Source organism: Saccharopolyspora sp. NPDC003752 (genome assembly GCF_053605825.1).
Genome location: NZ_JBSGJZ010000046.1, coordinates 1 through 56880 on the forward strand (window position 1 = coordinate 1; position 56880 = coordinate 56880).

54 protein-coding genes and 1 pseudogene (1 of these 55 only partly in view) are annotated in these 56880 nt (G+C 69.1%); 32 read left to right on the forward strand and 23 right to left on the reverse strand.

The features are described 5' to 3' along the window. The first annotated feature begins 126 nt into the window (after nt 1-126). On the forward strand, nt 127-945 hold the full coding sequence (locus tag ACWEV3_RS36930) for a phosphotransferase (protein WP_452618342.1): 819 nt from the start codon (nt 127-129) through the stop codon (nt 943-945). Here ACWEV3_RS36930 and ACWEV3_RS36935 read toward each other — a convergent pair. The 3 genes from ACWEV3_RS36935 to cas1 form a co-directional block, all read right to left on the reverse strand. After that, nucleotides 896-2119 (reverse strand): JmjC domain-containing protein, encoded by a 1224-nt coding sequence (locus ACWEV3_RS36935; protein WP_452618343.1) that lies wholly within the window; start codon nt 2117-2119, stop codon nt 896-898. The two genes, ACWEV3_RS36930 and ACWEV3_RS36935, sit on opposite strands and share 50 nt — an antisense overlap. Before the next feature lie 858 nt (nt 2120-2977). Then, the gene (locus ACWEV3_RS36940) at nt 2978-4114 is read right to left on the reverse strand and encodes a helix-turn-helix domain-containing protein (protein ID WP_452618344.1); all 1137 of its coding nucleotides are present in this window, start codon (nt 4112-4114) and stop codon (nt 2978-2980) included. Between the two features lie 445 nt (nt 4115-4559). After that, nucleotides 4560-6074 (reverse strand): CRISPR-associated endonuclease Cas1, encoded by a 1515-nt coding sequence (gene cas1, locus ACWEV3_RS36945; RefSeq protein ID WP_452618345.1) that lies wholly within the window; start codon nt 6072-6074, stop codon nt 4560-4562. A 522-nt stretch (nt 6075-6596) separates the two neighbouring features. Between cas1 and ACWEV3_RS36950 the strand changes: the two genes are divergently transcribed. From ACWEV3_RS36950 to ACWEV3_RS36970, 5 genes are all read left to right on the forward strand, one after another. Then, nucleotides 6597-6899, forward strand: a complete 303-nt coding sequence (locus ACWEV3_RS36950; protein WP_452618346.1) for a helix-turn-helix domain-containing protein — start codon at nt 6597-6599, stop codon at nt 6897-6899. Beyond that, nucleotides 6899-7702 carry a hypothetical protein gene (locus ACWEV3_RS36955; RefSeq protein ID WP_452618347.1) on the forward strand — a complete coding sequence of 268 codons (804 nt, stop codon included), beginning with the start codon at nt 6899-6901 and terminating at the stop codon, nt 7700-7702. The genes ACWEV3_RS36950 and ACWEV3_RS36955 overlap by 1 nt, the downstream gene beginning before the upstream one ends. A gap of 192 nt (nt 7703-7894) precedes the next feature. Continuing rightward, entirely contained in the window at nt 7895-8356 is a 462-nt protein-coding gene (locus ACWEV3_RS36960) for a hypothetical protein (RefSeq protein WP_452618348.1), read from the forward strand. 2 nt (nt 8357-8358) lie between these two features. Next, entirely contained in the window at nt 8359-9129 is a 771-nt protein-coding gene (locus ACWEV3_RS36965; protein ID WP_452618349.1) for a hypothetical protein, read from the forward strand. Further along, nucleotides 9126-12401 carry a DNA polymerase gene (locus ACWEV3_RS36970; RefSeq protein WP_452618350.1) on the forward strand — a complete coding sequence of 1092 codons (3276 nt, stop codon included), beginning with the start codon at nt 9126-9128 and terminating at the stop codon, nt 12399-12401. Before ACWEV3_RS36965 ends, ACWEV3_RS36970 begins: the two co-directional genes overlap by 4 nt. Before the next feature lie 314 nt (nt 12402-12715). Here the strand turns inward: ACWEV3_RS36970 and ACWEV3_RS36975 are convergent, their stop codons facing one another. Beyond that, a complete protein-coding gene (locus ACWEV3_RS36975; RefSeq protein WP_452618351.1) occupies nt 12716-13297 on the reverse strand; it encodes a quercetin 2,3-dioxygenase in 582 nt (193 codons plus the stop codon). 103 nt (nt 13298-13400) lie between these two features. On the opposite strand from ACWEV3_RS36975, the gene ACWEV3_RS36980 reads away from it, so the two are divergent. Continuing rightward, nucleotides 13401-13844 carry a MarR family winged helix-turn-helix transcriptional regulator gene (locus ACWEV3_RS36980; RefSeq protein WP_452618352.1) on the forward strand — a complete coding sequence of 148 codons (444 nt, stop codon included), beginning with the start codon at nt 13401-13403 and terminating at the stop codon, nt 13842-13844. A gap of 18 nt (nt 13845-13862) precedes the next feature. Here ACWEV3_RS36980 and ACWEV3_RS36985 read toward each other — a convergent pair whose 3' ends face one another. Further along, on the reverse strand, nt 13863-14789 hold the full coding sequence (locus ACWEV3_RS36985; RefSeq protein WP_452618353.1) for a zinc-binding dehydrogenase: 927 nt from the start codon (nt 14787-14789) through the stop codon (nt 13863-13865). 190 nt (nt 14790-14979) lie between these two features. Next, a complete protein-coding gene (locus ACWEV3_RS36990; protein WP_452618354.1) occupies nt 14980-15351 on the reverse strand; it encodes a lipase family protein in 372 nt (123 codons plus the stop codon). Between the two features lie 114 nt (nt 15352-15465). On the opposite strand from ACWEV3_RS36990, the gene ACWEV3_RS36995 reads away from it, so the two are divergent. From ACWEV3_RS36995 to ACWEV3_RS37005, 3 genes and pseudogenes are all read left to right on the forward strand, one after another. Then, a complete protein-coding gene (locus tag ACWEV3_RS36995) occupies nt 15466-15693 on the forward strand; it encodes a hypothetical protein (protein ID WP_452618355.1) in 228 nt (75 codons plus the stop codon). A gap of 353 nt (nt 15694-16046) precedes the next feature. After that, nucleotides 16047-16511 (forward strand): annotated as a pseudogene (locus tag ACWEV3_RS37000) (MFS transporter); the annotation flags it as partial. 151 nt (nt 16512-16662) lie between these two features. Beyond that, entirely contained in the window at nt 16663-17424 is a 762-nt protein-coding gene (locus ACWEV3_RS37005; RefSeq protein ID WP_452618356.1) for an MFS transporter, read from the forward strand. Here the strand turns inward: ACWEV3_RS37005 and ACWEV3_RS37010 are convergent, their stop codons facing one another. Next, nucleotides 17425-17805 carry a MerR family transcriptional regulator gene (locus ACWEV3_RS37010; protein WP_452618357.1) on the reverse strand — a complete coding sequence of 127 codons (381 nt, stop codon included), beginning with the start codon at nt 17803-17805 and terminating at the stop codon, nt 17425-17427. Nucleotides 17806-17902: 97 nt separating this feature from the next. Continuing rightward, the gene (locus ACWEV3_RS37015; protein WP_452618358.1) at nt 17903-18925 is read right to left on the reverse strand and encodes an alpha/beta fold hydrolase; all 1023 of its coding nucleotides are present in this window, start codon (nt 18923-18925) and stop codon (nt 17903-17905) included. A gap of 215 nt (nt 18926-19140) precedes the next feature. Here ACWEV3_RS37015 and ACWEV3_RS37020 point away from each other — a divergent pair, with 215 nt between their 5' ends. Beyond that, nucleotides 19141-19497 carry a hypothetical protein gene (locus tag ACWEV3_RS37020; protein WP_452618359.1) on the forward strand — a complete coding sequence of 119 codons (357 nt, stop codon included), beginning with the start codon at nt 19141-19143 and terminating at the stop codon, nt 19495-19497. A gap of 13 nt (nt 19498-19510) precedes the next feature. Here ACWEV3_RS37020 and ACWEV3_RS37025 read toward each other — a convergent pair whose 3' ends face one another. Then, nucleotides 19511-19819 (reverse strand): hypothetical protein, encoded by a 309-nt coding sequence (locus tag ACWEV3_RS37025; RefSeq protein WP_452618360.1) that lies wholly within the window; start codon nt 19817-19819, stop codon nt 19511-19513. A 569-nt stretch (nt 19820-20388) separates the two neighbouring features. Between ACWEV3_RS37025 and ACWEV3_RS37030 the strand changes: the two genes are divergently transcribed. Further along, nucleotides 20389-21930 carry a substrate-binding domain-containing protein gene (locus ACWEV3_RS37030; protein ID WP_452618361.1) on the forward strand — a complete coding sequence of 514 codons (1542 nt, stop codon included), beginning with the start codon at nt 20389-20391 and terminating at the stop codon, nt 21928-21930. A 9-nt stretch (nt 21931-21939) separates the two neighbouring features. On the opposite strand, the gene ACWEV3_RS37035 is transcribed toward ACWEV3_RS37030, so the two are convergent. The 5 genes from ACWEV3_RS37035 to ACWEV3_RS37055 all read right to left on the reverse strand — a co-directional run bounded on the left by ACWEV3_RS37035 (nt 21940) and on the right by ACWEV3_RS37055 (nt 26324). After that, a complete protein-coding gene (locus ACWEV3_RS37035) occupies nt 21940-22728 on the reverse strand; it encodes a hypothetical protein (protein ID WP_452618362.1) in 789 nt (262 codons plus the stop codon). 6 nt (nt 22729-22734) lie between these two features. Further along, complete coding sequence (locus tag ACWEV3_RS37040; RefSeq protein WP_452618363.1) at nt 22735-23049, reverse strand: hypothetical protein; 315 nt, start codon at nt 23047-23049, stop codon at nt 22735-22737. Nucleotides 23050-23062: 13 nt separating this feature from the next. Then, complete coding sequence (locus ACWEV3_RS37045; RefSeq protein ID WP_452618364.1) at nt 23063-23764, reverse strand: hypothetical protein; 702 nt, start codon at nt 23762-23764, stop codon at nt 23063-23065. Between the two features lie 12 nt (nt 23765-23776). Further along, a complete protein-coding gene (locus ACWEV3_RS37050) occupies nt 23777-24145 on the reverse strand; it encodes a hypothetical protein (RefSeq protein WP_452618365.1) in 369 nt (122 codons plus the stop codon). Between the two features lie 901 nt (nt 24146-25046). Continuing rightward, nucleotides 25047-26324: a COG1470 family protein gene (locus tag ACWEV3_RS37055; protein WP_452618366.1), complete on the reverse strand. Its 1278-nt coding sequence runs from the start codon at nt 26322-26324 to the stop codon at nt 25047-25049. A 222-nt stretch (nt 26325-26546) separates the two neighbouring features. On the opposite strand from ACWEV3_RS37055, the gene ACWEV3_RS37060 reads away from it, so the two are divergent. The 4 genes from ACWEV3_RS37060 to ACWEV3_RS37075 all read left to right on the forward strand — a co-directional run bounded on the left by ACWEV3_RS37060 (nt 26547) and on the right by ACWEV3_RS37075 (nt 33124). Continuing rightward, the gene (locus ACWEV3_RS37060; protein WP_358566234.1) at nt 26547-27170 is read left to right on the forward strand and encodes a helix-turn-helix transcriptional regulator; all 624 of its coding nucleotides are present in this window, start codon (nt 26547-26549) and stop codon (nt 27168-27170) included. Between the two features lie 131 nt (nt 27171-27301). Continuing rightward, nucleotides 27302-30364 (forward strand): hypothetical protein, encoded by a 3063-nt coding sequence (locus ACWEV3_RS37065; RefSeq protein WP_452618367.1) that lies wholly within the window; start codon nt 27302-27304, stop codon nt 30362-30364. Nucleotides 30365-30368: 4 nt separating this feature from the next. After that, a complete protein-coding gene (locus ACWEV3_RS37070; protein WP_452618368.1) occupies nt 30369-31064 on the forward strand; it encodes a DUF4255 domain-containing protein in 696 nt (231 codons plus the stop codon). Beyond that, nucleotides 31061-33124: an ATP-binding protein gene (locus tag ACWEV3_RS37075; protein ID WP_452618369.1), complete on the forward strand. Its 2064-nt coding sequence runs from the start codon at nt 31061-31063 to the stop codon at nt 33122-33124. The genes ACWEV3_RS37070 and ACWEV3_RS37075 overlap by 4 nt, the downstream gene beginning before the upstream one ends. Before the next feature lie 42 nt (nt 33125-33166). Here the strand turns inward: ACWEV3_RS37075 and ACWEV3_RS37080 are convergent, their stop codons facing one another. Next, nucleotides 33167-34183: an eCIS core domain-containing protein gene (locus ACWEV3_RS37080; protein ID WP_452618370.1), complete on the reverse strand. Its 1017-nt coding sequence runs from the start codon at nt 34181-34183 to the stop codon at nt 33167-33169. Between the two features lie 419 nt (nt 34184-34602). Between ACWEV3_RS37080 and ACWEV3_RS37085 the strand changes: the two genes are divergently transcribed. Genes ACWEV3_RS37085 through ACWEV3_RS37145 form a run of 13 tightly spaced genes read left to right on the forward strand, consistent with a single transcriptional unit; the run spans nt 34603 to nt 47157 of the window. Further along, nucleotides 34603-36117, forward strand: coding sequence for a phage tail sheath family protein (locus tag ACWEV3_RS37085; protein WP_452618371.1), 1515 nt, complete (start codon nt 34603-34605; stop codon nt 36115-36117). A gap of 30 nt (nt 36118-36147) precedes the next feature. Beyond that, a complete protein-coding gene (locus ACWEV3_RS37090) occupies nt 36148-36588 on the forward strand; it encodes a phage tail protein (protein WP_358304911.1) in 441 nt (146 codons plus the stop codon). Further along, nucleotides 36585-37049: a hypothetical protein gene (locus ACWEV3_RS37095; RefSeq protein ID WP_452618372.1), complete on the forward strand. Its 465-nt coding sequence runs from the start codon at nt 36585-36587 to the stop codon at nt 37047-37049. The genes ACWEV3_RS37090 and ACWEV3_RS37095 overlap by 4 nt, the downstream gene beginning before the upstream one ends. After that, nucleotides 37046-37204, forward strand: coding sequence for a DUF6760 family protein (locus ACWEV3_RS37100; protein WP_165968071.1), 159 nt, complete (start codon nt 37046-37048; stop codon nt 37202-37204). Before ACWEV3_RS37095 ends, ACWEV3_RS37100 begins: the two co-directional genes overlap by 4 nt. Before the next feature lie 4 nt (nt 37205-37208). Then, nucleotides 37209-39917, forward strand: a complete 2709-nt coding sequence (locus tag ACWEV3_RS37105; RefSeq protein WP_452618373.1) for a hypothetical protein — start codon at nt 37209-37211, stop codon at nt 39915-39917. 23 nt (nt 39918-39940) lie between these two features. Beyond that, nucleotides 39941-40366 carry a phage tail protein gene (locus ACWEV3_RS37110; RefSeq protein WP_452618374.1) on the forward strand — a complete coding sequence of 142 codons (426 nt, stop codon included), beginning with the start codon at nt 39941-39943 and terminating at the stop codon, nt 40364-40366. Nucleotides 40367-40379: 13 nt separating this feature from the next. Continuing rightward, a complete protein-coding gene (locus tag ACWEV3_RS37115; RefSeq protein WP_452618375.1) occupies nt 40380-41096 on the forward strand; it encodes a CIS tube protein in 717 nt (238 codons plus the stop codon). Further along, nucleotides 41096-42895: a VgrG-related protein gene (locus ACWEV3_RS37120; protein ID WP_452618376.1), complete on the forward strand. Its 1800-nt coding sequence runs from the start codon at nt 41096-41098 to the stop codon at nt 42893-42895. The genes ACWEV3_RS37115 and ACWEV3_RS37120 overlap by 1 nt, the downstream gene beginning before the upstream one ends. 37 nt (nt 42896-42932) lie before the next feature. Further along, nucleotides 42933-43247 (forward strand): PAAR domain-containing protein, encoded by a 315-nt coding sequence (locus ACWEV3_RS37125; protein WP_358566273.1) that lies wholly within the window; start codon nt 42933-42935, stop codon nt 43245-43247. Continuing rightward, nucleotides 43244-43663: a GPW/gp25 family protein gene (locus ACWEV3_RS37130; protein ID WP_452618377.1), complete on the forward strand. Its 420-nt coding sequence runs from the start codon at nt 43244-43246 to the stop codon at nt 43661-43663. The genes ACWEV3_RS37125 and ACWEV3_RS37130 overlap by 4 nt, the downstream gene beginning before the upstream one ends. Then, a complete protein-coding gene (locus ACWEV3_RS37135) occupies nt 43663-45636 on the forward strand; it encodes a putative baseplate assembly protein (RefSeq protein ID WP_452618378.1) in 1974 nt (657 codons plus the stop codon). Before ACWEV3_RS37130 ends, ACWEV3_RS37135 begins: the two co-directional genes overlap by 1 nt. Next, a complete protein-coding gene (locus ACWEV3_RS37140; protein ID WP_452618379.1) occupies nt 45633-46193 on the forward strand; it encodes a phage tail protein in 561 nt (186 codons plus the stop codon). The genes ACWEV3_RS37135 and ACWEV3_RS37140 overlap by 4 nt, the downstream gene beginning before the upstream one ends. Nucleotides 46194-46197: 4 nt before the next feature. Continuing rightward, a complete protein-coding gene (locus tag ACWEV3_RS37145) occupies nt 46198-47157 on the forward strand; it encodes an NADase-type glycan-binding domain-containing protein (protein ID WP_452618380.1) in 960 nt (319 codons plus the stop codon). A gap of 7 nt (nt 47158-47164) precedes the next feature. Here the strand turns inward: ACWEV3_RS37145 and ACWEV3_RS37150 are convergent, their stop codons facing one another. The 7 genes from ACWEV3_RS37150 to ACWEV3_RS37180 all read right to left on the reverse strand — a co-directional run bounded on the left by ACWEV3_RS37150 (nt 47165) and on the right by ACWEV3_RS37180 (nt 52741). Then, the gene (locus ACWEV3_RS37150) at nt 47165-47962 is read right to left on the reverse strand and encodes a thioesterase family protein (protein ID WP_452618381.1); all 798 of its coding nucleotides are present in this window, start codon (nt 47960-47962) and stop codon (nt 47165-47167) included. A 99-nt stretch (nt 47963-48061) separates the two neighbouring features. Then, on the reverse strand, nt 48062-48577 hold the full coding sequence (locus ACWEV3_RS37155; protein WP_363898026.1) for a VOC family protein: 516 nt from the start codon (nt 48575-48577) through the stop codon (nt 48062-48064). Between the two features lie 72 nt (nt 48578-48649). Beyond that, nucleotides 48650-49996: an MFS transporter gene (locus ACWEV3_RS37160; protein ID WP_452618382.1), complete on the reverse strand. Its 1347-nt coding sequence runs from the start codon at nt 49994-49996 to the stop codon at nt 48650-48652. Nucleotides 49997-50192: 196 nt separating this feature from the next. Continuing rightward, on the reverse strand, nt 50193-50930 hold the full coding sequence (locus ACWEV3_RS37165; protein ID WP_452618383.1) for an SDR family NAD(P)-dependent oxidoreductase: 738 nt from the start codon (nt 50928-50930) through the stop codon (nt 50193-50195). Continuing rightward, the gene (locus tag ACWEV3_RS37170) at nt 50923-51597 is read right to left on the reverse strand and encodes a GntR family transcriptional regulator (protein ID WP_452618384.1); all 675 of its coding nucleotides are present in this window, start codon (nt 51595-51597) and stop codon (nt 50923-50925) included. The genes ACWEV3_RS37165 and ACWEV3_RS37170 overlap by 8 nt, the downstream gene beginning before the upstream one ends. A 243-nt stretch (nt 51598-51840) precedes the next feature. Beyond that, a complete protein-coding gene (locus ACWEV3_RS37175) occupies nt 51841-52422 on the reverse strand; it encodes a VOC family protein (protein ID WP_452618385.1) in 582 nt (193 codons plus the stop codon). Further along, nucleotides 52406-52741, reverse strand: coding sequence for a hypothetical protein (locus ACWEV3_RS37180; protein ID WP_452618386.1), 336 nt, complete (start codon nt 52739-52741; stop codon nt 52406-52408). Before ACWEV3_RS37180 ends, ACWEV3_RS37175 begins: the two co-directional genes overlap by 17 nt. 100 nt (nt 52742-52841) lie before the next feature. Between ACWEV3_RS37180 and ACWEV3_RS37185 the strand changes: the two genes are divergently transcribed. After that, the gene (locus tag ACWEV3_RS37185; RefSeq protein WP_452618387.1) at nt 52842-55019 is read left to right on the forward strand and encodes an alpha-ketoacid dehydrogenase subunit alpha/beta; all 2178 of its coding nucleotides are present in this window, start codon (nt 52842-52844) and stop codon (nt 55017-55019) included. Nucleotides 55020-55043: 24 nt separating this feature from the next. Then, nucleotides 55044-56294, forward strand: coding sequence for a dihydrolipoamide acetyltransferase family protein (locus ACWEV3_RS37190; protein WP_452618388.1), 1251 nt, complete (start codon nt 55044-55046; stop codon nt 56292-56294). 139 nt (nt 56295-56433) lie between these two features. Here ACWEV3_RS37190 and ACWEV3_RS37195 read toward each other — a convergent pair whose 3' ends face one another. Then, complete coding sequence (locus ACWEV3_RS37195) at nt 56434-56736, reverse strand: hypothetical protein (RefSeq protein ID WP_363898001.1); 303 nt, start codon at nt 56734-56736, stop codon at nt 56434-56436. Between the two features lie 119 nt (nt 56737-56855). Between ACWEV3_RS37195 and ACWEV3_RS37200 the strand changes: the two genes are divergently transcribed. After that, on the forward strand, nt 56856-56880 hold the start of the coding sequence (locus tag ACWEV3_RS37200; protein ID WP_452618389.1) for a helix-turn-helix domain-containing protein. The gene runs 845 nt beyond the window's last position; the window shows 25 of its 870 coding nt (coding positions 1-25); it begins with the start codon at nt 56856-56858; its stop codon lies beyond the right edge, outside the window.

A 56880-nucleotide genomic window follows, 5' to 3' on the forward strand; every position in this document is an offset into this window, starting at 1 on the left:
CCGCTACCCCGCTGGGCCCTCCCCGCCCTGGGCGCGCGGCCCGGAACGCGTTCCGGGCGCGGCGACCGAGAGCATCAAGCGAGGCGGAGTGCGCCGGAGAACTCCGGGGGTCGTAGTCTCACGGTTGTGGCGGTAGTGCTCGATCTTCGCAAGGATTCCTACACACACGCGGTGGAACGGGTGGAACGGGCGTTGTGGGTGACGCTAGACCCGGATTCGTTGGTGGTGAAGCGGCGCACGGTCGGTGCGCGGTCGGACCGTGGGACGTGGGTTCGGATCGAAGTGCAGCCCGCCCACGTCTTCGGATCGCGGGGGTGGGGCGGCATCGCGTCGTCGGAGCAGTTGCGCGGCGTTTCCAAACCGTCGTGGCTGTGCTCGCTCGACTGGTTCGAGAACGGGTTCCGCTGGCGGGCCGACGAGACGGATCTGATCACAGATCCCCCAGTGTCCCAGCGGGCACGAATAGAGGCCCCGCCGACTCTTCCCGAAGCGTGGTGGGAGGCGTTCAACCAGTCCCTGAACTCACTCCGTGCCCACTGCCCGGATCACTCGGCTACCCGCCACACGGCACTATTGACGCAGGAACGCATGACACGGCTGATCACATCCGTGTTCGGAGAGATCGACACGAAGGTAGCCGAGTGGTGCGCGGTCCACGGTGATCTGTCGTGGGCAAATCTCACCGCGCCGGAATGTGTGTTCCTGGATTGGGAGGACTGGGGACGGGGGCCGGTCGGGTTCGACGCGGCTTCGTTGTGGGCGCTGTCGCTGCCGGTGCCGGAGTTGGCCGACCGCATCACCGTTGAACGCGCGTCGGATCTGGCGACGCGGTCGGGCCGTATTTCCTGGCTCTATCAGTGCGCTGGGCTACTCGATTCAGAGACTGACCCGGTGTTCATCGAGCCAGCGCGTGAGCAAGCTGATCGACTTCTTGCGGAGTGGTGATCTCCGGGACAAGGCCCGTGTATCCGGTGCGCAGTTCGGGCGTGACCTCAGCGCAGATTTCCTCGGACAGCAGTACATCGATTAGTTCTATCGTCTCTCCGCCGAACGCGGTGCGCATAGCGTCGACATCAACAGGGTGGCCGGACAACAGGATTTCGAGCGCGGGCCGTGCTGAACCGTCGATGGTGATGCCCTTTCCCGCAGCGCGTACTACAACATCGGGGCCGTCCTGAATGATCCGTGGCTTTCGGCTGGTGATGCAGACGATCAACCCGGGCTGCCCAAACAGGCTGTGTGTACGCACGTGCCTTTCCGGCATCGACTCGGTGCAATGGTCCTGGAGGAATTTAACGGGGGTGTGATCGCTGATGAACCGTGGCACCATGTCGATCAGCGCGGCCATGTTGGTGGCGAGATCTCCGGCGTCAAGGTCTTTTCGGAATGTGGCGGCCTTGCGTGCTTGGTCAGCGGTCCAAGTCAGCCAATCAATGCCGGTGCGCCGAGTAAACCCGAACGTTAGATGCAGGCTGTAGCCGTCTCCGTGGTCGGCGCGGGTGGCCTGGTGCCAGTGCCCGCGCGGAATCAGCATCACGTCCCCTGGGTTGAGGGTGCCAGTCCACAGGATTTCGTTGGGGGCGGTGAGGTTGGCGTCAGCGTCCCGGAACATCGGGTAGGCGCGGGACGTGGGGCGAATTTCCCATGTCTTCGCTCCGCCGATCTGAATCACGACCACATCGTGGTCATCCCAATGCAGGCAGAATCCGCCGGACTCTCCGCTAGTGAGATAGGCGTTCACCTGTACCCGTTCGCCGAGTTCCCATTGCAGGGCTCGACACGCGACTTCCATTGTCGGGTCGTAAGCCCCGAGATCATCGAGTACGAGCGTGCAGCCGTCACGCAGATACCGGCCGATCTGGCCCATATTGGGCATAGGCACCGAATAACCGCGCCGAAGCTGCTGTGGAGTGACGTAGTCCTGCTCCCGCAGATCAGACCCGCCAACAAGGCAGCGCAAGCGCGGATAGGTCAGACTCCGGCGCATCACCAAGTCCAACAGTCGGTGCGGGGTCATCAGTCGAGAACACAGCCCAAGATTGCCGAGGTTCTTGTGAGTGAACGCCGAATCGAAATCACTTGTGATGGCGGCGAGTTCGGAAACGAGCTTGTGTCGCATCAATTCTCCTTCGGAAGAAAGACGCGGGACGCCTCCCTGATAGAGAGGCGTCCCGCTGGTGGTCAGTGCCCTTGGCCGTCCGAACCGTCGCCGACAGCCCCGTCAGAGGCGTGTACCTCAGTGCGGTCCTGAATCGCGTTCTCGGTCTCAATCTTCTTGACCAATGCCATTGTTGATCACCTCCTTTCGCTCATGGTGAATTTTCGAAGTCCGGTGCGGATGCCGGTCGGGGGGCAGAAAGCGACACCCGCACCGATGTCTAGAGCGCGAGCGGGGGCAGTGCAGATGCCTCTGCGGTAATACAGGCCCGGCAGGCTCGGGGGCTGCCGACGCAGTTGCTCAATCCGGCGTTCATGCCGCACCACGTCCGGCCCGGGGCTTCAGGGAGGCGCTTGTGGGCGCTACCAGCGTGGTCGATCCACACTGAGGAGCTAGTGGTGAGCGTGGCGGTCATGCGTCGATCACCCCGCGCACTGTGGGCCGTGGGGTTTCGAGTGGTTCATCCAGCAGTCCGGGGCCGTGGGCGTCGTGTTCGTGCTGGGTGACGATTCTCTGATCGAGGTCGGTGAACAGACAGCGGTGCGCGTCGCAGGTGTAAGTCGTCCCAGCGTTGTAGGAGAACGTTCGGTGCGGCATTGGCGTGGTCCCCCGGGTTGGTCGACGGCGGGCGGTGGTGGAAACCAGCCCGGTGTTCTGCCGGAACCGGTGCCGGGCTGATTCCCGCCTGCCGCTCCTATCCCCTGGGGAAGGAGGAAAAACCGGGGATGGTCGCGGCACACACCTACCGTCGCCACATCACCACGTTCTGTGTAGGGGTTGCAGGGTGCGCATCCGCAACTCGCAACCTCTGCGCAACTCCTATGCGGTAGCGAGGGCTCCGAGTAGTTCGATTACAGACTCTGGTGCGGCGTGGCGTTTCGCGGTGCGTGCGGCGCGGCGAAGGTGGGTCGCCGCGCGTCCCGAGTTGATGTCGTCGGCAAGGCCGAGCAAGTTCCCCGCAACACGTTCCGCTTCGGTCCAGTCTCGGACGTGGACAAGGGCTTCGAGCAGGTTCGCGCCACCGATGTACCGGAACCACCGGTAACTGTTCGGGACGTGGTCGAGAGACCGGGCGTAGGTGTCGACCGCGCTCGCCCAATCTCCTATCGATCGGTAAACCCCCGCTTCGTGCGCGGCAACCTCAGAGCCGTTGATCCACCACGACCACTTGGGGTCGGTAGCCGCGATGCTGTTGTCAGCGTCGACGCGAGCACGGCGTATCAGGTCTACGGCGTTGCCGTGGCCGAGATCGGCGGCAGCGCGAGCGCGGCGCATGGCGACCATGACTTGCAGCCGAGGGGACAACCGGTAGGCGTTCTCCATGCGGGTGCAGATCCGCAGTGCTTCCCCAGGGTGTCCACGGTGCTGCGCCTGCAACGCCAAGTTGCCCAGGATGAACAGCTCCATGTTGCGGTCTCCGGTGAGCTGCGCGAGGTGCAGCGCTTCGAGCCAGTGATGGCGTGCCGCGTCTTGGTTCTCGGCATCGAATGCGAGCCATCCCGCGACTTCACCAAGTTCAGCGGTGACGGCGGTGAAATCGGATTCGAGATCGGCAGGATAATTTCCGGCCGCGAGAGTGCGATTTGCCGAGCGGAATAGGCGAGCGGCGAAGGGTGCGAGTTCGACACCGCCATGAAGCCCGTCCAGGCTTACGAGAGAGTGCATAGCGGTGTGGAGTTCGGCGACATAGTCCGCCGAGACGGGTTGTCCGCAGTCGAGTCTGGGGGCGAGTACTGGTGGTGTGATTTCAGCGGCGTGCGCCCGCTTCAAGTTGCCGTGTGCGTCTAGTTCGGCGTCAAGCTTCGCGACGGTGGCGGCGTCGGGTCTTGTGTCTCCGGACTCCCACCGTGACACGGTCGATTTTGCGATGTAGAGCTGCTGCGCTAGGTCACGTTGGGAAAGGTCGGCGGCTCGCCGGTAGCGACGCAATGCCGCGCCGAACGTCTCATCGCTCATGGAATCGTCCTCTGCCGGGGTGCTTTCGTCTGCCAGTGGTGCCCCGGTAGTTGTCCCGGGTGTGACTTCCTGGGGCAGCGTCGCTGATCAGCGTAACTGTGCGGCCACGCTTGGTGACATGGTTTCAATGCACGTCGCGACGGGGCGCGGGACCAAGGTGGCTCGACGACCCTGCGAACCTGATCACCACACTCTGACCGTCCCAATGACGGACGCCCCGGATCGAGGTCCGGGGCGTCCGTCGTCTTCCCTGCTGGCGGCGCATCGTCAGTGCAGGTACCCGCTGGGGGTAGGTGTCGCCGGCGCGGTCCCCGCGGTGCGTATAACGCCTGATCACAGCGTTGTATGTTGGCGGCAGCACCGGATACCCCCGGATATTCGAGGCGTGGGGGTATCCGGTGCGACCGTTCTCCGGCCTCATGCGGGACGCCCGCGCAGGGCGGTGTCACGTCAGAGTGGCATTTGCTTCGTTGCGAAGTTGGCGGATGTGGTCGCTGTTGTGGAGGGCATGTTCGATGGCGGACCATGCGCCGGTTTGCCGCCAGTTGTCGAGTCGGGTGCGGCAGGTTTTGGCGCTGACTCCGAGGGTGGGCGGGATTTTGGTGTAGGAGCAGCCGAGTTGTTCGGCGCACACGATTCCCGCGAGTACGGCCCGGTTGTCGGCTTGGGGACGTCCGACGCTGCGCCGCTGCGGTGCCGGGGGAAGTAGTGGAGCGATGTCGGTCCAGAGGTGATCGGGGATAATCCGCTCGACCGTGACCGTCCCGGACAGGCGTAGTGGTGTGGTCGGGCTGTACTTCCGGGGGCGCGTGCGCTTGATCGGCGTGGCGGGCCGGATCGCGCCTTTCGCTCCCGTGGCCAGCATTCTGGCGATGTGCACGGCGTGGGGTGCGATGGTGTGTGCCCAGTCGAGGCACTGTTCGGCGATCAGGTGGGTCAGCGGTGGGACGAGTCGGCAATGTCCGTCGGGTTCTTCGACGAACAGTTTCGGTGAGAGGTAGCGCATTGGGCCGTTGGTGCACAGCAGGTCCAGCACGAACCGATCGACCTCCGGGCGCAGGATCTCCAGCAGATCCAAGGCCAGAGAATCGCGGTTCGGCTTGTCGGAGTGGTGAAATCCCATCGCGGGATCGAGACCGACGGCGAGGCAGGCAAGGCGGCATTCGATTTCGGCCAGCCGGTAGGCGTAGTTCAGCAGGGCGTTGATCGGATCGGCGGCGTGGTGGCCGTTGGTCTTGGCGGTGTCGATGGGGGATTTGCGGGCCACGAAGGTGGTCCAGTGCGCGGGCACGCTGAACGCTTCACGCGGCTCGAATGGGACGATGACGTGCCCGGACCAGGCTTGCCAGTAGGTAGCGCCTGCCGCGCCTTCCCGCACGCGAGCGGCGCTGATGGTCTGGCTGGCGGCGACTTCGGCGGCGTGCTGGCGGATCGCCTCAGCGGCGGTGGGATTGTTCAGGTACTCGGTAGCGATGGTGGCCTGTCCGTCGAGCTTGCGGGCAAGGATGTATTTCGTGATGTCCAAGCCGACGGCGGCGTTCGGCCCGTCTTCGCTGGCGAACGCTTGCGCTCGCCGCAGCCTGACATCGTCGGTATCCGGTTCGGGTGCGGCGGCGACTGTGATCTGTCGGCCGGACCGGTCCGCCTGGATGACGGTGATACCGACGTCGGCGCACCAGCGGGCGGCATCCCAGGTCGGATATCCGTTGTCGGCGAGCACGACGATGCGGCGCACGTCGCGTTCGATGCGGGACAGAGTGCGGGTGCGGCGGTGCTGGCCGACGCCGTCCAGAATGGACAGGTGACCGCGTTCAACGCGGAGTTGGACGTTGCGCCCGTCGGCGACGATCACGCGCGGATCTGTGCTGGTGCGGCCGTAGACGATGGCGGCGGTGGAGGTTGCCCCGTCGGGCAGGGTGCTGTGGGCGCGTGCGGGCGCACTAGACTGCTGAGTCAGCATCACGTGAGGTCCGTTCTCTCGTGGTGTCAGACCCCGGTTCGACGTTGGCGCGTCGGCCGGGGTCGCTTCATATCCGGTTGTAGTGCCCGATGATCGTAACACCGCCAGCCCCGCACGAGCGCTGTTTCACGCGACGTGATTGAACGCTTCGATGCGACTGTTCCGCACGATCCGAACAAGCGACTTGACGTGTGTGAAAAACACTCGATGAAAGCAATGGAATTAATTGCCCCGCGGTGCCCAATCCGATTAATGTGAACAATTCGCGCACGGCAGCAATAATGGCTGATCAATCCAGGCCGGCGGCGGTGAACAATCGCGTTGATGAGCATTAGCGGGAAACGGTAAACAAGGCCAACAATAGCCATAGTCGGTGAATCTGTTTGCGCAGGTGGGAGGCCGTTTTTCTGCGAGGCGGCGCGTGAGTGTTGGCATTTCTCCTGTGATGATGTTTCACTGGGCTCCGGGCCGTGAATCGGCGGTCATTCCAGGGAGTGGCTGAATGCGGAAGTGGGGCGAGGTATGTCTTCGATTGGTGAAAAGCTTGGGCTCATTGGTACGACTGAGGCCGCCGCGCTGTTGAAGATCAGCGTGGACACGCTCAAGCGTCTTGCGTACCGGGATGAGGTTCCTTACGTGACGACTCCGTTGGGGCGGTTGTTCGTCAGGTCCGAGATCACCGAGTACGCCAAGACGTTTGTTCCGCCGCGCCGGGGACGGCCGCCGAAGCGCAAGCGCCGCCGTACCCGGTCGGGCGTGCCGACGGGCGAGCAGTCCACCAGGACGGCCGGAGCGTCTGAGCAGTCCGAGGGTGGTGAGGCGTGATGACGCAGACCAGCGACGCCACCACGACGGGCGGCGGTGCGGTGACCACGGTCCCGTTGGATCGGATCGTGGCCGATATGCAGGCGTGGCCGCGTCAGGAGTTAGACCGGCGGCGGGTGGCCGATTTCGCGGAGCTGTATCGCGAGGATGACGGGTCTGGGGTGCTCCCGCCGCTGGACGTCGTGCCCGAACCGGATTCCGGCGGGTTCATCCTCGCCGACGGCTGGCACCGCCTCCATGCGCTGCACCAGGTCGACGCCACTGAGGCACGGGTGCGGATCATCCCGGCTGAGGACGGAGAACATCCCCGCCGGGCGGCGTACCGGCATGGTCTGTCGCTGGCTGCCACGGCCGGACTGCCGCTGACCCGCACGGAACGGGTCGCGGCGGTGCAGCGGCTGCTGACCGAGCGTCCCGAGTGGTCGGATCGCCAGATCGGCCGCACCTGCGGAGTGTCCCCGTCGACCGTCGGGAAGTACCGGCACGGCAAGGTGTCCAATCTGGACACCTCCCCTGAGGCCGACCCGGACACCGAGGCAGACGACGAACCGACGGGGCGGTACGAGCCGGAGGGGACCGCCAGCCAGGCCGCCCGCACTTTGGTGCGGGATCTGGTGCGGCTGGACGAGCGGCGAGGACTCCTTGCCCGGTTCTCGGACAAGCGGGCTGCCCGCGACATGGCTGCCGTGCTGGCCGACGCCTTGGCCGACGAATATGAGGACCTGGACCAGGCCGCCCGCCACGCTCGGACGTGGTCGGAATGGCTGGCAGGCGCGGTTACCGCGCTCGACGAATTCGAATAACCCGAACCACGAAAAGAGAGGGGCACCCGCAGTCCCGTTGCGGGTGCCCCTCGGAAATGGGACACAGTGAATCGAAATGAGCGCCATCAGGATAGCATTTCGACTGTTTCATGCGACACTATTTCGCGCTGCCCTCGTTATCGGTTTCCGGTCGAATAGCGTGCTGTACCGGTTCCATTGCGGCGGTGGGTGATGGCGGCCCGGAAACAATGGGGCGACCTCTCACCCGCATACCGCCGACGACTGGAACGCGGCGGCATCACCCGCAATGACTACGAACGCGGCGCATCCCTGGCAGCGGCACGCGGGCACAAACACACCCCGGAACGACCCGAGCAAGCGAAGCGGAATCCGCAGCGGTACACAAAGTATCTCCAGGCGCGGCAACCGATCCGGGTCATCACGACGCAGGGCATTGTCACGGTGGACGGGTTGCGCCGCAAAGACCGGTCCACGGCGGCGAAGCACTGGAACGCGGTAGGCCGCTACCTGGACAATGGCAAGACCGATTCATTGAGCAAGTACGACGGGGTCACCATCGGCGGGTATGACGGGATACCGATCTACGAACTGGAAACCCGGCTCGATCCGCTCGACGACTACCAGAACTTCGGGCATATCGACGTGGATTCGATTTACGAGAAGGGCGATTAGCGATGATGGTGAGCACGGTGTGTGTCGCGTGTGGACAGTCCGGGCGGGTGGAGGCGCATCACATCGCCGGACGCGCCAACCATCCGACAGCGACGGTGAATGTGTGCCCGGAGTGTCATCGACTGTTTCTGACGGTGTGGCAGTACGCGGCGGGTGTGCCGCTGGACCACCAGACACCGCGAACGCATGCCGATCGGTTCCGGGCGTGGGTGGAGGGACTGTTCGGCCTGCTGGCTCTGCATGCCCAGCGGGGACAGTCACCGCCGGGTGGTGTGGCTGACGCGGTGGTGTTGTCGCAACGGGGATTCTCCCGCCTGCTGGACCTCACCGAACCCAGCGCGGCCGGATTGGTGCCGAACGGGGCGATCGAGCTGCACCAGGCGGACCCGGCTAGCGAGGTTGATCGCCTGGCATCTGTAGCGGGGCTGGCCGACCTGTTCACACCGCTGGTGTCCGAGGTCTACGACGATTCCCACCCGCTGAGCCGCATCGTGTCCCTGGTGCGGGGTGACCCTGCGGCCCTGCTGCACGGCATCCGGCGGCTGCTGGGCGACCCGTACCAGACCACCCGTGCGGTTGGGTTGCTGGACGCGGCAGTGCAACGTGGCACCAGCGCCGCCCGTGAACTGCTCGCAGTGCCCGACCCCACCGCAGCGACCACCGAGGAATTCGGGCCACTGGTGGAGGCAGCACGTGCACTGCTGGCCGCACACGAACAACTCGCCGGACTGCTGGCCGCATGCCTGCCCGACATCGGGGAGCGTGCGGCATGACCGGGGATTACCTGCCCGTGGCGACACGGGCGTGGACCGACCAACCACGCGCCCTCACCAAGCCGGGCCGCAGCGGTGACCGCATCCCCGAAACACGGCATGTGCTGGTGATCGACACCGAGACCACGATTGATACCGCGCAGGCGTTGACGTTCGGGTGTTACCGGTACTGCCGAGTGGACGCCGGACCGGACGAACAGATCACGATGACCACCGTCGCGGAAGGGCTGATCTACGCCGACGACCTACCCGAAACCGACCCCGACGGCTACGCCGCACTCGTGGACTACGCCCGCACGCATGAGGCCGATGTGGACCTGTTCTACCTGCGGGCGTACCCGGATTGGCGACTCAGGCTGTATTCCCACAGTGAATTCGTGGACAAGTGGATCTATTCGGTGGCCTACCGGGATCATTGGGGGAAGCGGGACGGGCGGGAACCGGCCACGCTGGTGATGTTCAATGCCCCGTTCGATCTGTCCCGCCTGGCGGGCTACGCCGCCGAGGCACGCGACGGCAGCCACGCCGCCCGGTTCGCGGGCGGCTTCTCCCTCGCATTGTGGACCGACGAGAACGGGAATCCACGCGAGTGGCGGCCACGGGTACGGGTCAAGTCAATCGACTCGAAACGCTCGCTCAAAGGATTCTCTGCGATCGACCGAACCCAACGATTCCGGGGACATTTCCTGGATCTGCGGACGCTGGTGTTTTCGCTGACCGGTTCGAGTCACAGCCTGGCCAGTGCATGCCAAGCGTTCGGCGTCGAACACGGCAAAACCACGGCAGAGGAACACGGGCACATCACCCCGGAATACATCGACTACTGCCGCCGCGATGTGCAGGCCACGACCGAACTATACGAAAAGACCAGAAACGAATACGCACTCCATCCGATCAACTTGCAGGAAACGAAAGCCTATTCGCCCGCCTCGATCTCGAAATCCTATCTCCGGGCTATGGGCATCACCCCGGTACTCGACCGGATGCCCGACTTTCCCGCCGATGTTCTCGGATCGGCAATGTCGGCATTCTACGGCGGACGGGCCGAAAGCTTTATCCGGCATACGCCGATGCCGGTGATGGTGTGCGATTTCACCAGCATGTACCCCACCGTAGACGCACTCATGAACTTATGGGAATTCCTCACTCACGACACCATCGACACCGTAGACGCCACCCAGGAGATACAAGCGCTGCTGAACACCATCACTCTCGACCGGTGTTTCGACCCGGACACGTGGCGGGAATTCGTCGGCATTGCCCAAGTCATTCCCGACGGCGATATCCTCCCCGTGCGGGCACGCTACAGCCGAGAACCGAACTGGAACATCGGAGTGAACCCCCTGCATTCCACACAACCACTCTGGTACACCATCCCCGACCTTATCGCGTCCGCACTACTGACCGGAAAACCGCCCCGCATTGTGCGGGCGCTGCGGTTCGTGCCAGCCGGAAACCATCTGGCCACCCTGACCCCGGTTCGGCTACGCGGACAGGTAGACGTCGATCCGGCCCGTGATGATTTCTTCCGTACGGTCGTGGAACAGCGCCAGGCGGTCAAGGACAGTGATCCCAGGTTGGCGGCGTTTCTGAAGGTGTTAGCGAACGCGGGCAGCTATGGGATTTTCGCCCAGATGGACGCCCAAGAACTCCCCACAGGGCAGCGGAAAGAGGTCACCGTCTACGGCGCGGCAGAACAGCCCTGGACGGTTCGCGTCACCGCCCCGGAGCAACCCGGCGAATACTGCTTCCCGCCCATCGCCGCATGTATCACGGGTGCGGCGCGGTTGATGCTGGCCATGCTCGAACGCTGCGTCACCGACGCGGGCGGGGTGTGGGTGTTCTGCGACACCGACAGCATGGCCATCGTCGCCGACACCCACGGCAGCCTGATCCCGTGCCCGGGTGGAGGTCATACCCTGCCGGACGGGCGTGCGGCGGTGCGGGCGCTGACCCTCGATCAGGTCGAGGGCATCCGCCAGCGATTCGCCGCACTCAACCCCTACCAGCCGGACGCGGTCACCGACATTCTCAAAGCCGAATTCACAGGATGGTGCTACTCCATCTCCGCGAAACGCTACGCCCTGTATCAACTCGACCCAACCGGAATACCGGACATCGAATCGACCGGAGAAGACACAGGCGACGGAGAAAGCGATATCATCGAGATCGGGAAAACAAGTGAACACGGACTCGGTTACCTACTCAACCCCAGCGACCCCGAATCGAATGACCGGAACTGGATACGCCACCTGTGGCAATTCATCATCCGCAACTCATATGGACTGACCACCACCACGCCGGAATGGCTGCACCGTCCCGCTTTAAGTCGCATCAGCATATCGTCCCCGCTGTCGTGGCGACCGTTCACCGAATGGAACACGGGCAAGCCCTACCGCGAACAGATCAAGCCGTTTAACTTCCTGCTGTCCGCACAGATCGCCTCAGTCGGATACCCGCCCGATGTAGACCCCCGACGGTTCCACCTGATCGCCCCATACGATCCCGACCCCACCACGTGGGCCGATCTCCCGTGGCGCAACCTTCACGCCCCACACGGACCCACCTACCGCGTCAACGCCGGACAATGGGAATTCCACGACGGTGCCTACGTCATCTACCCACCAGAAGACCTGGTGCAACTCAGGACCTACGAAAACATCACCGACCTATACCGCGCTCACCCCGAACCCAAAACCAACGGAGCAGACGGGCAACCCTGCACAATCAACACGGTCGGAATGCTCCACCGCCGCACCGTGCATCTAGCCCGACTGCACCACATCGGCAAAGAAACCAACCGGCTCGACGACACCCGCAAAGGAATCACCAGCCCGGATCAAGCTCTCACCAACTACGACCAACCCATTAGCGGCCTCATCGATCTAGTGATACCCGCGTTGGCCAGTCACACCGCCCAGCAACTGGCCGACCACACCGGACTCAGTGAACGACAGATCGAGAGAATACGATCGGGAAAAACCCTGCCACGGCCCCGAACATGTGACTCTCTTACCCAGCTAGCCGTAGAAACCGCCCTTGCTGATCTCAACGCCCGGCAGATCGATCATCCGTGGAAAAAGAGCACAACGCATCGCACCTACGCACAATGGGAATCCGTACTCGCCTACTGGCGGGACAACACCAACAGCTTTCAGCGTGTGTGCCCGTGCGGCTGTGGAAAAGAACTCAACCGACGCCAGAAGTACGCCAGCAACACATGTCGAATGCGACACCGCCGACGCACCCACAACAGCTGCGGACCAATCTGATGCCGCCGAACCGGACGGCGCCAGTCGCACGCCACGCGGCAGCAGCGAACCGAAACACCAACGAACCGACGACACCGCCAACCCCAGCCACAACCATCCACACTCACCATGACCACCGCCACAAGGCAGCCCGGTCACAGCAAGTCACGAACTCGTGCAGGTGACGGCAATTTTTTGGACGCATGTGCGGGTTCCCGACGTTTGATCACCCTCTACGCCCTAACCCATTTCGCGCGAAATCGCCTCCCCGCCCTCATGCGGACCGCTGATTTCGCGCGAAATCGGCGCCAGCACACATCAGGGCTCGATCATGCTCACCGCTGGTCCTGGGCGCGGAAGCTCGGTGTGCGCCAGCGGTGTTCCGGGAGGAACCGGACGTCGTGCTCGCGCGGGACGGTCGCGAACTTGCCCGGCTCCGGCACCGCGGGCGTGCGCGGGAGACCGAGTTCTTCCGTCGGGACGCCCAGGTTCTCGAAGAACCGCTCGAAGGTGCCGCCGGGCCCGGCCGCGACCCCGACGATCTGACTGTGATGGCGCTCGATCCGGTAGGCGTGCGGGCAGTTCTTCGGCACGAAGCCGAAATCGCCCGCGCCGAGCAGCTTCTCGTACTGCTCGCCGGCGGTGTCCTCGACGAAGAGCCGGACCGCGCCGGCCGTGACGTAGAAGACCTCGTAGGTCTCCGCGTGGGAATGCGCCGGGATCGTGTCGCCCTTCGGGCCCTCGCAGGTGAAGAAGTTGAAGGTGCGCTCGGTCTGCTCGCCGCCGGCGTAGATGGTGATCAGGTCGCCGAACAGGTGCGCGCGGTCGCCCATCCCCTTCTCGACGAAGTACGGCCTTCCCGGCTCGGGCGGGAGGTGCGAGCGAGAGCGGTAGGGCGTGGCGAACTCCATCGTCATGCGGCTCCTCCTGGACGCGACTACTTTGTCAGGCTACCTGACATTTTGTCGCGGGCGAAGGCGGCTGGGTATGCTCGGGGCCCGCTACCGCACCCCAGGGACCATGACGGCACCACCACCGAACCTCCCCCAGCTGCTCACCGACGCCAAGCGCTGGTTCGACGACGCGCTGCTGAGCAGCATGCAGGCGGCGGGCGAACGCCCGGTGACCGTCGCCCAGGCCGCGGTCTTCGCGAACCTGGACGCGGGCGGGACCTCGATCTCCGAGCTCGCCCGCCGGATCGGCACCACCCGCCAGTCCGTCCACCAGGCGGTGCACGGGCTGATCGGCATGGGCCTGCTGAAGCAGGTCCCCGACCCGACGTCGGCGCGCAGCCGCCTGGTCCGCACCACCCCGGCGGGGGCCCGCGCCCACGAGCGCGCCCTGCGAATGATCGCGACCATCGAAGGCGTCCTGGCCGAACGGATAGGCGCCGACGCGGTCAACGCCCTGCGCGACGGCCTCGACTGCGACCGGGGCGCTCCACCACTGGTCCAGGACCGCTGAGCCGGTGGGCGGTTCTCGTCAGGCCCTTCGGGGGTCTACCACCGCTTTGATCTCCGCTTGCCGGGCCATCGCCGCCAGCGATGCCGATGCTTCCGCCAGTCCCACCGGCTCGCTGAACAGCTCGTCCCACGGCATCCGGTCCGCGAAGGCCCGGAAGAACTCGACCGCTCGGTGGTAGTCGGCGATGTCTCCGTTCAGGGAGCCCAGCACCGTCAGCTCCTTCCCCATCACCGCGCCCAGCGGGACCGGCGCCGGTTGCGGCCCGGTGGAGCCGACCACCACGAGCGTGCCGCGCTGCGCCGCCATGGCCACCGCTTCCGCTCCGACGGTCGGCGCGCCGGCGAAGTCGAAGACGTAGTCCGCGCCGCGCCCACCCGTGAGGTCGCACACCGCGGCGATCCGGTCATCCGTGTCCAGCAGCACGGAAACCGTTGCGTCGGCGCCGAAACGGGCCGCGGCCGCGAGGCGGTCGTCCGGCCCGCCGATCGTGATCACCTTGGCCGCGCCCGAAATCCGGGCGGCCGCCGTGGCGAAGATGCCCAGTGCGCCCGCGCCCTGCACCGCCACCGTCACCCCGGGCCGGATGCCGCCCGCGCGGCCGAACGCCCGCAGCACGGTCTTGGCCGCACAGCCGGACATCGCCGCCCAGGTGTCCGGCACCTCGTCGGGCAGGATCAGTTTCGCCGCACCGGGCGTCACGTAGCAGTACCCGGTCAGGCCGCCCGTCGCGTACGGCGCCTGGTCGGTCCGCTGCCGGAAGCCGTATCCGCGGTCTTCGCAGGCCACCGGCTCGCGCAGGACGCTGCGCCCGAAGCAGCGCCGCAGGTGGATTCCGACCAGCCGATCCGCATCCGGGGCTCGATCGCCCGGCGCGTCCGATGTGGACTCCCCGGCGGCGACCATCTCGTGCCCGAGGATCATCGGCAGCATGCCCAGGAAGGTCATCTGTCACCCGCCATAGGTGGGCGATCCGGCGGATCCGCAATTTCAATGGAAATTGGAGGTCCGATTTCCATTGAAATTGCGGGTGGGACCTGCCCGGAACCGTCGTGAGCGCTGACTCCGGTTCTTACCGGAACCAGCACTCACGACGAACGCCCGCACCTGCGCAGGTGCGGGCGTTCGTCGGACCGGATCAGAGGTTCTTCTGGATCAGCTCGACGTACCGGTCGATCATGTGGTTGCGGATCCCGTCGGCGGCGGGCGCGAACGCGTCGCCGGTGAAACCCTTGACCTTGTCGGTCAACCCGGCGGTGAAGGTGATCTTCTCGTGCAGCTTCCCGCGGCTGTCGAAGTACCGGACGTCCTCGACGTGGTGGAACACCGGCTCCGGCGGGAGCTGCGGGACGACGTCGTTGTTGTTGACGAACCGGAACACCCGCTCGGCGAGCGCCTGGTTGTACGGAGTGGCCAGCAGGCGGTCGCAGGTGCGCGGCTGCCCGAAGGTGTAAACGCCGTCCGGGAGCAGCTGCGGGTCTTCGAAGAAGATCCGCGCGGAGGCGAGCATGGCCAGCGCGCCACCCAGGCTGTGCCCGGTGAACCACAGGCTCTGTGCACCGCGCCCCGCACCTGCGGGTAGATCGAGTCCAGGGCGCGACTGAAGCCCAGGTGCACCAGCCCCTTGCCGGCGGGACCGGGCTCGGCCAGCGTGTTGGTGTCGGTCAGCCAGTCCTTGATCTTCTTGGGCTCGGTGCCCCGGAAGGCGACGACGACCATCCTGTCGCTGCCCGCCGCGAAGGCCTGCGTGTCCTCGATGGGGAACGACCCGTCGAGCTCGGCGTGGAAGTACTCGCACCGGTCGAAGCCCCACTCCCGCGTGGTCTCCCGGATCGTCGCCTCGTCGTCGTAGGCGAGCTTCGCCGCCTTGGCCAGCCAGTACGCGTGCTGCAGCCGGTAGCCGGTCACCGCGTGGTCGAATTCGAGCACCGTCATCGTTGGCCTCCATGAGAAGTCGCAGGTCCCGCCGGGTCGGCGCCGGGGCGCCAAGCGCGACTATGGCAAGGGATGGCGGCGCTCATGCTCCTGGTCACTGGAAGGGATGGCCCCTGTGTCAGCGACAGTCCGGAAGAGCCCGAAAGTATGACGCGTTCGAGGCCCGGGCTTGCACTCAACCCGGGTTGAGCCAGCATGCTGCCCTCCGCCGCCCACCCGGCCCGAAGATGTGCCGGCGGCATCGGTTCTTCCAGCAGGAGAAGGGAAAACATGCACGCGCAGTCCTCACCGCCGAAGGTCGCCGCGCCCGCTGTGGTGCTCGCGCTGGCCTGCGCCGGCTCGTTCGTGGTCGTCCTCGACGCCACGATCGTGTCCGTCGCGCTGCCCGCCATTCGCGCGGAACTGGCGTTCGGTCCGGCCGCGCTGTCCTGGGTGGTCAACGCCTACACACTGGTCTTCGCCGGATTCCTGCTGCTCGGCGGGCGGTTGGCGGATCTCGTCGGGCAGCGCGCGATGTTCGCGCTGGGCATGGGCCTGTTCACGGTCGCCCGGCTGGCCGGCGGGCTGGCCGGGTCGGCCGAGCAGCTGCTCGTCGCGCGGGCGGTGCAGGGCCTCGGCGGGGCGCTGCTGATGCCGGTGACGCGGTCCGTGCTGACCACGACCTTCGCCGAGCCCGGCAGGCGAGCCCGCGCGCTGGGCACCTGGAGCGCTGTGGGCGCGGTCGGGGCCGCGTCGGGCCCGGTCATCGGCGGCGTGCTGACGCAGTGGGCCGGGTGGCGGTGGGTGTTCTTCGTCAGCGTCCCGGTCGGCGTGCTGGCCGTCGCGGTCGCCGTCGCGGTGCTGCAGGGCCGGTCGGCCACCGGAGCCCGAGCCCGGCCGGCTCGACGTGATCGGCGCGGTGCTGGCGACGGCGGGCTTGGCAGCGCTGGTGTACGCGGTGATGCGGCCCTCCGGCCAGGATGCCCTGCCGCCGCTGTTCGGCGGACTCGCACTGCTCGGGATCTTCCTGCTGCACCAGGCGAAGTGGGCGACGGATCCGCTGCTGCCGCTGGAGGTGTTCCGGCTGCGTTCGGTCAGCAGCGGGAACCTGGTGATGTTCTTGCTGGGCCTGGGATTCTTCGCCAGTCCCGTGCTGCTGTCGCTGTACTTGCAGGACGTGCACGGCTATTCGCCGCTGCAAGCAGGCCTGGCCTACCTGCCGATCGGATTCGCGATGTTCTGCGGCGCGCAGACCGCCGGAGCGCTATCGGTGCGGCTGGGCGTCCGCCGTGCGGCCGTGCTGTGCTGCCTGCTCGGCGGCGCCGGTTTCGCCGGGGTGGCGGCACTGATCGGCGTGCACGCCTCATATCTCTCGTCGGTGCTGCTGCCGGGGATCCTGCTGGGGTTCGGGACCGCCGCCGCGTTCACCCCGATCACCATCTCCGCCACCGGCGGCGTGCCGCCCCGCCACAACGGCCTCGCGGCCGGGCTCCTCAACACCGTCCGGCAGACCAGCGGCGCGATCGGGCTGGCGGCGCTGACGGCCGCCATCGCGTGGGAACCGGGCGCGGAAGCGCTCGCGCACGGCTACGCGGTCGCGTTCACCGCCTCCGCCGCCTGCCTGGCGGTCGCGGCGGGCATCGCGGCGCTGACCATGCCGCGCCGCTGATCACGGCAGGTCGACGGCGGCGCGGAACCCCGGGCACCGGTCGGGGCCGGACTCGTGCCGGCAGCCGAGCAGGTGGTCCAGGTACGCCCGCGCCGCTTCCAGCGCCGCCTGCTGCCGCTCGATCTCCGCGATCCGGGCGGGAACGGTGTCCTGCCAACCGGATTCCGCGTCGAGCATGGCCGCGATCTCGTCGATGCCCATCAGCCCGGTCCTGCGCCACAGCTTGATCAGCGCGATCCGGTAGAGCTGATCGGAGTCGTAGCAGCGCTGCCCGCCCCGCCGCTGCGGGCTGATCAGGCCGCGACGTTCCCAGTAGTGCAACGTCGAGATAGCCAGCTCGAAGTGGTCGGCGACCACGCGGATCGGGGTCAGGGCGCTCACCGCGCCGATCCTATCCGGCACCGAACGACACCCGCCCCTGGTCTGTCCGCAGTTTCAATTGAAACTGCGGACAACGAATGTCCACTTCGGACGGTGACTAGAACGGGGCTTCCCGGCCGAGCAGGTCCTTGAGCGCGTCGTCGATGAACGCGGTGTCCACCGGGTTGAGGCCGCCGCCGGCGAAGTGCCCCCAGGCACCGGGGATGACCCGCAGCTCCGCCCCGGGGATGCGGGCCTGCTCCCATTCGTTGTCCTCCGGCGGGAAGTACAGGTCCTGCTCGCCGGGCATGATGATCGTCGTCGCCCGGATGCCCGCGAGCGCGTCCTCGACACCGGCGTATCCGGGGGTGCCGCCGAGGTCCGCGTGCTGCCAGGTCCACAACATGGTCAGCAGGTTGTTCGCGTCCCGCTTGAGGAACAGGCCTTCCCAGAACCCGACCAGGAAGTCCTCCAGCGAGCCGTAGCCCAGCGGCTCCCGCAGGTAGATCTGCTCGCGGTAGAACTGCTGGCAGAAACCCCATCCCGCGTAGACCCGGGCCATCGCCCGCAGCCCGGTCACCGGCTGCTCCCGGTACCAGCCGTGGTGCCACTGCGCATCCGCGGTGAGCGCGGCCTTGACGCCTTCGAGGAACACGAAGTTGTGCCGGCTGGTCTTCGCGGAGCCGCAGAACGGCAGGATGCGCCGCACCATCTCCGGGTAGCTCAGCGCCCACTGGTAGGTCTGGCCGGCACCCATGGACCACCCGGTGACCAGCTCCAGCCGTTCGATGCCGAACCGCTCGGTCACCAGGCGGTGCTGGAGGCGGACGTTGTCGTGCATCGTCACGTCCGGGAACCGCGCCCGGTCGTGCGGTTCCGGGGTGTTGCTGGGCGACGACGACAGGCCGTTGCCCAGCATGTTCGGGATGATCACGAAGTACCGCGACGGGTCGAGGGCCATGCCTTCGCCGATGAGCCATTCGTTGTCGTAGTGCTGCCCCGAGTACCAGGTCGGGTAGACGATCGCGTTGTCCTTGGCGGCGCTGAGCTCGCCGTAGGTCTTGTACGCCAGCTTCGCGTCGCGCAGCGTGGCACCGCGCTGCAGCCGGACGTCGCCGAGGTCGAACACTTCGTAGTCCATCGCGGCCTCCTCGCCACCCAGGTGGGCCCCGCCGGGCGGTGCGAGCGGGCACGGAGGTCGTCCGGCGGGCTGCCCACCAATGTAGGTCCGCTCGCCGGAGACGTCCGGCCACGCACGATCCGCGACCTCTGTGCATCCCCCAGAAGGGCGGCAGCGGCCGACGCGCCATCCGGCCTGCCACGCTGCCGCGCGAACTTCGCGAAGGATGCCGGTTCGTGACCGGAATCGACGAAGCCCTGCAGCTCTACCCGGAGCTGGCGGTCCTGCTCGGGCTGTCCGTGTGGACCTTCTGGAGCCTGACCGGCGCGGCCGGGCGCCGGGAGTGGCTGTTCGGGGTGCTGAACTGGCCGGAGCACAGCGACGCGCTGTGGATCGCCGATCGCCACGAGGCCCTCGCGGTCCGGCTGCTCGTCGACTCGCCGGACCGCCGCGGTGGGGTCGTCTGGCGGCATTCGGGCACGTTGACCGCCACCGTCGAGGCCCTGCGCAGCCTCCCGGCGCCCGGCGAGCCCGGCGCCCCGCACCGGGTCCTCCAGTCCGGGCCGTTCTGGCCGTCGCTCGACCTCCGCTGACCCCGCACCGCGGTCATCGCACCCGCGGCCGCGCGGAGTCGAACGCCTGCCTGGCCCGGTCGCGGCGTTCCAGGTCGGCGAAGAACCGGACCATGCCGGCCTGCCCGCGCAGGCTGGCGGCCAGCTCGCGCCGGTCGCACTCCTCGGTCGGCCGGCCCGCGAGGACGTCCCGGGTGGCCCGGTCCAGCTCGTCCGCCAGCCGCTCCAGCAGGGCGGCCCGTTCGGCGTGGTCGTGGGTGATAGCGCAGCGCCGCAGCAGATCCCGCATGGGCACTGCGGTTGTCCGCGGATACATCGAGAAGGGCACGTCCGCTGCTGTCATGCGCTCTCTCCCTGATGTTCGGTGTCAGGCCGAGTACTACCGCATCCGCCATGCCCGGGCAGCGCGCCCGCAGCCCGCCACCGGTGCTCCGGAGGCACCCGCAGAACGCATTCCCCCAGCGTGCCAAGGTCCAGCCACCCGACCGAGCGGACTTTGCCCAACGGCACACGACGAACTCGGATCCCGGTGGGGACCTCTCCCGGAACCGCCGTGCAAGGGTTCCGCAGATCCAGCCGCGAGTGCCGGCGGAATCCGGGGAGCGGGCACGTCGCGAATCACCGGGAACGGCGTCCGGACCGGGAGCGCGCGGAAGACGTGCTTCGGGCATGGCATTGCTGGCGGGAGGCTCTTCCAGACCGGCACGGGTTCGCGAGCTGCGGCAGCGCCATCGACTGGCGGTACTGACCCTGCCGATCGCGCGCCCTGGGGGTGCGGGCGATCGGAGGTCGATCACGATGCGGAACGGTCGGTGAATTGCGGGGAAATTGGTCGGTAAGTGAGACCGGCCGCCGCCGCGGGCTCACTACGTTGACGATCTCGGTTCGTTGCTCGTGCCTGCGGAGGCGGTCGTGGACGGATTTCCCTGGGAGCTGGCGCTCGCGATCGTCGGCGCGCTGGTTCCCATCATGGCCTTCCTGTGGGAATTCGCGTTCGTCGGCCGCAAGCGGCTCGGCTACCGGGTGCAGATGGACACCACGCCCACCGATGTCAGCGCCCTCTACGCGGGTGCGTGGCGGCGTCTGGAGCGGGCCGACGGCGGGCGGTTGGTCGACCCGTCGTTCGTCCTGCTGCGCATCGAGAACACCGGCACCACCAACATCGCCGAGGGCGACTACGGCTTCCCCGAGGACACCTCCGTGGGCATCCGCGTCAGGTTCCCCGGCCGCCGGGTCGCCGGCGTCGTCGTCACCGAGCTCAGCGACCCGTCGCTGGCGACGTACTTCGACGCCAAGGCGCCGGGGCTGGGCATGTCGGACGTCGAGGAGGCCGACCGGACGGTCGGGCTCGTCGAGCTGCCCAAGGTCAAGCTGAACAGCTCCGCGCACTACAAGGTCCTGGTCGTCCTGGAACGCGCGGGGGACGACGGCGGCGGGATCCCGGAACCCGAGGTCGTCGGCACCATCAGCGGCGGTGTGGGCAGCGGGAAGGTGCACGAGACCAAGAGCCAGACCGGCACGCCCCGCTGGGTGGTGGCGCTGGTGTGCTTCCTGCTGATGGTCAGCCTCGTCGAGCCGTTCATCATCGACCTCACCAAGAACGAGGCCCGGCTGGACTGCGCCGCCGGGGATCTCACCATCACGGGCTCCACGGCCTTCGAACCCGTGCTGCGGGAAGCCGCCGCCGAGTACGCGAAGTCCTGCCCGGGGGCCAACTTCAAGTGGGAGATGCGCAGCAGCGCCCAGGGCCTCGAACTGCTCAACAGCACGCGATCGCCCGAGGTGCTGGCGTTCTCCGACGGCCCCAAGGGCGACCGGCTGCCGGAGCTGCTGCCGCAACCCGTGGCGTTCCTGCTGTTCACGATCGTCATCAACCCGGATGCCGGCGTCCAGGACCTCAAGCCGGAGCAGATCCGGGACGTCTTCAGCGGCCAGGTCGCGAATTGGCGGGCCGTGGGCGGCAACGACGTGCCGGTGCGCATCGTCGACCGGGAAGCCCTGTCGGGCACCCGCGCCACCCTGGAGGAGCGGCTCCTCGGCGGGGACGTGGAGCCCGGCGAGAACTCCGACGACTGCGTGGAGCCCAGGAACGAGAGCCTGCGCGGCAGCGTCCTCCGCTGCCGTCGCACCGAGACCCGCAGTCTGCTGGACACCGTGGCCAACACCCCCGGAGCCATCGGCTACAGCGAGCTCCGGGCCGCCGAGAACCGCCGAGCGGAGCTGCGCGAGGTCCGCATCGACGGCCACGGAGCCAGCCTGGAAGCGGCCGACCACGGCGCCTATCCGTTCTGGCAGACGGAGTACGCCTACACCTTCGGCGAACCCGCGCCGACCTCCCTGGCCGCCAGCTTCCGGCGCTACCTGACGAACCAGGTGGGCAGCGACATCATCCGCTCCTACGGCAACCGCCCGTGCGCGGAACTGGCGAACCCGGTGCGGTGCCGCCCCGAGTGACCGCCCAGGTCAGCCCAACGACCAGTCCGCGTCACCGTCGCTGACGGTCGCGTCGCCGAAGGGATTGCGGCCGGGGTCGGGCCAGGCGCCGAGCGGGAAGTCCGTGCCATCGACCGCCTCCCCGTGCAACGCGACCATCTCGGCGGCCTGGGTCGCCACGACCGTGGCGAGTGCACCGATGGCGGCGGTGATGAGTCCGGAGCCCACCGTCGTTTCCTCGATGACGAGGATCGCGCCCGCCCAGGAGAACACCGCCGACTCGAAGGCGGCTATGGCCGCCACCATCGTCTGGATGTACTTGGCGAGGATGAACCCCAGGGAAACGTAGAAGGCCACTCCGGCGCTCGCGCAGAGGGTGAGGGCTCCCGCGGCCTTGCCAGCGATCGTCCCGATGCGAGTGGCGGCCTGCCCCTGCGGTTTGATCGCCGCGGTGTAGGCATCCGCGGCGGCGCCGTGCCACTTGTCGTCGGCGATCATCGCCTCCGGCGTGAGCTGGCCGGCCACCGAGCTGGCTCGTCCGCGCAGGCTCTGCCACTCCCACGCTCGCACGTACATCAGGATCGGCGCGACTGCGGCCTTCAGAAGGTCGACGATCACCTCGCAGACGGCCGTTGCCGCTTCTTCGAGCAGCTCCGCGCACCACGCGATCGCGTCCTTGACCGGTTGGGGAACCCATCCGGCTTGGATCGCGGCCGCAGCTGCCGGGCCGATCTGCGCGATCTGGCCGGTCAGCTCCTCGGTTCCGGCGGTGAGCCGGTCGATGACGGCGCGGAACTGCGCTTCGCTGAACATTGTCACCTGCCATCAGTACAGGTTCCGGAGGACGTGGGTTCCGTCCTCGTCTTCCTGCTCGTAGGTGTCCGCGACGCGCCGCAAGGTGCCGGCCACCTCGCGCGTGCGCTCGACCCCTTCCCGGCACCGGTCGTGGACCTGGTCGACGACCTCGTCATAGGCCGACGTCATGGGGAGGAACAGCCCCGATTCCAGGGCTCCGACGCGAAGTTGCGCGGCCTGCGAGGCGATCACGCCCAGCGCGTCCGCCTGCTCCTCCCAGATGTCGGCCTCCGCCCGGAGGGCTCCCGTTGCGACCTCGACCTCGTTCTTGTCCGGCGGTGCCACGACTGCCTCCCGCTCACTGCGAACCGTGCTTGCCGGGATCGCGCATGATCGAGAAAACCTCACCCAACGCGGAGTCCCACGCCCGGGATTCCCGCGATCGTTGCGCCAGCTCGGCCTTCAGGTTCGTTCGGGCTTGGATCAGGGCGTCGCTCAAGGCGTGCGTCAGCCGCGCCCCGCCGAGCGGACCGATCCACTCGGGATCGGCCGCGCAGGACGACTTCCCCGTCTCCGCAACCGTCAGGGTGAGCTTTCCCGCCGCAGCGGTGCCGATTCCTCGAACGACGGCCCGAGGACGCCGAGCCTCATCCAGCGAGGTGAGCATGTGCTCGATGAGCACGTCCAGGTCCCGCGGCGCGCCTTCCGGGCGCAATTCTGCCGGTGTACCAGGACGATCCAACTCGTCGGGTGCTCGGCGTTCCTCGGCCAGGAAGTCCCCCCAGCTCGCCATGCGCCGGGTCAGGGCCGCATCGGCCGCCTCGGCCACCGCGCCCGCGAACTCATCGGCGGCGAGCTTCTCGAACCACCGCGGGCGAACCCGGATCGCGACCGGAATCCCGTCCGCGTCCAGCCGGACCCGAACGGCTCCGGTGCGGTCAACTCCCTCGACGTCGCGTGACGCGGCCCGCGCCGCGTTCGTCAACGACGAACGGGCCGCCCGCAGCCGCCGGCCGAGCGGCTCCAGCCTCGCCACCGGGTCGGCATCCCCCACGACCATCCCCACCTCGTCTCACATCGCGGGGCTCGGCCCCGCACGGCGCGCCAACTGCGTGGCGACCACGATCATCCCCACCACGCCGGCGAACAGCAGCATCCCGGTTCCCGTCGACTCCGGACCCGCGGCACCGAACACGCATTGCAGACCCCACGCCGCCACGCCGCCAGAGGTGACCGCCATGAGCACCGATGCCAGCAGTCCCACCAGTCGCGCGCCCCGAAGCAGCAGCACCACGAAGACGGCCACGACAACCTCGACCATGGCCGCGATCACGATCGTCGCACCGGTCAACCCGAATATCGGCGTCGACGCCACGCCCGCGAAGGAGGCGACGACAAGCGCCACCGCGAAGGACGCCGCGGAAACCGCACACCACGCCAAAGCCACACCAGGACGCCGCACAGGCATGAGCCTTCCCATCACGTCAGCCGGCAACGCGCGACCGCCGGTAGGTACTTCACCGCCGACCAGCGGAGCCCCACAACACCGGGAGGACAATGTCCCAGCGCCGCCGACGCAGCAGGAACCGCCGATCAGGCCAAGACCGCACCACCGAACGAAAATCACCTTCGCGGCGCAAGCGCCGCCGGAACTCCGAGAGCGAGCCCACCGATCGCGGGCCCTCGCCGATCTTGGTGCACCGATGCCGCCGATCGGGCGTTTCTCCCGCGGATTCACAACCATCGGATGACGCGGAAGCGGAGTGTGAAATGTGTTAAGTATTAATGAAATCGCTTCGCGAAAGCGCGCCCCCGGGGGGCCAATCGCGGAATTCCGCTCCTGTACCGAGCGCGTTCGCGATTTCCACAGGCGACGAAATTTACGCTTATCATTGCGATTTCGTGCTCATATGAGCAAATCCGACGGACGGGGTACGAACTCTTGCTCCGTTCGCCTGTAGTACACTGTGGACAATCGAATGGACCATCACACAGATGCCGCATTGCGTTCGCGCTTCCGGGATCGTCCAGGACTTCGCCGAACAGCCCTGCCCGGCATCCGACGTGGGAATACCGAGCGGGCGATCCGCGTGAACCGAACCCGGAAGATGCCTCCCGACTACTACTGAATGGCCCACCTCGCCACCCCCGGATGGCCGATCAGCCGCACCCCGGAAACCACTCCTCCCGCCGGAACCGGAAAGGTTGCGGTGTTTTCCCGCATATCGATCTTCGTGGTTTTCCGCGCAGTTTCGTGGTTTCCTGGCGGAACAGCGCTATGAGTTGATGGGCGAAGGGGCATGCTAGGGGAGCAGATGCCGAATAGCGACAACTGGGGCGGATCATCGAGGCGCGTCGCGGAGCACACCGCTGACGTTGAGCAGTTCCACGCACCGCCCCGCCTGCTGACCGGACGGCGGCGTGCCCGGCCGGGCGCAGCGCACGGTCGCGGTGACGTCCTCGTCGGCCGGGATCTCGATCGGCGTCACCCAGTGGTAGTCCTGGTTCCGGAAGGTCTCCAGCGCGATCGTGGTGATCACCCGGTCGCCGAAGCGGATGGTGAGCAGGCCCTCGTCCCCCTGGTAGTTGGCCAGGACGAGGTCCGTCACGAAGAAGACCTTGCCCTCCGGGGCCTTCGCGGAACGCGAGAGGTTGGCGCCGGGGTTGGTGACCACCTCGATGGTCATCGAATGCGGCCCGCCGTTGCCGGGCGGAACTCCCGGAACGTCCGGCGGCGGCGGAGGCGGGGGCGGCGGCTGCTGCCCGTTGTCCGGGGGTTTGGGCGGTTCGGCGGGTGGCGGCGGCACGAGTTCGCCGTTCTGCGCCATCTGCTTCGCCTCTTCCCTGGCGGCCTCCCGCGCCGCGCTCAGCAGCGCCGGGCCCACCATGAAGAGCCAGGCCAGCAGCAGGGCCAGCAACAGCGCCAGCAGGGTGAGCAGCCACCGCGGCAGCAGCGGGAGCTGGACCAGCTCGCCGTCCAGCTCCTCCGGCTGCGGCGGCTCCCCCTCCAGCACCTCCGCTTCGGTGGCGGCCGTGATCAGGAACCGGTGGCTGGTCGGCTTGCCGAACCAGATGAGTCCGCTCGACCGCGCGCGCAGCCGGACCTCGGTCCGCTCACCGGGTTCGAGCGCGGGGCGGCCCGACTCGAACCGGAAGTTCAGCTGCTCGGCCGGATCGGTCGCCGACAGCGGTATCGCCGCGGGCGTGTTGCCCCGGTTGTGCAGTTCCACCTCGTACCGGCCGGTCCGCCAGGCGCGGCGCCGCTGCGGGATGAGCGCGGCCTTGAGCCTGTGGAACGGGGTGATGATCACCGTCGTCTCGGGCACGGTCACCAGGTCAGGCCGCTCCACGGGCACGACCCGCACGGCCAGCGGCACCTCGCCGGCCCGCACCTCCGGCGACCGGGGCGGGCGCAGGTGCAGGGTCACCACGTCCTGGGTTCCCGGGTAGAGCGACAGCCGGGTCGGTTCCACCGTCGTCCAGGCGGCGCATTCGCCGACCACCTCGAACTCGTACGCCTCGACGATCTCGGTGTCGTTGCGCACGGTGAGGGTCGTGGTCGCCTCCCCGCCCGGATTCACCACCACCGTGGCGCTTTCGAGTTCGGCAAAAGGGCTCACCTCCGAAAAGCTAGGCGGCCCGAGCGGTTTCGAGCAGGGCGGTGAGGGCAGCGCGGGGGCAAGGCGGCTGCCCGCGGCAACGGCGCCGCGCTGCCCTCGCGAGCGGCGGTCCCGCGCCGCAGGCCTGATCCGGCACCACCCGAAGTTCGCCCGGCGGCGGGCATCGAGCAGGTCTCACCGAGAACACGCAGCGACAGGACCCGGTTCTAGGGAGAGGACACGATGACGAGAGTCCCGGTGGCGGTCTACGCAGGGGATCCCATTCTGGAGTTCGGCGTCACCCAGCAGTTGCGCCCGCGCCCCGAGGTGGAAGTGCTGAAACCGAGCGAAGAAGCCCGGGCCGAGGTGTCGCTGGTCGTGATCGACCGGCTGGACGACGCGGCCGGGCAGCTGCTCCGCCGGCTGCAGCGGACGTCGTCGGTGCGCACCGGCCTCATCGTCAGCGAATTCGAGCAGGACGCGCTGCAAACCACCATCGAATGCGGGGTGGCGGCCGTCCTGCGCCGCCGCGAAGCGGACCAGGACCGCATGGTCGGGCTGATCACGGCACTGGTCCGCGGCGAGGGCATGCTGCCCGGCGACATGCTCGGCCGGCTGCTCGACCACGTCGGGAAGCTCCAGCGCAGCGCCGCCGCCGCGGTCCGGCCGATCCTGTCGACGCTGAACACGCGCGAAGTGGAAGTTCTCCGCCTGATCGCCGACGGCTTCGACACCAGGGAGATCGCCGTCAAGATGTCCTACTCCGAGCGCACCGTGAAGAACATCCTCCAGGAGGTCACCACGCGCCTGCAGCTGCGCAACCGGGCGCACGCCGTCGGCTACGTCATGCGACACGGCCTGATCTGACCCGCCGCCCACCGGGCGTTGCCCGAAAGTGCCGGAGCCCTGCCCGCTCGCCTGCCTGTCGGGATCTGGGAGCGAGGCCGGGTGCCGGGACAGGATGCCGGGGTATCGGTCGCCTGCGGTGGAGGTCAACCGTGATCGGCAGCATGCCAGGATTCCGGCGCGGCTCAACGCGTTTCGGGATCGCCCTGGTCGGCGTCGTGCTGTTGCTGGACGGGCTGATCAGCGTTCCGACCACCGCGGCGCAGGCGCCGCCCCGGCCGGCCGCCGAGCAGCCGCCGGCCCGCATCGCCTACTCGGGCACCGAGCACCGCAGCCTGGGCGTCACCACCACCGGGCTGCCCGGGCAGACGTCGACGCAGCCGCTGCTGGCCGAATCGCCGCAGCACTTCGACCGGGACGTGTCCTCGCGCGGCGGGCTGCTGGTGTTCACCAGCCTGCGCGACGAATCCAAGCCGCAGGTGTACCTGCGGGGCGCCGACGGCGCGGTGCGGCGGCTCACCCGGGGCCGCGATGCCGCGAATCCGCAGCTCTCGCCGGATCTGCAGTGGGTGGCGTTCGACTCGGCCGAGACGTCGGGGCAGAAGACGCAGCGCGACATCTGGCTGGTGCGCGTCGACGGCACCGATGCCCACCGGCTCGCCGAGACCGCCGACAACGACACGCATCCCACCTTCTCGCCGGACGGTTCCCGCATCGCCTACGCCTGCGATGCCGGCGGCCGGTGGCAGATCTACGACCAGGCCTCCGGCGGGGGCTCCCTGCGGCGGCTGACCGACGAGCCGTCCGGCGGCGCGTTCCAGCCGTCGTGGAACCCGGTCGATGACGCCGACCACCAGGACCGGATCGCCTACACCTTCGACCGCGATGGCAACATCGGCGACGCCTCCGATCAGAGCGTGCGGGTGCTCCGGGGCACCGGGACCGGCACGCCGCTGCTGCAAGACGGCTGGCAGAGCCGGGAGCCCAGTTGGCTGCCGAACGGCGGCGGGTTGCTGTTCGTCAGTCCCAACCTCCAACGGGTCGAGGGCGGCTACGCCGCCGCGGCCGACAGCATCGACCGGGTCTACCTGGCCGACACCGCGACGCTGCCCGCTCCCCCGCCCCAGCAGATGCTGGAGGAGGACCGGCTGGTCGACTCCCCCACCTGGCTCACCAACGGGATCACCGGGCGCCTCGTGGTGGCCCGCACGACCGCGGAGCTCCGGAACACCGCGATGCTGCAGGACATCCGGCAGGACGGGTCGGATCCGCGAAGCCTGGGGGTCGACGTGCTCACCGAGGATCCCAAGGCGCTGGTCGACTCCAGCAAGCTCTTCGAACCCGACCCGGGCTTCGACCCGTGGACGCAGCGGCAGAGCTATTCCCCGGACGGCAGCAAGATCGCGGTCAGCCGGTTCGAGACCGTCGGCGGGCAGCGCGTCCAGCGGATCTGGATCGTCGGCGCCGACGGCTCCGATCCCCAGCTGCTGCCCATCGACGACCGCAAGTCCGGCGACTGGGAGACCGACGCCGCGTGGTCGCCGGACGGCACGAAGATGGCCGTGGCCCGCAGGTCGCCCGGCGCGATGGAAGAAGGGCGAGGCCGGAGCCGGATCGTCGTCGTGAACGTCGCCACCGGCGAGGTCACCGGGCGCCTGCAGGGTGCGAACGCGGAGGAGGACGACACCCAGCCCGCGTTCTCGCCGGACGGCAAGCAGTTCGCGTTCAGCCGGGGCAGGGTCGCCGACACGGACAAGCGGGAGAACCACATCTGGATCGCCCGCGCCGAAGGCCTCGACCGGCAACGCGACCTGAGCGAGCTCGTCTGCCTGTGCGACGTGGTCGACGACAGCCCGGCGTTCTCACCGGACGGGCGCAGCATCGTGTTCAACCGCGAGCCCGACGGGTTGTACCGGATGTACCTGGCCGACGACCGCTGCGAGGTGCTGCTGCCGAAGGGGCTGTCGAGCTGCGCGGACCGGCCCGACGGCGGCGACACCGGGCCGTTCCAGCCCCGGGACGCAAGCCTGTCGCCGGACGGCGAGCAGATCGTGGTGTCCAAGCGCCCGGTCGAGGACTTCAACCCGCCGGAGCACCTGGCGGTCCTGGACGCGGCGAAGGGGCGGCTGGACCCGATCACCAGTCGGCTCCCCGGGCGGCAGAAGGAACCGACCTGGCAGGCGACCATCGACCTGGCGCTGACCGCTCCCCCGTCGTCGGCGACCGTCGAGGTCGGGTCGTCGGTGCCGGTCACGGCCACCGTGCGCAACAACGGCCCGGCCTCCTCACCGGGCACGAAGGTGACCCTCGACGTGCCGGACGGGCTGCGGCTGCAACGGCTCCGGGCGCAAGGGGGCAGCTGCGACGCCGAGCAGGCGCGATGTGATCTCGACGTGGTGCAACCGGGGAAGTCCATCCAGGTCACCGCGGAACTCGTCGGCGTGACCACCGGGAACCACCGGCTCCGCTGGGCGGCGGGCAGCTCGATGCAGGACGCCCGCCCCGGCGACAACACCGCGACGACGGTCGTGCCGGTGGTACCGGTGCCGCCGGATCCCCCGCCGCCTCCGGACGCCAATCCCGCCGTAGCGGTGGGAGCGCAGCCGAATCCGTCCTATGTGGGCGGTCGGACCGACGTGACCTACACCGTGCGCAACACCGCTGACGGCACGGCGACGGGCCTGACCCTGGAGATCTCGCTACCACCCGGCGTCCCGGTGCTCAGCCTGCCGCCGGACTGCTCGGCGGTGCGGTGCGCCCTGCCGGACCTGCCTCCCGGCGGAGTCGTCACCAAGCAGGTGGTGCTGGCGCCGAACGCGGCGCTGGAGTCGGTGATCGGCGCAACGCTGCGGACCACCGGGACGGACACCAACCCGGCCGACAACGCCGCGACCACCCCTTACCGCGTGCTTCAGCCCCGGATCGTCGCGGTGCCGAACATCGGCGAACCCGGCTTCGTGACGTCCGTCCGGGGCATCGACTTCCCGCCGGGAGCCCCGGTGCGGCTGCTGTGGACGCCCGGCATCACCGCCGCCGCGGCGCCGACGCTGCCCGGCCCGGACGGCAGGTTCGCCGCGCAGCTGCTGATCCTGCCCAAGGACCAGACCGGACCGCGCACCATCATCGCGTCCGGCCCCGGATTCGGCCCCGTCACGACGCAGTTCCTGGTGGTGGCACCCACGATCGCGCCGCCGGAGCTGGTCGAGTGGAGGTGATCGGGTGATCCACGAGGTGGACGAGGGCCTGCGCCTGCTGCTGGCCGACGGGGGCGTGCCGGGCTCCGGCGTGGAACTCGCCTTCGACCCGCCCACGACGGACTGGGCGGCGAAGCGCAACTCGCCCACGGTCAGCGTCTTCCTCTACGACATCAGGGAGGAGCCGGACCTCCGGCGCGCGGGCGCGTTCGAGCAGTACGACGACGACGGGAAGATGATCGGCTGGCAGAGCCCGCCGCACTGGTTCCAGCTCTCCTACCTGGTGACGGCGTGGACGAACCGCCCGCAGGACGAGCACCGGCTGCTCTCCGACGTACTGCGCTGCCTGGTGCGCCACGACGCGCTGGCGCCGCAGTGGCTCACCGGGACGCTGGCCGAGCTCGGGCTGACGGTGTCGTTCGAGGCGGGCGGGACGATGGCGGAGGGCCGGTCGGCCTCCGATGTGTGGTCGGCGCTCGGCGGGCAGCTCAAGCCGTCGATCAACCTGCGGGTGACGGCGCCGCTGGCTGGCGAGCGGATCCCGGCCGGGCCGCCGGTCACCGAAGGCGTTGTCCTGCATGCGGAAAGCTCGGGTGCCCCGGTGAACGAGTCCGCCCGGCGGTTGCGCTACGACGGGCCGACCACGGCGGAAGGCACCGGCTTCGCCCCGACGCGCCCGCGCCCGGAGCCGAAGCGGCGACGACGGGGCACGATCTCGTGACCGGGCCGGACCTGAACTACCTCTGGGCCCGCCTCGGGCTGATCGAGCGGCGCGTCCGCGAGGTCGTGGCGACGCGGCGGGCCGCCGACCCGCAACCGGACGATCCCTACCGCGGGCTCTACGTCACCCCGGACGACGTCGACCGCATCCTCGCCTCCCCGGCGAAGTCCTGGGCCGCGACCCGCGACGACGATCCCGCGGCCGCCGAGCTCGACCCGCTCGCGGCGGCCGTGCCCGACCCCGGGCCGAGGTTGCTGCGCCTCGCCGAGGATTTCGGCCTCGCGGCGCTGGATCTGGAGCTGCTGCTGGTGGCGATGGCGCCCGACGTCGACGTCCGCTTCGAACCGCTCTACGGCTACCTCAACGACGACGTGACCCGGCGGCGGCCGACCACCGGGCTGGCGCTGGAACTGTGCGGGGTGCCCGCGGCGGGTGACGGGCGGTTCCGGTTCGCCGCGGGCGCGCCACTGGTCGCCGGCGGCCTGCTGGAGGTGCAGGAGCCGGAGCGACCGGCGCTGTCGCGGACGCTGCGGGTTCCCGACCGCGTCGTGGCGCACCTGCTCGGCAACGACGACATCGACCCCCACGTCGCGCGCCTTGCCCATTTCGCCCATGCCGATCCGCGCTCGCCCGACGTGCTGGCCAAGCGAATCGGCGCGGCGCTGGACACCGGGATCCGGCTCGTCCACCTCACCGGGGCAGAGGGCGCGCTGCAGGTCGCGACGGACGCCCTGGCGGTCAGCGGTCGTAGCGCGCTGGTCCTGGACGCCGGGGAGCTGGCCGGTGAGCCGGAGCCGCTGCCCGTCCTGCCCGCGCTGATGCGCGAAGCGCGGCTGCACCGCGCCGGGATCGTGTTCGGGCCGCTGGAGGCGTTGGAGCGCGAGCAGGCCCGGTTGCTGCGGGCGATCGTCGCGTCGGCGGCGGGCATCCCGCTGTTCCTGCACGGTTCCCGCGGCTGGGATCCGGCCTGGTCGCGTCAGGCTCCGGTGTCGATCCGCGTCGCGGCACCGAAACCGGAGCAGCTGGCGCGGACCTGGCGGCAGGCCCTCGCGGCGGCCGGTGACGCCGCAGCGGTGCCCGAAAGCGCGCTCGTCGATGCCCTCACCGGCTACCGGTTGGACGCCGACCAGGTCGGCCGGGCGGCATCGGTGGCGACCCAGCTCGCCGCGCTCGACGCTCGCCCGGTGGGTCTTGAGGATCTGCGGGCGGGCGTGCGCGCCCAGAACGGCGCGGGCCTGGAACGCCTCGCCCGGCGCATCACGCCGGCGGTCGACTGGGACGACCTGGTGCTGCCCGAGCCGACCCATCGCCACCTGGCCGAGCTGTCGATGCGCGCCCGGCACCGGGACCTCGTCCTCGGTGACTGGCGGATGCGTCCCGGCGGCGGCCGCGGGCGCGGTGTGATCGCGTTGTTCGCGGGCGAATCCGGCACCGGCAAGACGATGTCGGCGGAAGTGGTCGCGGCCGATCTCGGGATGGACCTGTACGTGGTGGATCTGTCCACAGTGGTCGACAAGTACGTCGGCGAGACGGAGAAGAACCTGGAGCGGATCTTCACCGAGGCGGTCGGCGTGAACGGGGTGCTGCTGTTCGACGAGGCGGACGCCATCTTCGGGAAGCGCTCCCAGGTCAAGGACGCCCACGACCGCTACGCCAACGTCGAGTCGGCATTCCTGTTGCAGCGCATGGAAACCTTCGACGGCATCGCGATCCTGACGACGAACCTGCGGGCGAACCTGGACGATGCGTTCACCCGCCGCCTGGACGTGATCGCCGACTTCCCGATGCCGGGCCCGGAGCAGCGCCAAGCCCTCTGGGACCGCTGCCTCGGCAGCGCGATCCCCCGAGCGGAAGACCTGGACCTGGCGTTCTGCGCGGAGCGCTTCGAGCTCGCGGGCGGCTCGATCCGCTCCTGCGCGATCACGGCCGCCTACCTTGCGGCGGAGGCCGGTAGGCCGGTGGGCATGGACGAGCTGATCACGGCAGTCCGCCAGGAGTACGGCAAGCTCGGGAGGCTGGTGCTGGAATCGGAGTTCGGGCAGTGGGCGGCAGGGTCCTGATCTCCCGATGATGCCCCACATCGACCGAAACCAAGAACAGCGTCAGACATCTTGTTTCAGCGCATCTATGTCCTGCTGGGAAAGATCCTTGCTGACCTCGATCTGCGGATGCGCTCCCAAGGCGTCCAGTGCCTTGTCGGATGCCTTCTTACCGCCTCGCACCTTGGCGTGGTAAAGGCCTCGCACAACGAGGACGATCTTGAACTTGTAGACTCGATCGCCGTCTTGGATGCCATTCGTCGCCAGGTCGAGGATCGCCTCGGTGCACCCCCTGCTCTTGTTCGACGTCGATGGAAGGCCGTCGCGCGACTCGGAAGTGCAAGGCGACTTGGTGACCGAGAAAATGACCTTGTGATAGCGATGCGGGCCCGGCTTGAACTTGTCCAGGTTGTTCCGCAACCCGGCGATCAGAATGTCCTCGGCGTGCATGGCTTCCTCGTCGGCGGAACCAGGAACGTTCGTCGCCGTCAGCAGGTTCTCGTCGCCCCCAGAATCGTCGGTGTAGATCAACGACGCGTGGGTCTGGAACCGCTTCTCCTTGTCCACCTCCCCCTGCGCAGTGGTGCCGAACCACTCTTCGTTCGTCATCAGACCAGAACGGGGTCCAGGATTGGACGCCGGTGCCCTCTGCAAAGCCTCCTCCGCCACGGGCGAATCGATCTCGCTCGCGACCCGATTCCGGTGTGATAACGCCATCGCGTGCTTCGCGTTCTGCTCCGCTTCCCGCTCGAAGCGGTCCGATGGATCTGACACCTTCAGGCCGTCGCCGTTGTCGGTGCCCGCGACGGGGCCGGAGCGTTGCTGGATGACGTGGGTGAGTTCGTGGGCGAGGGTGTGCTCGTCGGTTCCGCCTTCGCCGATGACGACGTGGTTTCCGGAGGTGTAGGCGCGGGCGCCGATTTCGGCCGCCGAGCGTTGCGCGGCCGGTCCGGTGTGCAGGCGGACGTCGGAGAAGTCCGCGCCGAGGCGGCTCTCCATGTCCGTGCGCACGGGCTCGTCCAACGGCTCTCCGGACGACCGCAGCACGTCGTGCACGGTCGAACGCTGCACCTCCTCCACGTCGCCACCGCGGACGTCAGCGATCGCCCTTGCTACGGCGGCATTCCCCAGCGTTCGTTGCAGGTGCAGGATGTGTTCCGCGGAGCCCGGAGCACCAGGCCGCTCTCCGGCTTCCGGTGCTCGTGCGCGCCGTTCCCGCTCGGACGACTCCGCTTCGCTGTTGTGGCGGTCGTGCATCAGGTCTCCTCACAGCGCCCGTGCACCACTTGGTACCGCGCTCGGCGCGACCGGGGCATGCCCGGAAGGGCACACCTCGGGGCAGAACCCCGCGCACCCCTGCCGGCATGTCCCGGGGAGGCAGGGCCTGGTTGCCCGTGAAGGCAGTCGTGTTGCCCTCGGTGGGGGTCGGGCGGACCTGTTCGCGCGCGTCGCCGGGCGCGAGGCTCTGGGCACGCCACACCTCAGACGAAGGAGCGAACATGCCGTCGTACCTGTCCCCTGGCGTGTACGTCGAGGAGGTCCAGAACGGGGCCAGACCGATCGAGGGGGTCGGGACCGCCGTCGCCGCTTTCGTCGGCTTCGCACCTCAGGGCCCGTTCCACCAGCCGACGCTGGTGACGAACTGGAGCCAGTACGTGCAGACCTTCGGCGGCTTCGACGACGGCTACCTCGCACACGCCGTCTACGGCTACTTCGCCAACGGCGGCGGCACCGCCTACGTCGTCCGCATCGGCGGGCCCGCCGCGGCGCCCGACGCAGCCCCGGCGACGCCCGTCGAACTCGGTGGCTTGCGGATCTCGGCGTTGCCGGGTGCCGGCGGCGACATCACCGTCGAGGTCGCCGACGCCGAGGGCGAGAACCCGCCGGAGGACCGGTTCCGGCTGCTGGTCGGCCAGGGCGGCAAGGTCGCCGAGACCTACGACGTCTCGACCAAGAAGAACGTCAAGAGCTACGTGGTCACCCAGGTCCGCGAGCGGTCCAAGCTCATCGAGGTCACCGAGCGGTCCAGCGCGGCCCTGACCAGGCCGGAGAACCAGTCGGTCACGATCGCCGCGCCGCCGCCGCGCGAATCCAGACCGGCCGCTGTGGACGCCCAGGAGTACGTCGGGGACCTCGCGGCCCGCACCGGCTTCGGCGGGCTGGAGACCATCGACGAGATCACCATGGTCGCCGTCCCCGACCTGATGAGCGCACACCAGCGCGGCCTCATCGACGCCGAAGGCGTGAAGACCGTGCAGCTCGCCGCGATCTCGCACTGCGAGCAGATGGGCGACCGCGTCGCGGTGCTCGACGCTCCCCCTGGCCTCAACGCCCAGCAGGTGCGGAACTGGCGGATGGACCAGGCGGGCTACGACTCGCGGTACGCGACGCTGTACTACCCGTGGATCAAGGTCTTCGACCCCGCCAGCGGGCGCAACACACTGGTCCCGCCGAGCGGCCACATCGCCGGCGTGTGGGCGCGCAGCGACGCCGAGCGCGGCGTGCACAAGGCCCCGGCGAACGAGGTCATCCGCGGCGCGGTGGACCTGGAGATCAACCTGAGCAAGGGCGAGCAGGACCTGCTCAACCCGATCGGCGTGAACTGCGTCCGCGCGTTCGCCGGGCGCGGCATCCGGATCTGGGGCGCCCGGACGCTGTCCTCGGATCCTGCCTGGCGCTACCTCAACGTCCGCCGGCTGTTCAACTACCTGGAGGAGTCGATCCTGATCGGCACCCAGTGGGTGGTCTTCGAGCCGAACGACGACCGGTTGTGGTCGAGCATCCGGCGCAACATCTCCGCGTTCCTGCACGAGGCCTGGCGCGACGGCGCGTTGTTCGGCCGCACCGCCGAGGAGGCGTTCTTCGTCAAGTGCGACCGGGAGAACAACCCGCAGGAGTCGATCGACCTGGGGCAGGTCGTGTGCGACATCGGTGTCGCGCCGGTCAAGCCCGCCGAGTTCGTGATCTTCCGGCTCTCCCAGTTCTCCGACAGCACCAGCCTGCTCAGCGAATAGCCCAACAGCACGGAAGGCGGCGGATAAGCCATGGCACAGGGCGACAGTCTCGCCACGCACCGGTTCGGTGTGCAACTCGGTGGCATCACGGTGGAATCGGTCAAGGAGATCAGCGGCCTGACCGTCGAGCAGGACGTGATCGAGACCCAGCAGGTCACGCCGACCGGCGAGCGGATCAACAAGAAGCAGCCCGGCGGTCAGAAGGGCGGCGAGGTGACGATCACCCGCGGCATGGACCAGAGCGCCGAGTTCACCGACTGGATCAAGAAGACGCTGCTGGACGGCAACGTCGAGGTCGCGCGGGAGAACCTGACGATCGAGATCCAGGACTCCAAGGGCGACACGGTGCGGCGGATGCAGCTCTTCGACGCCTGGGTCAGCAAGTGGGAGGGCCCGTCGCTCACCGCGGGCGAGTCCCAGGCCGCGACGGAGAAGGCCACCATCACGTTCGAGCGGATCGAGGTCGAATGAGGCGACGCATCGCGTCGCTCGGCGAGCTCGACGAGGTCGCGGGCAAGGGCCAGGCGGCGGACACCCACCCGGCCCCGGCCGAGCAGGCGACGCAGCACGACGAGTTCGACTTCGAACTCCCCCGCGGCTACGTGCATTCCGACGGCACCGTGCACAAGCACGGCCGGATGCGGCTGGCCACCGCGAAGGACGAGCTCCGGCCGCTGATCGACGTGCGGGTCAAGGAGAACCCGGCCTATCTCAGCGTGGTGCTGCTCAGCCAGGTGATCACCCGGCTCGGCGGCCTCACCGAGGTGCACACGGGCCTGGTGGAGAACATGTACGCCACCGACATCGCGTTCCTGCAGGACTTCTACCGGCGGATCAACAGCGAGGGGCACACCAGGGCGGGGGTCACCTGCCCGTCCTGCGGCACGGCGTTCGAGGTCGACCTCGCCGGTGGGCGCCTGGGGGAATCGTGACGTACGCGGTCGACCGGCTGCACGAGGAGGTCGCGTACGTCGCCTACCACTTCCACTGGCCGCGCGAGGAGATCCTCGAACTCGACCACCACGAACGACGGCGTTGGGTCCGCGAGATCGCGCGCATCAACACCAGGGTGAACGAAGGCGGGTGACCGGGTGAGCCTGTGGGACCTCTTCCGTCGTCGCCGCGGCGGCGCGCGGCGCTCGGCGCGACCTGCCACCGCGGCCCCCGGCTGGGACGGCGGGTGGCGGCGGACCGCCGCCGATCCCGGCGTGATCCAGCGCGCCGCGATCGGCGTGACCGCGGCCATGCGGTTCCGGGAATCCGTGACCTCGTTCCAGGACCACGGCGTGCTGACCGGGCTCGGGCACAGCCTCCAGGCAGGTGCGCCGTCCGGCCTCGTGCACGGGCTGCTCCGCCCCGCTGCCGGGCTTCCCGTGCAGCGCTCGGCGACCGAGGCGCTGCCCGTGGTCGTTCCCGCGCACGACGGCGATCCGGTGCCGCTGGACCACTCACCGGCATCCGTTCTCCCGGCGGAATCCCCTGTCATTGAAGGAAATGTTGCTCCGGTTCGACCACGTCGGCTTTCTCCGCCGCTGACCGTTGCCCGGCTGGCGACGCCGCTCGCGCCGCGGCACTTGCGCGCGGTGGTGTCGCGCCCGAATGCCGCAACCGAGTCATCCATAGTGGACGATCCAGTTCCGGGCGATAGCAGTGGTGGTGCGCTGGAGCCAGTCGTGCAGCGCCAGGCTTCCCGCCCTGCCAAGCCCGACGCCGCCGTGCGATCAGGCGCCGGCGAACCGTTGCGCGTCCTTCCGCCCAGTGCCGCGGTCTTCCCCGACGCGGACCGCTCGGCGGACCAGGCTCCTGAGAACGGGTCGGCGTTGCCGCTGGCGAGCACCGACCCGGCGCCGTCCCGCACCAGTGAGCACCGAGCGGTCCAGCGGTTCACGAAGACCTCCGCACGTGATGCTCCGGGAAGCCAGGCCCCGCCCCGGGTTCGCCCCAGGTTGGGCATCGGAGCGCCGATCGCCCAGATCCCGCCGTCCGCGACGACCAGCGCCGAAGACCGCCCGACGCCCGCCGAGTCGGCCCCACCTCCGGTCGATTCTCCCGTTGTGCAGCGGAAACCGGCCGCTTCCGCGACCGGAGCGGAGGCTCCCGCAAGCCCGGAGAGCGGCTCTCCCACGACGATTCGCCCCCACTCCGCGGACCCGGCTGAGCCGCAACGAGTCTCGACGGCACCGCTGCCGGGCAATGCGCCGGGGGAAACGGAGCCGTTGGTGCAGCGGCTCGCTGCGACGACACGTCCGCAGGAGCCCAAAACCCGCGACGCGCACTCGCCGACGAGCGGCGCCGACTCCCCTCCCCCGACCGGCCGTGCCGAACCGGACAACCCAGGCGAGACATCGCACGGACCAGCCGGAACCCCGCCGCGAAGCGCGTCGGCTGACGCCCCGGTCACGCCGCTGATCCACGATTCCGCGGAATCCATGGTGGTCCAGCGACTCGCGCACGCTGATTCCGACGGCAATGCATCAGAGCAGCCGGAACCCCACGACGTGCACTCGCCGACAACCGAACTCGTCGTCCCGCGCTCAAGCCGTGACGCGATCCCGGCCAACCCCGAACTAGGACGCGACGAGGACTCGCCGGTAGCGCCGCTGATCCATGAATCCGCTGCCGTGCAACGGATCGAGAACCCGCTGAGCGCGCCGCCCGGCCATCCTCATCCGACGACGCACAGGGTCTCGAAGTCCGAACAGGTCGCTAGCGAAGCGGTCCGGCACCAGGAGACCGCTAACTTCAAGCAGAACCGGGAAGTCCCCAGTTCTAGGCAAAATCGAACGGTTCCGAACCCAGGTCTTCCGGTCGAGGATGCCAAGGCAGAACCCGCGCCAGACCCGGTGCCGGTCGTCCAGCGCACGCCCCTGAACCAGCACCAAGGGTCTTCCACCGCCACACCCGAGGCCGAGGAACTGACGGCACGACTTCACTCACCGGCAAGCGATGAGCCGACCGCGCTCACGCTGACCGGAGCTTCCCCCGCTCAGGGCTCCGATGCGGCCGCTGTCGTCCAACACCAGGTTCGGACATCCGAATCCTCGATCCCGAATCACGCGACGATGCAGGCCGGGGCTCGCCCGCACGCCCACGAGCCCGTCCAGCGCATCCTGCCTTTGCTGTCGGCGCGGCCGCTAACCGCACGAATCGGGCAGGCCCCGGGCGTCGGCGCGGCGCGCAGCCCTCAGCAACCCGCCGGACCACCGGTGGCACCGGTGCGCTGGAACCACGCCGACCCGACACCGCCGTCCGGGATCGCATCGCCGCGACCTGCGCCGAGCACGCCAGTGCAGCGAGCCCGGATCTCCGCCGCTCCCCCGGCATCCAGCACTCCGGTGCAGCTCGCCCCGCTCCCGGCGCCACCGCACCGACCCGGCGGCGAATCCCTGCCGCGCGCTGCGGTGACGCACCAGGCGACTGAAGTTCCGCACGGCATCGGCCCGAGCGTGCCCGACGTCCTCCCGGTGTCCCGCTCAGCGGCTCCAACCGTGCAGCGTTCGAGCGCAGCCCCGGTGGAGCAGCCCGCAGAACGGCAGAAGGCCGCTGCCCCGAAACCGGTCGCCGCGTCGAGCCCGATTCCCGGTGTCCCGGCGGGAGTTCCGGTCACGGTGGTCCAGCGCAAGCCCGAGCCGGCCGCCACCGGGGAGCAGGACGCCGCCCCGGCCGGGGCGGGCGGCTCCGGCGGGCAGGACATCGACGAGCTCGCTCGTCGCCTGATCGAGCCGGTGGGACGGCTGCTGCGCGCCGAGTTCCGCCACGGCAGGGAACGAATCGGGCGGCCGCACGACCGCCGCCGCTAGCACGTTCGGAAGGAGTGTTGCCGGTGCCTCAGGAGATCTTCGCGTCCAGCGTGTTCTTCCGGCTGGTCATCGGGGGCAACGACCTGGGCAGGTTCAACACCTGCTCCGGGCTCGGCGCCCAGGTCGAGGTGGAGCAGTTCGCCGAGGGCGGCAACAACGGCTTCACCTGGCAGCTGCCCACCCGGATCACCTGGACCAACATCACGCTGACCCGCCCGGTCACCAGCGACACCGCCAAGATCTCGCGGTGGCTCGCGCAGATCATCCGGCGCGCCGAGCGCAAGAACGGCGAGATCGTCGCGCTGAAGCCGGATCTCACGCCCATCGCCCGGTGGCAGGTCCTCGGCATCATCCCGGTCAGCTGGCAGGGCCCGTCCTTCGACCCGTCCAACGCGCAGGCCGCGGTGGAGACGCTGGAAATCGCCCACCTGGGCCTGCAACCGTCGTGAGAGGAGGGGCCGGATGGCCGCCGCACCGGGCAACAACCTCGCCCGCGCCCAGCTGCTGATCATGGAGCCACCAGCGAAGGTCGGCGCGAAACCGGGCGCGACGATCAAGCGGGTCCGGTTCCAGTTCAACCCGAACAAGCTCGCGCTGACCAAGAGCACCGAGTGGCGGCGCAAGCCGTCCCGGATGGCGCCCGACGCGGCGTTGCCCGAATTCGTCGGCAGCGGCCCGCGTTCCCTCTCCCTCGAAGTGTTCCTGGACGCCACCGACAAGCACGACGGCTCGGTGGAGAAGAAGATCGAGGACCTGATGGTGGCCTGCGTGCCCACCCCGAAGAGCCTGGCCAGCAAGAAGCCCGCCAGCCCGTGGGTCCGGTTCGAATGGGGCACCGCCAGGACGACCTCGTTCAACGGCGTGCTGTCGAGCTTCTCGGTCGACTACTCGCTGTTCGACGTCGACGGGAAGCCGCTGCGGGCGACCTGTTCGCTCGGCATCGAGGAGGCCAGCGTCGACACCCCGGGCCAGAACCCGACCTCTGGCTCCGAGAACACCCGCCGCACGCACCGGGTCGTCGCAGGCGACAGCCTGCCGCAGCTCGCCTGGCACGAGTACGGCGATGCCACGGCGTGGCGGATCATCGCCGAGGCCAACGAGATCGACGACCCCATGATCCTGGCGCCCGGCACCGAACTGCTGGTACCCGCCTTCGACGACGGACAGGACGGTGCGTGATGGGCGCAAAAGAGGGCGGTCGTTCCGTCGCCGCCGATCCGATCGTGGCCACGCCCGGCCCGCTGCCCGCGGCCTGGCAGGAACAGCTCACCAGCTGCGTGGTCGACGAGAACGTCGGGCTGCCCGACGCGGCCCTGCTGACCTTCCGGGATCCGAACCACGAGCTGCTGACCGCGACCGGCATCACCATCGGCTCGCCGCTGACGGTGTCGGTCGCCACCACCGGCAGCCAGGCGCCGAAGCGCCTGTTCACCGGCGAGGTCACCGGCCTGGAGCTGGACACCGACGGCACCGGATCGTTCACCGTGGTGCGGGCGATGAGCAAAGCGCACCGGCTGATGCGGGGCCGGAAGGTCACGGCGTTCCGCAACATGACCGCCGCCGCGATCGTGCGGAAGGTCGCGACGGGCGCGGGTCTGCGGGCCGGCCGCATCGACGCCAAGCCGATCACCTACACCCAGCTCTCCCAGGCGAACGTGTCGGACTGGGAGTTCCTCCAGGACCTGGCGCAGGAGCACGGCGTCACCGTGCGGGTCGACGAGAAGGGGCGGCTGGACTTCGCCGCGCTCAAACCCGCCGCGAGCGCTCCCTCGCCCGACACCCCGGCGACCAAGAGCCCGTTCGTCCTGGAGTACGGCCGGAACCTGATGGCGCTGCGCGCGGTGCTCACGGCCGTGGACCAGGTCGACAAGGTCGAGGTGCGCGGCTGGAACGTGGCCACCAAAAGTCCTTTGATAGCCGAGGAGAACGCCACCCGGAGCAAGACCGTGCGGCCGGGGCTCACCGCGGCGGAGGCGACCGGCAAGTTCGGCAAGGGCGCCCGGATGCGCATCACCGACACCCCCTACGGCACGCAGGCCGAGGCCACGGCGGCGGCACGCGCGCTGGCGGCGTCGATGAGCGCGGGGCTCGGCGAGATCGAAGCGGTCGCGGAGGGCAACCCGGAACTGCGCGCGGGAGTGCCGATCGCGCTCGGCAACGTCGGGCCCAAGTTCTCCGGGCGGTTCACCGCGACCGCGGTGCACCACGTGCTGGAGCCCGGGAACGGCTACCGCACCACGGTGCTGGTCAGCACCTCCCCCGACCGGTCGCTGACCGGGCTGGTCACCGGCGCCAACGCGCCGGACCGGGGCCCGCGCATCCCGGGCCTGGCCACCGGGATCGTCACCGACATCAAGGAGGCGGGCGGGGCCCAGCGGGGCTGGGTGAAGCTGAAGTTCCCGTGGCTCGACGACGCCTACGTGACCGACTGGGTCCGCACCGTGCAGCTCGGCGGGCAGGGCGGGGGCGGCGTGTTCAGCCCCGACGTCAACGACGAGGTGCTGGTCGGCTTCGAGCAGGGCTGCCTCGACAAGCCCTACGTGCTCGGCGGGCTCTACAACGGCCGGGACAGCCCGTCGCCGCACGACCTGCCGCTGGTCGACCGCACGACCGGCAAGGTCAACCGGCGTTCCCTGGTGTCGCGCAAGGGACATCGACTCGAACTCATCGACTCCACCACCAGAACGCCGGGGATCCGGCTCACCAGCGGCAACAAGCGGCTGGACATCCGGATGGACGAGAAGCGGCGGACGATCGACATCACGGTGTCGGCCGTGGGCGGCCGGCGGGCGCTGAGCACGGTGTCGCTGACCGACCGCGGGATCACGCTCGACGCCGGTACCGGCGACCTCACCCTGACCGGGAAGTCGGTGTCGATCGACGCGAAGACGTCGGTCTCGATCAACGGCCGGACCAACGTGGGAATCGACGGCGGCGCGATGGCCACGTTGCGCGGCCGCATGGTCCACATCAACTGATCAGACCGATTCCGCGAGCTGACAAGGAGTTCCCGCGATGCCACCCGCAGCCCGGATGGGCGATCCCACCTCCCACGGAGGCACCATCGGCCAGCCTCCCGCGGCCGCCGCCCTCAAGGTGGCCACCGTGCTCATCGGCGGCAAACCCGCCGCGGTGACGGGAAGTCAGCACGTGTGCCCGCTGCTGCCGCACACCGTGCTGAGCGCGGGGAACGTGCTCATGCCGAGCCCGCCCCGCTCCGGCGTGGTGCTCATCGGAGGCTTGCCCGCCGCGCGGATGAACGACAAGACCACCTGCGGCGCGACCGTGGTCATCGGGGCGCCGAACGTGCTGATCGGAGGCCCGCTGTGAGCGAGCGCTTCATCGGCCGCGGCTGGGCCTTCCCGATGCGGGTCGGGGCGACCGGCGGCATCGCGATGGTCGAGCGGGAGCAGGAGATCGAGGAGGCGATCCGCCTCGTGCTGGGCACCGCGCCGGGCGAGCGCCCGATGCGCCCGGAATTCGGCTGCGGCATCCACGAGTACGTGTTCGCCCCGAGCGACGGCGCCACCGCCGGGCGCATCGCCCAGGAGGTGCGCAGCGCGCTGCGGCGCTGGGAACCCCGGATCGACGTGACCGACGTGGTCGTCGCGTTCGACACCGTCGAGGAAGGCGTGCTGTACATCGACGTGCACTACACGCTGCGCGCCACCAACGACCGCAGGAACCTCGTCTTCCCCTTCTACACGATCCCGCACAGCGCGGCGGCGGAGGAGGACGCGGACTGATGGCCCTGCCCCTGCCGAACCTGGACGACCGCCGCTTCCAGGAACTCGTCGACGAGGCCAAGCGCTACGTGCAGCAGCGCGCCCCGGAGTGGACCGATCACAACGTCTCCGATCCGGGCGTGACCCTCATCGAGACGTTCGCGCACATGGTGGACCAGCTCATCTACCGGCTGAACCGGGTGCCGGAGAAGAACTACCTGGCGTTCCTCGACCTGCTGGGCGTCCGCCTGTTCCCGCCTGCGGCGGCGCGGGCCGACGTGACCTTCTGGCTGTCGGCCGCGCAGCCGGAGACGGTGCTCCTCCCGCTGGGCACCGAGGTCGCCACCGCGCGTTCGGAGACCGAGGAGGCGGTCGTCTTCGCCACCACCGGCGAACTGCCCATCGTGCCCTGCGAACTGACGACGCTCGTGACGATCTCGGCAGCCGGGGCGCAGCAGAACCACACCGGCGACCTCGACGCGGGCAAGGACGTGCCGTGCTTCCAGGCGGAACCGGCCGTCGACGACGCCATGCTGTTCGGCCTCAGCAACGCCGTCCCGCGCTGCGTGGTCGCGGTGCGGCTGGACAGCCAGGTCGAAGGCATCGGCGTCGATCCCCGGCAGCCGCCGCTGGTGTGGGAGTCGTGGGACGGGGTGCGCTGGACGGAGTGCGCGGTCTTCGACGACACCACCGGCGGCCTCAACCGGCCCGGCGAGGTGGTGCTGCAGGTGCCCGCCGGGCACGCCCTGGCGTCGGTGGCGGGCGTCCGGGCGGGCTGGCTGCGCTGCCGCGTAGTGGCCCCGGAACAGAACCAGCCGTTCTACTCCGAGTCACCGACCGTCCGGGTGGCGGAGGCGTTCACGATCGGCGGCACCACGACCGTCGAGCACGCCGAGACCGTCACCGACGTCGCGCTGGGTCTCTCCGAAGGCGTGCCGGGCCAGCGGTTCCGGCTCGACCGGGCGCCGGTGCTCACCGACGCGGAGCCGGTCGTGGTGCAGGTCGCCGCGGACGACGGCTGGCAGGACTGGCACGTCGTGGAGCACTTCGGCAACTCCGGCCCCGCCGACCGGCACGTCACGCTCGACGCGACGAACGGCGAGTTCCTCTTCCCGCCCGCCGTGCGCGCGCCGGACGGCACCTTGCGCCGGTTCGGGGCGGTGCCGCCCAAGGGCGCGCACATCAGGGTGCCGAAGTACCGCACCGGCGGCGGCCGGTCGGGCAACGTGGCGCGCGGTGCGATCTCGGTGCTGCGCAGCTCGGTGCCCTACGTGGCCGACGTCGAGAACCGCGAGGCCGCCGGTGGCGGCGTCGACGGGGAGACCGTGTCGGAGGCGAAAGTGCGCGCGCCGCACCAACTCCGGGTGCAGGAGCGGGCCGTGACCGCCGCGGATTACGAGCAGATCGCGTGGCAGGCGGCGCCCGCGGCGGCCCGGATCCGCTGCCTGCCCGCGGGCGCGGAGCACGAGCCTGGCGCGGCCCGCGTGCTGGTCGTGCCGAACGCCGTGGCCGACGCGGGTGACCAGCTGCGCTTCGAGCAGCTGATCCCCTCGCCGCAGCTGCTCGCCGCGATCGCCGCCCGGCTCGACGAGCACCGGCTGCTGGGCACCCGTCTGGTCGTGGAGCCGCCGTTCTACCAGGGCATCACCGTCGTGGCGCGGATGCGTTCCGCGGAAGCCGACGCGAACCGGGTGAACCGGGACGCCGTCGCCGCGCTCTACCGGTACCTCAACCCGCTGCGCGGTGGCGCCGACGGGACCGGCTGGCCGTTCGGGCGACCGGTCCAGGTCGGCGAGGTCTTCGCCGTGCTCCAGCAGGTCGAGGGCGTCGAGCTGATCGACGAGATCCGGCTGTTCCCGGCCGATCCGATCACCGGGCAGCGGGGTACGCCGGTGGATCGCGTCGAGCTGGCCGACCACGCGCTGGTCTTCTCCCACCAGCACCAGGTGCTGGTGGGTTCCGGGGATCCGGCGGAAGGCCAGGGGCCGCGATGAGCCGCCGCGCGGTACCCGACCTGCCCAGCCGCTACCCGCTCGGCGACCTGCTGCCCGCGCTGTACGCCGGGGACGACTTCGCCCAGCGGTTCACCGCCGGCCTGGACTCGGTCCTCGCCCCGATCCTGTCCACCATGGACAACATCGCGGGCTACTTCGACCCGCGCGTGGCGCCGGAGGACTTCGTGTCCTGGCTGGCCGGCTGGGTCGCGGTGGAGCTCGACCCGGCGTGGCCGCCGCCGCTGCGGCGGGCGGTCGTGATGCGCGCCATCGAGCTGCACCGCCGCAACGGCACCGTGCGGGGGCTCGTGGACCGGCTCTGGCTGTGCGCCGGGGTGCACGCGCGGGTGCTCGACGGCCCTGGCGCGGCGTGGTCGACCCGGCCGGGCACCGCGCTGCCCGGCAACGCGATCACCCGGGCCGTGGTCCAGGTCTGGCCGGGCCGCTCTGCGGTGGACCGCAAGCAGGTCGACGCGGTGGTCGAGGCGGCCTGCCCGATCCACCTCACCTGCACCGTCGAGGTCCTGCCGGGGCCGCCACAACGGGAAGGGGGATGACCCGATGCGCTCCTGTTCGACGTGCGGCGCCCAAGTCGCCCGCGGCGAGGACTTCTGCACCACCTGCGGCGCCTACCTGGGCTGGGACAAGGGCACCGAACCCGAACCACCCGCCCCGGACCCGTCCGCTCCGACGGCACGCATCCCGGTCCCGGCGGCACCCGAACCACCTGCGGAACCGGTCGCCGAGCCGGAGCCTGAGCAACCGGCCGCTGTGCAACCGGCGAAGCCCGTCGCGCCACGGCCCGAGCCGAACGCGCCGGTCGCGGAGCAGGCTCCCGAGGGACCGCCGTGCGGCGCGTGCGGCGCCCCCAACCCGCCCGAACGGCGGTTCTACATCCGCTGCGCCGCGCCGCTCACCCCGGATTCCGAAGCGCCGCGCTCGAATCGCGCGCGCCGCCGACGGCGCCGGATCGATCGCAGCAAGGTGTGGCGGCGGCTCGTCGTCCTCGCCGTGCTGATCGCCCTGGTGATCGGCGGCGTCCTGTTCTACCCGACCGGCCGGGAGATCGTCGAGGACGTGCTCGACAAGACCTTCGGGGCGGCGCCGATCGGACCGGTGAGCTCCAGCGCCAGCGGCGAGATGCCCGACCACCCGCGCGGCAAGGCCGTGGACGGGCTCAGGAACGTGTACTGGGGAACCGAGCGGCCCGGGGAATGGGCCGAGTTCAACTTCGATCACCCGTTCCGGCTGGTGGGCGTGCTGGTGAGCACCGGGCCGTCCCGGAACGACGAGGAGTTCCGCAGCCAGGCCCGGCCCGCCCGGCTGGAGATCACCGCCACCAGCTCCGACGGCCGGACCCGCACCGAGACGGTCGACGTGCCCGACAGCCCGGCCCCGTACGAAGTCCGCATCAAGACCAGCGACGTGGTCAGGATCCGGGTGCACATCAAGACGGTGACCGGCCTGACCGAGGGCAAGCACATCGCGCTGGGCGAGCTCGAGTTCTTCGGGCGCAAGTGAGCGCCGGCTACTGCTCCAGGGGACGCACGGTGAGGCTCTGCTGCGCGGTCCCGATCGGGCCCCGGGCGTCGTGCAGGACGGTGCTGGTGAGGCCCTGACCGCGGCCGCCGAAGACGACGGTGGTGTCGAGTCCGGTCCAGCGGCCTTCCGGCTGGCGGTAGAGGTGAATCGACAGGTCGACGTTGGGGAACATCCACTTGGTCGGCTCCTGCCGCACGGCGATGCCGTTGGCCGTGTCGACGAGCGCCACGTACGACGCCACCGGGCTGACCCGCTCGCCGGCCACGAGGTCCGTCCGGGTGGACACCCACGCCGTGTTGCGCCCGGGCCGGCGCGTGCCGACGGGCCGGGTGTCCAGCGACGCGATGAAGCCGCCCGGCCACAGGGAGTTCATCGGCCAGGGCGCCAGCGACTCGGGGTCCGGCAGCGGATCGGGTTCGCCCCCGGCGACCGCGCTGGTGTTCAGCTCCGCCAGGAACCACGCGCGGGCCCGGACCACGGGGCGCCCGGTGATGATCGCGGTGGCCTCCACCAGCTCGATGGTGCGGCCCGGCCGGGTCGTCTCCACCTGGATCTCGAACTCGTCGAGCGCGATCTTGCCCAGGATGTCGAAGCTGACGCGGCTGAGCAGCAGCTCGGGGCGGCCGGCCCGTGCGCGCTCGATCGCGTGGACGAGGAGCCCGCCCAGCGGGCTGAAGTGCTGCTCGTCGTTGCGCCACGCGCCGCTGGCGTGGGTGGTCGGCTTGAAGCGATGCGCGTCGAGCCGCTCGAAGTAGCTGGGCGTGCTCTCGGATGCCTCGGTCAACGCGGTCCTCTCCCCATGCTTGGCGGCGCGACTGGTCAGGACTACAGGATATGGACCGGATGACCTAACACCCGGTGAGCATCGCCACAGCCGCACCGGTCAGTCGGCCGGGCCTTCGCTCGGCCGCCGCCGCTTCGGGACCTCGATCGCTTCGACGATCACGCCGACGGTGTCCTGGGTGTCGAAGTAGGCGAATCCGCCGTCGCCGTCGAGGCCGTAACCGCGCCCGGACTGCAGCAGCGGAATGCCGCTGTCCCGGAAGTCCTCGATCGCTTCGGCGATCGAGTCGACGTGGAAACCGAGGTGGTGCAGCCCGTGGCCGCGCTCCCGGAGCCACTCGTGGTAGATGCTCGGCCCGCGCAGGGGCTCGATCAGTTCCACCTGCGGCCCGGTGCCGGCCAGCGCGACCCGCATCGCGAAACCGGCTGCGGCGCCCCGGTAGGTGAGGTCTTGCACCGTCTCGGGTCCGTAGGTGTAGACGAGCCAGTCGTCCTCGCCGAGCAGCGGGCTCCAGGTTCGCATCCCGGCGCGCAGGTCGGGTACCAGGATGCCCACCTGCGCGACCGGCCGGGACCGCAAGCTCGGCGGCAGGAGTTCCTTCCGCGCTGGATCCATGTTCTCGTTCCTCCTCTTCGGGCCTCGTGAGTGTTGATTCCGGTGAGAACCGGCGCCGGCATTCACGAGCGTTCAGGCGGCCGCGACGCGTTCGGTTTGCGACTCGCCGGCGCGGACGCCGGCGGTCTCCTGCAGCCGCCACGCGGACAGGAACGTCACCAGGCCCATCACCACCAGGAACACCGAGACCGAGGCGGAGGTGCCGGTCGTGGCGAACAGCGTCGTCATGAGCAGCGGCGTGCCACCGCTGACCACGATCGCGCCCAGCTGGTAGGCCAGGGACGCGCCGGAGTAGCGGATCCGCGGCGCGAACAGCTCCGCGAGGTATGCGGCGAGCGGGCCGTAGGTCAAGGCGGAGCCGATCAGGCCGACCGTGGTGGCGATCGCGATCAGCGGCAGCGATGCGGTGTCGACCAGCCAGAAGAACGGGAATCCCCAGACCGCGATCAACCCGGAACCGGCGAGGATCAGCGGCCGTCGGCCGAACCGGTCCGACAGCGCACCGCTGATCAGGATCGCGAACACCATCACCCCGGTCGCCACCAGCGAGATCATCAGCAGCGGGGTTCGGGCCACCCCGAGGGTTCGCGTCGCGTAGTCCAGCAGCCCCGAGATGCACGCGTAGAAGATGGCGTTGGTGGCGAACAGCAGACCGGTGCCGAGCAGCACGATCCGCTTGTGGTTGCGCAGAACCTCCGACAGCGGCGCCTGCTCGACCTTGCCGGGGTCGGCCTTGCGCTGCTGCTCCAGCTGCCGGTAGACGGGACCGTCCTCGACCTTGAGCTGGATGTAGAGCACCACCGGGGCGAGCACGGCGCTGGCCAGGAACGGGATGCGCCAGCCCCACGAGGTGAACGACTCGGTGCTGGTGACCGCGGTGACGGCCAGGAACACCACGTTGCCCAGGATCACGCCCAGCGGCACGCCCATCTGCCCGAACGTGCCGGCGAAGCCGCGGCGCTTGGGGTCGGCGTTTTCCGTCAGCAGCAACACGATTCCGCCCCACTGGCCGCCGACCGCGATGCCCTGCAGGAACCGCAGCACCACCAGCGCGATCGGCGCCAGCACGCCGATGGCACTACTGGTGGGCAGCAGGCCGATGAGGAACGTCGCCGATCCCATCATCATCAGGCAGATGACGACGGCGCGCTTCCGGCCCACCTTGTCGCCCAGGTTGCCGAAGATCAGCCCGCCGATCGGGCGCGCGACGAAACCGGCCCAGAACGTCGCGAACGACAGCAGCACTCCCACCAGCGGCGAGGCGCCGGGGAAGAACAGCGGTCCGAACACCAGCGCTGCCGCGGTGGCGTAGATGAAGAAGTCGTACCACTCGATCGAGCTGGCGATCAGGCCGGCGGCCATGAGCCTGCGGGTGGCTCTGCGATCGAGCGCCTCGGTCGTTGCGGCGTTCTGCGCCATGGTCGGTCACCTCGTTGTGAGTCAAGGAATGATTTCTTCAATGGGCTTGCGTGGCGGTGCAGGTAGCGGGCCCCTGCGGGAGTTGCGGCTGCCGCCCTGACTCCGGGACCCCCGGCTTGTGTACGACGGCTTCGGAGCACGTCGGGGTAGCACCGCGTCCGATCGGCGCGGCGTCGTCAGGTGAGTCGTGGCCGGATCAGGCCATGTGCAGGCCGCCGTTGACGTGGATGACCTCGCCCTGCACGAAAGCGGCGGCGGAGCCGCACAGGAAGGCCACCACGGAGGCGACCTCGCCGGGCTTGCCGAGCCGGCCCATCGGGGTGGCCGCGATCAGGTCCCCGCCCTTGGCGGCGACGAGGTCGTTCGTCATCGGCGTTTCGATGATCCCGGGCGAAACCACGTTGATCCGCGCGCGGTCGCCCAGTTCCCAGGCCAGGCTCCGGGAGAAGGACAGCAGCGCGCCCTTGGTGGCGGCGTAGTGGGCGTGCCGCGCGCTGCCCCGATGCCCGGCGACGGAGGCGATGGGCACGATCGAGCCACCGCGGTTGAGGTGCGGCAGGGCCGCGCGGACGAGGAAGAAGACGCCGTCGAGGTTGATCGACACGACGCGGTGCCACTGCTCGTCGGTCATCTCGGCGACCGGCTGCTCGGGGTAGATCCCGGCGGCGGGAACCAGGTGGTCGATGCCGCCGAACCGCTCGACCGCGAGCCGGACGAACTCGTCGTTGGCGGCGGAGGAAGCGGCGTCGAGCACGAAGGTGGCGGTCCGGGCGCCGGTTGGATCCAGCGTCGTCGCCAGTTCGTGCAGGGCGTTCCCATCGAGATCGCCGAGCACGAGGTTCGCGCCCGCGTCGAAGAACTGCCGGGCGATCTCGCGGGCGATGGAGCCGCCCGCACCGGAGAGCACCAGCGTTTTTCCTTGGAAATCAGTCATGTTCGTCCTCGGCGAAGAGTTCTGGGTGCTTGGCCAGTTCCAGGCGGGTGCGCCGGATGTGGCCGGTGAGGAAGCGCTCGGCGTCGACGGTGTCGGCGCGCTTGATCGCTTCGATGATGAGCCGGTGCTCGAAGTTGATGAGCTGGTGCCCCGCCGGGGCGATGACCCGCGCGTAGGCGCGCCGGTAGTGCTGCGTGGTGTTCCAGAAGCGGTGCACCATCGAGGTGAGCTCGCGGTTTTCGCATCCGGCGTAGGTCGCCAGGTGCAGCTCGCGGTCCAGCAGCAGGAACCGGTCGACGTCGGTGTTCTCCTCGATCTCGTCCTGGATCCGCTCCATGCGGGCGATGTCGCCGGCGGTGAGGTTCGGAACGCTCTCGCTGAGCGCGAGCGGTTCGATGCGTTCGCGGATCTTGTAGACCCCCTCGCACTCGTTCATGTCCAGTTTGGACACCCAGGCGCCGGTGTTGGACTTCAGCACCGCGAGGCCTTCGGCGGCCAGGATCCGCAGCGCCTCGCGGACCGGCAACCGGCTGGCGCCGAGCCGGGCGGCCACGTCCTCCTGCCGGATCCGCGCGCCGGGCGCGAGTTCCCCGTTGAGGATCATGCTCCGCAGGTGCTCGGCGACCCGCTGGCTCGCCACCGTCGACGCCGTTGCCTTCTCGGACACCATCTCTCCCAAATGCTCTGTTTCCAGGCTCATTTTGAGTGGCGGTGCGGGTGGCGGAACCTCAGGCGTCTTCTCGCTGTGGGATCCCCGACTCATGAATGCCAATTCACCACGTCGGGGCTGTCCTCGCGAGAAAACACCTGAGAACCCGCAGCGGTGCAAGCTGCGAGGGTGGGCTAAGCGGCTGCGCCGCTTCAAAGACAAAAGCCCTCCCTGCCACACCACGACATCCAAACAGCCTCTCTAGCCCTGTTCTTCCCGCTGAGGTTGCCACAGGAGGACCGGGGCGTTTTCCTCGTAGGCTTTTCCGTCCGGGTAGGACACCAGCTCCAGCTGCATGCCCCACGGCGTCAGGAAGTACACCCACCGCTGGCCCGCGCTGGCGCCGGAGCTGGTCGTGGGCTCGCCCAGCACCCGGACGCCGTGGCCGCGCAGGTGCTCGACGGCCGCGTCGAGGTCGGTGACGTAGAAGGCCAGGTGGTGGCCCCCGACGTCGCTGTTGCGCGGCTGCGCCGTGCGCTGGTCCGGCGCTTCGTACTCGAAGATCTCGAAGTTGGGGCCGTTGGCGCACCGGAAGAACCGCAGTTCCCGCATCACCGTGCGGGGATGCACGTCCAGGTGCTCGGCCATCCATTCGCCGTCTGAGCGGAACGGGCCCAGGGAGTACACCAGCTCGCAGCCGATCACGTCGACGAAGAACCTGGTGGCCTCGTCCAGGTCGGGCACCGTGAATCCGACGTGTTCCACACCGGCCAGGCCGGGCAGCCCGCCGGGGCGCGGTCCGGGCATCGCGACCATCACCTCCACATCAAGGGGAACGACCATTGGATCCAATATCGAAGTTGCGACAAGTTTCAGCTAGCACCACCGACCTGTCAATACGCAGTTTCCAGGGCCGCGCCGGAAACGGGCGGCGGGCACGCGTGAGCCACGACCGCGTGGAACACAGGGCGCCGATTTCGCGCGAAATCGCCACGTCACGTGGGGACGAGGTGGCGATTTCGCGCGAAATCGCCGCCAGCACCAGCGCCTGCTCACCCTCGTGGGCGACCTTGCCCGAAGCTTTCCGGAACGACCCCTCAGGCGGATCCTGGACCGCGCCTTCGCTGGCTTGGGACTTGTAAATGGATCCAATTGATGTCACCGTTGGATCCATCTTCCGGCCCGCCGCGCCGAACGCCGCGGCCGGCGCCCCGCCGTCCCTGAAGGACGCCCGGCCCCGCCGGGTCGCACAGGAGAGTCACATGCCTGAACACCGCAAGCTGACCGCGTCATCACCGTGGATCGAGGTGACCACCACCGAGCAGGACTGGAAGGCCGCCGACCCGCAGTTGCTGCGGTCGATGTTCGCCCAGACGCTGCTGATCCGGGCATTCGAGGAGTACGTCCTCGAACTCGCCGGCCAGGGCCTGATCCACGGCCCGGCGCACTCCAGCATCGGGCAGGAAGGCGGGGCCGTCGGCTCGATCCTGCCGCTGACCAGCAGCGACTTCGTCAACGGATCCCACCGCGGACACCACCAGTTCCTGGCCAAGGCGCTCGGCCACGTCGCGCCGGAGGGCATCGACGCGCGGCAACCGGCCGACCCGGCGGTCACCGAGGTGCTGTCCCGCAGCCTGGCGGAGATCTGCGGCCTGTCGCGCGGCTTCTGCCGCGGCCGCGGCGGCTCGATGCACCTGCAGTGGAAGGAAGCCGGGGCGATGGGCACCAACGCCATCGTCGGCGGCGGAGTCCCGCAGGCGGCCGGGTTCGCCTGGGCGGCCAAGCAGGCCGGAACCGACGCGGTGTCGGTGACCTACTTCGGCGACGGGGCGGTCAACATCGGCTCGGTGCTGGAGACCATGAACCTCGCCGCGGCATGGCGGCTGCCGGTGTGCTTCTTCATCGAGAACAACCGCTACGCGGTGTCCACCCACGTCGACGAGGTGACCGCCGAGCCCCGGCTGTCGGCGCGCGGCCTCGGGTTCAACATCCCGAGCTGGCGGGTCGACGGGATGGATCCGCTGGCCGTGCACCTCGCCATGACCGAAGCCGTGGCGCACATGCGCTCCGGCGCGGGCCCCACCATCGTCGAGGCCGACGTCTACCGCTACTTCCACCAGAACGGGCCGTTCCCGGGCAGCGCGTTCGGCTACCGCACCAAGGCGGAGGAGCAGGAGTGGCGGGCCCGCGACCCGCTGACCCGGCTCGCCGAGCGACTGGTGGCGCGCGGCATCCTCGGCGCCGACGACGTCGAGGCCGCCACCGAGCGGGCCAAGCGGCTGATGGCGTCGATCGGCGATGAGATCCTCGAAGCCGATCCGGCGGGCAAGCCCGGCCGGCGGCGGATCAAGCCCGGCGAGTGGCCGGACCCGGCGTTCCGGGACGTCGGGGTGCGCGGTGACCTCGGCGAGTTCACCGGCGTCCGCATCGCCGACCGCGACACCTTCACCGGCCGCACCGACCGGCGCAAGTTCATCGACGTGGTCTCCGAGGTGATGCGCCGGCGCATGGACGTCGACCCGGTGGTGGTCCTCGGCGAGGACGTGCACCGGCTCAAGGGCGGCACCAACGGGGCCACGCGAGGCCTGGCCGAGGCGCACCCGGACCGGGTGCTCGGCACGCCGATCAGCGAGAACGCCTTCACCGGCCTCGCGGGCGGCATCGCCCTCGACGGGCGTTACACGCCGGTCGTCGAGCTGATGTACGCCGACTTCATGTGGGTGGCGGCCGACCAGATCTTCAACCAGATCGGCAAGGCGCGGCACATGTTCGGCGGCGACAGCGACGTTCCGCTCGTGCTGCGCAGCAAGGTCGCGATGGGCACCGGCTACGGCTCGCAGCACTCGATGGATCCCGCCGGGATCTTCGCCACCGCGCCCGGATGGCGCATCGTCGCCCCCTCCACGCCGTTCGACTACGTGGGCCTGATGAACAGCGCCCTGCGGTGCAAGGACCCGGTGGTGGTGATCGAGCACGTCGACCTCTACGGCTCGGTCGGCGAGGCCCCGGTCGACGACTTCGACTACTGCCTGCCGGTCGGCAAGGCCGCGGTCCGCCGCACCGGCTCGGACATCACCGTGCTGACCTACCTGGCGATGACCGGGTACGCGCTGGACGCGGTCGAGCGGCTGGGCACCGTCGACGCCGAGGTCATCGACCTGCGCTGGCTGGACCGGGCCAGCATCGACTGGGAGACCATCGGCGCCAGCATCCGCAAGACGAACAACGTGCTCATCGCCGAGCAGGGCCCGCCCGGCACCTCCTACGGCGCGTGGCTCGCCGACGAGATCCAGCGCCGCTTCTTCGACTGGCTCGACCAGCCGGTGCAACGGGTGCACGGCGCTGAGGCCTCACCGAGCATCAGCAAGGTGCTCGAACGCGCAGCGATCGCGCAGACCGACGAAATCGTCGACCGGCTCAAGAACATCACCGGCCGCTGACCCGAGGCACCCAGGAGGTAAAACATGGCCGAGCTTCTCCGCGTGCCCGAGGTGGCCGCCGACACCGCGGAAGTCGTGCTGTCGACCTGGCAGCTCACCGAGGGCGCCGCGTTCGCCGAGGGCGATGCGCTCGTCGCGGTCGAGACCGACAAGGCCGAGGTCGAGATCAGCGCCGATTCCGCAGGAGTGCTGCTGAAAACCCTGTACGAGCCGGGTTCCGAGGTCGCCGTCGGGGCTGCGATCGCGGTGCTCGGCGCAGCCGGCGAGCACGTCGCAGACGTCGATGCCCTGCTGGCGGAGCTGGGCGTCGCGGTCGCGCGGTCGGCGGAGACCAAGCAGGCGGTTCGCCGGGAGATCCCGGAATCCCGGCCCGCACCGGCACAATCCGCCGACCGCGGCGGCCGGATCTTCGCGAGCCCGCTGGCCCGTCGGCAGGCCAGGGACGCGGGCCTGGACCTGGCCGAGCTGACCGGCACCGGCCCGGGCGGCCGGATCGTGCGCCGCGACATCGAGGCCGCCATCGCCGCACGACGGCAGGAGCAGCCGGAAACCTCACCGCAGCAGGCCGAATCCTCGCAGCCCGCACCGCATTCCGATGCGTACGAGGACGTTCCGCACAGCCGGATGCGCAGGGCGATCGCGGCCCGGCTCACCGAGAGCAAGCAGACCACCCCGCACTTCTACCTGCGGGCCCGGATCCAGGTCGAAGCGCTGCTGGCGCTGCGCGAGCAGGTCAACTCGACCGGCCCGGTGCGGGTCTCGGTCAACGACCTGCTGATCAAGGCGGTCGCCAAGGCGCATGCCGCGGTGCCGGAGATGAACGCGATCTGGCTGCCCGACGCCATCCGCCGCTTCCACCACGTCGACGTCTCCGTCGCCGTCGCGACCGGCGGCGGGCTGGTGACGCCCGTGCTGCGCGGGGTCGAGGACATGTCGGTCTCGGCGATCGCCGGGCGGATGCGCGAGTACGTCGACAGGGCCAAGAACGGCGGGCTCCGCCCCGAGGAGTTGCAGGGTGGTTCGATCACGATCTCCAACCTGGGCATGTTCGGGGTGGCGGAGTTCGACGCCATCATCAACCCGCCGCAGGCGGCGATCCTGGCCGTCGGGGCGGTCCGGGAAGAGGCGGTGGTCCGCGACGGCGAGGTGGTGCCCGCCGAGGTGATCGACGTGGTGCTGTCGGTCGACCACCGGCCCGCGGACGGCGCCCTGGCGGCGAAGTGGCTCGACGCGTTCACCAAGACCGTCGAGAACCCCCTGCAGATCCTGATCTGATCGACGGGGTCGTGAGTGCTTTGAGGCCCCTGCAGTTTCGCGGTTCGATGTTTCTGCTGGTCACTCAAGCCGTGCGTACTTTGTGTCGCTATGGCAGCACAAAGTACGCACGGCCCCGCACACAACCCGTGCCTCCCCGTCAGAGCCAGACGAGGCGGAGGTCTCGGATCAACGAGAAGCACTCCAGCGCGCCTTCGGCTGAGTCGGAGTTGCCGGTCCAGCCGTGCGGGCTGACGAACACCGCGCCCGGTCCGTCGGCGCCGGGAGCGCGGCAGAAGTCCAAGCCCCACAGGTAGATCCGCGCGTCGGTGACCCCATCACCATCCCGCGCGACTTCGCACAACGCGAACTTCCTCGGCTGGTAAGCCCCGGCGAGGTCCTCCAGCACCGCCGGAAGCTCGTCCTCACCCCAAGGGCCCAGCGAAAAACGCGGCTCCAACATCCCGACTCCCATCTGCCGATCAACCTGCAAGAAGGTTAGCGAGAAACTTGCTCCTTAACAGTCGCTGATCCAGGTGATCGATCTTCCGGTAGCCGATTTGGGTGCAGCGGGGTGCCAAGATGAGCGGCATGGCGATGTCCCCGG

What these genes read in the sequence shown, in the direction of transcription:
- ACWEV3_RS36935 (WP_452618343.1), bottom strand. Translation starts at nt 2,119, where the DNA reads ATGCGACACAAGCTCGTTTCCGAACTCGCCGCCATCACAAGTGATTTC.
- ACWEV3_RS36940 (WP_452618344.1), bottom strand. Translation starts at nt 4,114, where the DNA reads ATGAGCGATGAGACGTTCGGCGCGGCATTGCGTCGCTACCGGCGAGCC.
- cas1 (WP_452618345.1), bottom strand. Translation starts at nt 6,074, where the DNA reads ATGCTGACTCAGCAGTCTAGTGCGCCCGCACGCGCCCACAGCACCCTG.
- ACWEV3_RS36950 (WP_452618346.1), top strand. Translation starts at nt 6,597, where the DNA reads ATGTCTTCGATTGGTGAAAAGCTTGGGCTCATTGGTACGACTGAGGCC.
- ACWEV3_RS36955 (WP_452618347.1), top strand. Translation starts at nt 6,899, where the DNA reads ATGACGCAGACCAGCGACGCCACCACGACGGGCGGCGGTGCGGTGACC.
- ACWEV3_RS36960 (WP_452618348.1), top strand. Translation starts at nt 7,895, where the DNA reads ATGGCGGCCCGGAAACAATGGGGCGACCTCTCACCCGCATACCGCCGA.
- ACWEV3_RS36965 (WP_452618349.1), top strand. Translation starts at nt 8,359, where the DNA reads ATGATGGTGAGCACGGTGTGTGTCGCGTGTGGACAGTCCGGGCGGGTG.
- ACWEV3_RS36970 (WP_452618350.1), top strand. Translation starts at nt 9,126, where the DNA reads ATGACCGGGGATTACCTGCCCGTGGCGACACGGGCGTGGACCGACCAA.
- ACWEV3_RS36975 (WP_452618351.1), bottom strand. Translation starts at nt 13,297, where the DNA reads ATGACGATGGAGTTCGCCACGCCCTACCGCTCTCGCTCGCACCTCCCG.
- ACWEV3_RS36980 (WP_452618352.1), top strand. Translation starts at nt 13,401, where the DNA reads ATGACGGCACCACCACCGAACCTCCCCCAGCTGCTCACCGACGCCAAG.
- ACWEV3_RS36985 (WP_452618353.1), bottom strand. Translation starts at nt 14,789, where the DNA reads ATGACCTTCCTGGGCATGCTGCCGATGATCCTCGGGCACGAGATGGTC.
- ACWEV3_RS36990 (WP_452618354.1), bottom strand. Translation starts at nt 15,351, where the DNA reads ATGCTCGCCTCCGCGCGGATCTTCTTCGAAGACCCGCAGCTGCTCCCG.
- ACWEV3_RS37015 (WP_452618358.1), bottom strand. Translation starts at nt 18,925, where the DNA reads ATGGACTACGAAGTGTTCGACCTCGGCGACGTCCGGCTGCAGCGCGGT.
- ACWEV3_RS37025 (WP_452618360.1), bottom strand. Translation starts at nt 19,819, where the DNA reads ATGACAGCAGCGGACGTGCCCTTCTCGATGTATCCGCGGACAACCGCA.
- ACWEV3_RS37045 (WP_452618364.1), bottom strand. Translation starts at nt 23,764, where the DNA reads ATGGTCGTGGGGGATGCCGACCCGGTGGCGAGGCTGGAGCCGCTCGGC.
- ACWEV3_RS37060 (WP_358566234.1), top strand. Translation starts at nt 26,547, where the DNA reads ATGACGAGAGTCCCGGTGGCGGTCTACGCAGGGGATCCCATTCTGGAG.
- ACWEV3_RS37085 (WP_452618371.1), top strand. Translation starts at nt 34,603, where the DNA reads ATGCCGTCGTACCTGTCCCCTGGCGTGTACGTCGAGGAGGTCCAGAAC.
- ACWEV3_RS37090 (WP_358304911.1), top strand. Translation starts at nt 36,148, where the DNA reads ATGGCACAGGGCGACAGTCTCGCCACGCACCGGTTCGGTGTGCAACTC.
- ACWEV3_RS37095 (WP_452618372.1), top strand. Translation starts at nt 36,585, where the DNA reads ATGAGGCGACGCATCGCGTCGCTCGGCGAGCTCGACGAGGTCGCGGGC.
- ACWEV3_RS37115 (WP_452618375.1), top strand. Translation starts at nt 40,380, where the DNA reads ATGGCCGCCGCACCGGGCAACAACCTCGCCCGCGCCCAGCTGCTGATC.
- ACWEV3_RS37120 (WP_452618376.1), top strand. Translation starts at nt 41,096, where the DNA reads ATGGGCGCAAAAGAGGGCGGTCGTTCCGTCGCCGCCGATCCGATCGTG.
- ACWEV3_RS37125 (WP_358566273.1), top strand. Translation starts at nt 42,933, where the DNA reads ATGCCACCCGCAGCCCGGATGGGCGATCCCACCTCCCACGGAGGCACC.
- ACWEV3_RS37135 (WP_452618378.1), top strand. Translation starts at nt 43,663, where the DNA reads ATGGCCCTGCCCCTGCCGAACCTGGACGACCGCCGCTTCCAGGAACTC.
- ACWEV3_RS37140 (WP_452618379.1), top strand. Translation starts at nt 45,633, where the DNA reads ATGAGCCGCCGCGCGGTACCCGACCTGCCCAGCCGCTACCCGCTCGGC.
- ACWEV3_RS37145 (WP_452618380.1), top strand. Translation starts at nt 46,198, where the DNA reads ATGCGCTCCTGTTCGACGTGCGGCGCCCAAGTCGCCCGCGGCGAGGAC.
- ACWEV3_RS37155 (WP_363898026.1), bottom strand. Translation starts at nt 48,577, where the DNA reads ATGGATCCAGCGCGGAAGGAACTCCTGCCGCCGAGCTTGCGGTCCCGG.
- ACWEV3_RS37160 (WP_452618382.1), bottom strand. Translation starts at nt 49,996, where the DNA reads ATGGCGCAGAACGCCGCAACGACCGAGGCGCTCGATCGCAGAGCCACC.
- ACWEV3_RS37165 (WP_452618383.1), bottom strand. Translation starts at nt 50,930, where the DNA reads ATGACTGATTTCCAAGGAAAAACGCTGGTGCTCTCCGGTGCGGGCGGC.
- ACWEV3_RS37175 (WP_452618385.1), bottom strand. Translation starts at nt 52,422, where the DNA reads ATGGTCGTTCCCCTTGATGTGGAGGTGATGGTCGCGATGCCCGGACCG.
- ACWEV3_RS37185 (WP_452618387.1), top strand. Translation starts at nt 52,842, where the DNA reads ATGCCTGAACACCGCAAGCTGACCGCGTCATCACCGTGGATCGAGGTG.
- ACWEV3_RS37190 (WP_452618388.1), top strand. Translation starts at nt 55,044, where the DNA reads ATGGCCGAGCTTCTCCGCGTGCCCGAGGTGGCCGCCGACACCGCGGAA.
- ACWEV3_RS37195 (WP_363898001.1), bottom strand. Translation starts at nt 56,736, where the DNA reads ATGTTGGAGCCGCGTTTTTCGCTGGGCCCTTGGGGTGAGGACGAGCTT.